Raw genomic sequence first — 56,670 nt, 5'->3', positions numbered from 1 at the left:
GACGGGCCCGATGACCCGAACGACGCGGCCGGCAGTGGCCGAGGCCGCCCCCGCCCCGTAGTTATCGGTTGCTGCTGCGGTCATGTGCTTAGTCACTTCCTGCACTCGAGGCGAGCGCGTTGGCACCGCCGACGATCTCGCTGATTTCCTGGGTGATCTGGGCCTGGCGGGCCTGGTTGGCCTGACGGCTGAGGGTGTTCACCAGTTCCGTGGCGTTGTCGGTGGCCGCCTTCATGGCGGTACGCCGTGCGGCCGACTCCGACGCCGCGGCATCGAGCAGCGACGCGAAGATGCGGGTGCTGATGTACTTCGGCAGCAGGGCCGCGAGCAGCGTCGAGGCCTCCGGCTCGAAGTTGTAGCCGGGCCGCGGACCGCCGTTGCTGCCGACGTGCCGGCCGTCGGTGAGCATGTCCTCACCGAGGTCGATCTCGTCCTCGGTGACGGTCACCTCGAGCGGCGCCATGCGGCGCACCTCGGGGCTCTGGGTCAGCATCGAGACGAAGCGGGTGTAGACGATGTGCAGTTCGTCGACGCCCTCGATCGTGCCCTCACCGTTCGGCGCGGGAACCTCGTTGCCGGAGCCCGCCATGAACAGCTCCACCAGGTGACGGCTCGCCTTGGCCGCATCGGTGTAGCGCGGCTCCTGGGAGAACCCGGTCCACGCCCCCGCGACCGGCCGGCCGCGGAAGGTGTAGTAGCTCAGGCCCTTGGCACCGAGCACGTAGAGCACCGGCTCCTTGCCCTCGCTGACCAGCAGCTGACGCAGCTCCTCGGCCTCCTTGAGGACGTTGGCGTTGTAGCCACCGGCCATACCGCGGTCGCTGGTGACGACCAGGACCGCAGCACGCCTCGGGTTGGGCCGCTCGTTGAGCAGGGGGTGATCCAGCGACGCGGACGCACTCGCCAGCTCGGAGAGCACCTTGGTGATCTCCTCGGCGTACGGCTTGGACGCTGCCACTCGGGCCTGAGCCTTCGTGATCCGCGACGTCGCGATCAGCTCCTGCGCCTTGGTGATCTTCTTGGTCGAGTTGACCGACTTGATCCGCGAGCGGAGCTCGCGCAGGCTTGCCATTCGTCGATCACACTCCCTTCACAGGACGCTGGGTCATGGTCTCCACGCTCACTTGCGAACAGTGGTGCGCTTGACGGAAACCTGCTCCTGCTCGACCTCGTCGGCGCCCAGGGCCTCGGCCTCGGCCTCGTTCACGACGCGGGTTCCGTCGGAGGCGATGAAGCCCTCCTTGAACTTGTTGGTCGCGGCGAGCAGCGCGGAGGCGGACTCGTCGGTCAGCGCCTTGCCGCCGGCGATCTGCTCGTAGACACCCGACGCGCTGTGGCGCAGGTCCTCGAGCAGCTCGGTCTCGAAGCGGCGCACGTCACCGACGGGCACCGAGTCGTAGACACCCTGACCGGCGAGGTAGATCGACACGATCTGGTCCTCGACGGCGACCGGGGCGTACTGGTCCTGCTTGAGGAGCTCGACCAGACGCTGGCCGCGCTCGAGCTGCGCCTTCGACGCCGCGTCGAGGTCGGAGGCGAAGGCGGCGAACGCTTCGAGCTCGCGGAACTGCGCAAGCTCGAGACGCAGCGAGCCGGAGACCTTCTTCATGCCCTTGGTCTGCGCGGCGCCACCGACTCGGGAAACCGAGATACCGACGTTGATGGCGGGACGGATGCCCTTGTTGAACAGGTCGGACTCGAGGAAGACCTGGCCGTCGGTGATGGAGATGACGTTGGTCGGAATGTAGGCCGAGACGTCGTTGGCCTTGGTCTCGATGATCGGCAGGGCGGTCAGAGAACCGCCGCCGAGCTCGTCGGACAGCTTGGCCGAGCGCTCCAGCAGACGCGAGTGCAGGTAGAACACGTCGCCCGGGTAGGCCTCACGTCCCGGCGGGCGGCGCAGCAGCAGGGAGATGGCGCGGTACGCCTCGGCCTGCTTGGTGAGGTCGTCGAACACGATGAGCACGTGCTTGCCCTGGTACATCCAGTGCTGGCCGATGGCCGAACCGGTGTAGGGGGCGAGCCACTTGAAGCCGGCGGAGTCGGACGCGGGGGCCGCGACGATGGTGGTGTACTCCATCGCGCCGTGCTCCTCGAGGGCAGCCTTGACGCCCGCGATGGTGGAGCCCTTCTGGCCGATCGCGACGTAGATGCAGCGGACCTGCTGCTTCGGGTCGCCGGTGGCCCAGTTGGCCTTCTGGTTCAGGATCGCGTCGACGCAGACGGCGGTCTTGCCCGTCTTGCGGTCACCGATGACCAGCTGGCGCTGGCCGCGGCCGATCGGGGTCATCGCGTCGATGGCCTTGATGCCGGTCTGCAGCGGCTCCTCGACCGGCTGGCGCTGCAGCACGGTCGCGGCCTGCAGCTCCAGGGCCCGGTTCTCGGTCGCCTCGATGTCGCCGAGGCCGTCGATCGGCTGACCCAGGGGGTTCACGACGCGGCCGAGGTAGCCGTCGCCGACCGGCACCGACAGAACGTCGCCGGTCCGCTTGACTTCCTGGCCCTCTTCGAGGTCCTGGTAGTCGCCGAGGATGACAGCACCGATCTCGGTGGCGTCGAGGTTCAGGGCCACGCCCAGCACACCGCCGGGGAACTCCAGCAGCTCGTTGGCCATCGCCGACGGCAGACCGCTGATGTGCGCGATGCCGTCACTGGTGTCGGCGACCACGCCGACCTCCTCGCGGGAGGCCTCCGGGGAGTAGCTCGCGGTGTAGTTGTCGATCGCGCTACGGATCTCGTCGGAGGAGATCGTCAGCTCCGCCATGTTCTTCCTGCTCTCGGTATCTGGTCTTCGAAAAGATCGCAATGTGTGTGTGTTCGGTAGTGGACTACGTGAGGCTCTTGCGCACTGCGGCGAGTCGACCCGCGGCGGTGCCGTCGATGACCTCGTCGCCCACCCGGACGACCAATCCACTGAGAAGCTCGGGAACCACCTCGACGTGCACCGTGACCGGCTTGCCGTACGTTCTGGTCAGGATACCGGTGAGCCGTTCGGTCTGCGCCGCGCTGAGGGGTGCCGCACTGCGCACATGGGCGACGGCGCGGTCCCGCTGGGTGGCGGCGAGGTTCGACAGTTCGTCGAACGCATCGGCCGGGGCCTTGCTCTTCAGCCGTCCGACGGCCTGCACGGCCAGGGCCTCGGTGATCGCGGTGGACTTGCCGTAGAGCAACCGCGAGAGGAACTCGCGCTTGGCCGCCAGCGGCTTGGTGCGATCGGAGAGGGCCTGCTCGAGCTCGGCGTTGCCGGCCACGATGCGACCGAGCCGGAACAGCTCGTCCTCGACGGTGTCGAGCTGGTTCTGGTCGGCCGCTGCCGTCAGGAGGGCTTCGCGACCCAGCTGAACGAGGGAGTTGGTCAGGTCGGACTGGGTCGACCAGTCCTGCCCTGCCGCCGCCTTCAGGGTCGCGAGGGTGACGGGCGAGACCTTGCTCCCGAAGACCCGCTCGGCCAGCGCCTGCCGGCCGGCTGCCGGGGCCGAGGCGTCGGCCAGCGCACTCCGCAGGGTGCGCTGATCGTCGAGCACCTCGACCACCGAGAACAGCTCGGAGCCGGCCTGCGCCGCAGCTGCAGTTGCGGCACCCGCGGCAGCGGATGCGGTGCTCGACGCCAACGCGCCCTGCAGCGCGGAACGCGTCTGAGCGAGTGCCTCACGGCTTGCTGCGTACATGGTGCTCACTTTCGGGATGCAGAGTCAGCGCTGAGGGAGTCGAGCTCGCTGAGGAAGCGGTCGATCGAGCCGGCACGCTTGACGTCGTCGGAGAGGGACTCCCCGATGACCTTCTCGGCCAGATCCACGGCGGTGCGGCCGAGATCACCGCGCAGCTCGGTCACGATCTGCTGGCGCTGGGCCTGCAGCTGGTTGTGACCGGCGGCGACGATGCGGTCGCTCTCCTCCTGGGCCTGAGCCTTCATGTCCGCGATGATCTGCTGGCCCTGGGCGCGGGCCTCCTCACGGATCTGCGCCGCCTCGGTGCGGGCCTCGGCGAGCTGCGCGCGGTACTGCTCGAGCGCGGCCTTTGCCTCGGCCTGAGCTTCCTCGGCCTTCTTGATGCCGCCTTCGATCAGCTCCGAACGCTCGTCGAGCACCTTCTGGAACAGCGGAAGCACGTACTTCCAGAAGACGAGCCCGACGATGATCAGGGCGACCAGCGACCAGACGATGTCGTACGTCGCGGGAAGCAGAGGATTCTGGTCCTCTGCCTCCGCCGCGAGCAACAGGATGCTGTCAGCCATGGTCGTCAGATCAGAAGATGAAGCCGGCGACGATACCGATCAGCGCCAGGGCCTCGGTGAACGCGATACCGAGGAACATGGTGGTGCGCAGCTGGCCGGCCATCTCGGGCTGGCGGGCCATGCCCTCGATCGCCTTGCCGACGACGATGCCGATGCCGATGCCGGGGCCGATGGCCGCGAGGCCGTAGCCGACCGCACCGAGACCGCTGATGGTGCTCTCCGTCTGGGCGAGGACGTCAACTGCCTGAAGCGCAACGCTCATTGGTGTTCCATTCCCTTTCTTGTGGCTCGGCCCCGGGGATCGGCAACCGAGTCAGTCTGTGTGTTGTGTGGGTAGTGCCGGTCGGCGTGCTAGTGCTCTTCGGCGTGCAGCGCGAGGTCGATGTACACCGCAGTCAACAGCGCGAAGATGTACGCCTGCAGGACGATCACCAGCAGCTCGAAGAAGGTGAACGCGATGCCACCGATCAGCGAGCCGATACCGAAGATCTTCATCGCGCCGTCGGCGCTGAAGAAGAAGAACTGGGTTGCGCTGAAGAACAGCACCAGCATGATGTGGCCGGCCAGCATGTTCGCCATGAGACGGATGGTGAGCGTGAACGGGCGCAGCAGGAACGTCGAGATGAACTCGATCGGGATGACCAGCACGTGCAGCGCGGGCGGCAGGTTCGGCACGACGATGCTGCTCTTGACGTAGCGGAAGAACCCGTACTTCTTGATGCCCACGTAGTTGAAGACGACGTAGGCGAGCGCGGCCAGGACGATCGGCATGCCGATACGCGCGTTCGACGAGATGTTCAGGAACGGGATGACCGACGTCAGGTTGAGACCGACCACGAGGAAGAAGATGGTCACGAGAACCGGAAGGAATCGGCGGCCCTGCTGCTTGCCGAGGATGTCCTCGGCGATGTTGATCCGCACGAAGTCGATCATGATCTCGGCGACGTTCTGCACACCGCGGGGCACGATCTTCGGGCTGCGCATCGCGAGCGCGAAGAACAGCGCCACGAGCACGGCCACGACGACGCGGATGAGCATCAGGCGGTCCATTTCGAAGGGGGTGCCTTCGAACAGAACTGCTGGGGGGAAGAAATCGGCTAGTGACGGCGCGTGGAATTCTCCGGCAGCCAAGGTGGTGACGCTCAGCGCTCTCTCCCGTAGTCGGCCGCAGGCATTGCCGTCTGCGGTTCGATCGGACATTGACGATCCAACAAGTCGACCAGGTCGGCTCGCGTATTCGCCAGCTGCTGTCGGCTCCCGATCGGGGCCAGCGTCTGTCGGTGTCGGCGACTCTCGTCGACTCGGCGGCCATTCGAACACGACCGCCTGCGAGGACACAACCGCACTCGACTCCTCGGGAATCGCAGGCAGTCGCACTCGCTTGGGACGACCTTATCAACACTTCTACGACGTTGTGTAGGCGGGTGCCCGTACCGCGAGGTCATTGACAACGACGGTACTACCGTTCGTCGTTGTTCCCCTGCTCAGCGCTACCGGCAGGCTCCACGTAGAGCGCGCGCTGCGACAGCACGCCGTAGGTCTCGGCGCCCAGGACGACGAGCAGCGCGAAGACGATCGTGAGCACGAGCACGCCCTTGTCGTAGAAGTCGAGCGGCCTGAGCAGCATCATCACCACGATCGCGAGGATCAGCTTGAGCAGCCAGGTGCCCAGCAGCACCGCACCCGCCGTCGTCGCCGGAAGACGGGCGGTGAGCAGCACGCCGAGCGCGGTGAAGAGGATGAAGCCGCCGCCCACGGCAGCGCCGATCAGCGCACCCCACACGCCCGGCAGACCGGCGACGAGGCCACCGATCACGGTGGCGACGACCGTCAGCACGATGAGCCCGAGCACGCCGTACCGGACGGCGGCGCGCATCGGCGCGGAGGAATCGGGCAGGGCGGGCAAGGGCTGATCCGGGGAGGTCACGGGAGTCAAGCCTAACGGACCCGTCCCCGGCGCCGGCGTCGCCGGGGACGGCCGGCGTCGTCGTGACGCAGCGACGGCACCGCCGTGACGACCAGCGCGAACACCAGTCCACCCGCCATGAGCAGTACGACGGCCCGCCGGTCGAGCAGCGAGGAACCGACGGCCCCGAACGCAAGCACCCCGACCCACAGGTAGATCAACAGCACCACCCGGCGGTGCGAGTGCCCGATCTGCAGCAGTCGATGGTGCAGGTGCATCTTGTCCGGGCTGAACGGGCTGACCCCGGCCCGGGTGCGCCGGACGACCGCCAGCAGCAGGTCGAGGATGGGGATGAACATGACCGCCCCCACGAGGATCAGCGGGGAGAGCAGGCCGAGCAGGTCGCGGGTGCCGTAGGCCGCCAAGGGGATGCGTCCCGACGCGCTCGTCGAGATCGCCGCCAGCATCAGGCCGATCAGCATCGATCCGGAGTCGCCCATGAAGATCCGGGCCGGCTGGAAGTTGTGCGGCAGGAAGCCGAGGCAGGCTCCCGCGAGGGCCGCGGCGATCAGGGCGGGCGGATACGCCCCCACATCCCCGCCCTGATCGTGCAGCAGCCCGACGGAGAACACACAGATCGCGACGGCCGCGATCAGCCCGAGACCGGCCGCGAGACCGTCGAGACCGTCGACGAAGTTCATCGCGTTGATCATCACCACCGCAACCAGGACGGTGAACAGTCCCGCCTGCAGCTGGTCGAGGATGAGGGTGCTGCCACCGAAGGGCTCGTAGATGACGATCCAGCTCACGCCCATGACGACGAGCACGCCCGCCGCCGTGACCTGCCCGACGAACTTGGTCAGCGCGTCGAGTCCCCAACGGTCGTCGATGATCCCGACGATCACGATGATGGTGCCCGAGACCAGCGCCGCTCCCATGTCGGGGGTGTACTCGAAACCTCGGGTCAGGGCGGGCAGTTGCTGGGCGAACAGCAGGCCCGCCACCAAGCCGAAGTACATTCCGACGCCGCCCAGCCGCGGTGTCGGCTGCACATGCACGTCCCGGTCCCGGGGCACCGCGACGGCGCCGAACCGGATCGCGGCGATCCGCACGGCCCCCGTCGAGAGGAAGGTGACGACCGCGGCGGTGAGGAGCACGAGCAGCAGCTCGCGGATGGGCACGCCGGCGCCGCGGCCCGATTGGGCCAGCACCAGGGATGCCGTGTCGGCGACAGTCACTTCGTCCGGTCCCCGCCGTCACTCCCCGCCGGTACGCAGCTGCGCCGGATCCTCGCCCAGCACCTCCGCGATGTCCTCGACCGCCACGGCCCCCTCGCGCAGCACGCGCGGACGATCGGCGGTCAGGTCGACGATGGTGGAGGCGACGGCGTGTTCGGCCGGGCCGCCGTCGAGGTACACGCTGGCCGATCCGCCGAGCTGGGCGCGCGCCTCGTCCACCGTGGTGGCCGGCGGCCGGCCGGAGACGTTCGCGCTCGACACCGCCAGGGGGCCCACCTCGCGCAGCAGCTCGAGCACCACGGGGTGCAATGGCATGCGCAGCATCACGGTGCCGCGCGTATCCCCCAGGTCCCACGCGAGCGAGGGAGCTTGGTGCACAACAAGACTCAGACCGCCGGGCCAGAACGCGCGGATCAGTTCCCGCGCCTGCGGGCGGACGGTGTTCACCAGGCCGTCGATCGTGTTCCACGACCCGACGAGCACCGGCACCGGCATGTCCCGGCCCCGGCCCTTGGCACGCAGCAGGCCGGTCACCGCATCGCTGTCGAAGGCATCCGCCGCGAGCCCGTACACCGTGTCGGTGGGGACGACGACGAGCCTGCCGGCCTTCAGCGCGCCCTTGGCGGCCGTCAGGCCGGCGGCCCGGGAATCGGGGCTGTTGCAGTCGTAGACGGTGCTCACGGGTTCATCCTTCCACTGCGGCGAACGAGTCCGGCATCACACACCGGACTCCCCCTGCGCTCGGGCACGTCGCGCCTCCACGTCGGTCGGGACCCGGCGGGCGACGACGAACCGCGGCCGCCCCGCCAGATCCGGGTGCTCGGTCACCTCACCGAACACGCGGCGCTGCGCGAACAGCTCCGCGACCAGGGGCCCGTTGGTGTCGTCGTGCTCGATGCCGACCGCACCGCCGATGCGCAGCCACCGGGCGATGTTCGCGACCATCGGTTTGATCACCGACAGCCCGTCCGGGCCGCCGAACAGCGCCGAGTGCGGATCGTGCTCGATCACCTCGGGCGGGAGGTCGGTGCCCTCGGGGATGTAGGGCGGGTTCGACACCACGACGTCGACCCGGCCCTCGAGGGCGGTGAGCAGGTTGCGGTCCGTCACGTCTCCCTGATGCAGGAGGATCGGCGTGTCTCCTGCCGCCGCGCAGCGTTCCGCGTTCCGCCGCGCCCATGCGAGGGCATGGGGCTCGAGTTCGACCGCGTGCACGATCGCGTCGGGCCGGGCGTGCGCGATCGCCAGCGCGAGGGCGCCCGAGCCGGTGCACAGGTCGAGCACGACCGGCGGATTCTCCTGCAGGCCCTCGAGGTGCGCCAGGGCCCAGGCCAGCAGTAGTTCGGTTTCGGGTCGCGGGACGAAGACGCCGGGACCCACCTCGATGTCGATCTCCCCCATTCCCGTGCTGCCGGTGATGTACTGCAACGGGATCCGCTTGGCGCGCTGCGCGATCATCGCCCGGTACGCGTCGACCATGGCCGGGTCGACGAGCGGCACGAGCCCGAGACGGGTGCGCTCGATGCCGAGCAGGTGCGCGGCGAGCAGTTCGGCGTCCACACGCGGACTGGGGACACCGGCTTCCTCGAGCACCGACACCGCTTCGAGGATCGCCAGGCGCAGGGGTTGACGAGTCACGGCGTACAGACTGCCATGCCGGTCACGCGACGGAAACGGACAGGTCACTCATCGGGTCGGTGTACGGCATGATCGGAATCGTCCGATTCGGACCAGGACTACGGAACTACGGAGAGGATCTTCCTGTGACGAAGTCGAAATTCACGGTTCGGGCAGCGTCCGTCGTCGCATTCGGTGCCGCCGGCGCCCTCGCGGCGCCCGGACTCGCGTCCGCGTCGCCGATCGACGTCCAACCCACCCCGCTGCTCTGCAGCTACGTCGCGCCGGTCCACAGCGTGACCGAGACGGACAGCGAGGCCCTCGAGGAGGGTCAGCTGTTCTTCGCGGTCGGCGAGCAGAAGGCGCAGAACGGGCAGCTCAACTGGGTCAACACGGCCACCTGGCAGACCGGGGGCGCCTCGTTGACCGCGTCGCCGCAGAGCAGCGAGGTTCCGGTCGCGCTCCTGAACACGGGGCCCGGCACGGTCGTGTCCGCCGTGTGGGGACCGCACCGGAACGCGAAGGGTGAGAACTGCTTCCTGCTTCCCGGCATCGACATCTCGCAGGTGCCCGGGGACGACGACCCGGGTGACGAGCCCGGCGAGCCCGCTCCGTAACGGACCGGTACCCGGCTCACGCGTCATTCCGCCGTGAGCCGGGCCTCCCGGTCGGCCGTGCCCAGTGCATCGAGCAGGGCGTCCATGTCGCCGTCGAGCACCGCGTCGAGGTTGTGGGCCTTGAAGCCGATGCGGTGATCGGTGATCCGGTTCTCGGGGAAGTTGTAGGTGCGGATGCGTTCGGAGCGGTCCACCGTGCGCACCTGGCTGGCCCGTCCCGCAGACGCCTCCGCCTCGGCGGCCTCCTCCGCCGCCGCCTGCAGCCGCGCGGCGAGGACCTGCATCGCCCGCGCCTTGTTCTGCAGCTGGGACCGCTCGTTCTGGCAGGTGACGACGATGCCCGTGGGCAGGTGCGTGATGCGCACCGCCGAGTCGGTGGTGTTGACGCCCTGACCGCCCTTGCCGGAGGAGCGGTACACGTCGATGCGCAGATCCGACTCGTCGATCTGGACTTGCTCCACCTCGTCCGGCTCGGGATAGATGAACACGCCGGCCGCGGAGGTGTGCACGCGGCCCTGGGACTCGGTGACGGGGACGCGCTGGACACGATGCACCCCGCCCTCGAACTTCAGGCGGGACCAGACACCGTCACGCACATCGCTCTTCGACTTGATCGACAGCGTCGCGTCCTTGTAGCCGCCGAGATCGGAGATGGTCGCGCCGAGGACCTCCACGCGCCAGCCGGCGCGTTCCGCGTACCGGATGTACATGCGGGCGAGGTCGGCGGCGAACAGCGCGGATTCCTCCCCGCCCTCCCCCGACTTGACCTCGAGCACGACGTCGTCCCCGTCGTGCGGGTCGCGGGGGGCGAGCAGGTCGGTGAGGGCCTTGTCGAGCTCGCCGACGCGTTCTTCGAGAGCCGGCACCTCGGCGGCGAACGCGGCGTCGTCCGCGGCCAGTTCCCGCGCGGCCTCGAGATCGTCGCGCGCGGCCCGCAGCTTGGTGTAGGTGGCCATGACGGGAGCGAGCTCGGCGAACCGCTTGCCGACCCTGCGCGCCGCCGCCGGGTCGTTGTGCAGCGCCGGGTCGGACAGCTGCTGCTCGAGTCCGGCGTGTTCGGCCAGGATGTCGTCGATGGCCGACGGCTTGGTCTGCCCCGCCATGTGATTCGCTCCACTCGTCCGTCGTGGCGGCCCGTGCCGCGCACGGATCCGGAGAAAAAAAGCCGACGCCCGGCCTGTGACTGAGACAGAACCGGGCGTCGGCGAGACAGCTACTGGTCGGCAGCGGCCTTCTTGGAGGCGCGCTTGCCGTAGCGAGCCTCGAAGCGGGCGACGCGTCCGCCGGTGTCGAGGATCTTCTGCTTGCCCGTGTAGAACGGGTGGCACTGCGAGCAGACCTCGACGGTGATCCGTCCCGACTCCGCGGTGCTGCGCGTCTCGAACGTGTTCCCGCAACCGCAGACGACGGTGGTCGTCCCGTAGTTGGGGTGGATTCCTGCCTTCATGGTGTCCCTTTCGTGGCCGCCGGGTCGCCTCCGCGGATCGAAGACGTGAACCGGGACCGGACTGAGCTGTTCGATTATGCCAAACGCAGGCCCGGGACGAGAAATTCCGTCCCGGGCATGCGCCGCCGCGGCCGCGGCGATCAGTCGTCGAGTGCTCCCGGCGCCGTCTTCGACACCTGCAGGAGGAACTCGATGTTGCTCTTGCTCTTCTTGAGCCGGTCGATGAGCAGATCGATGGCCTGGTGCGAGTCCAGGCCGGAGAGCACGCGGCGCAGCTTGTGCACCACCGCGAACTCGTCGGGGCTCATCAGCAGCTCGTCCTTGCGCGTGCCGGAGGGGTTGACGTCCACCGCCGGGAACACGCGTCGCTCGGCGATCTTGCGATCGAGCTTGAGCTCGGCGTTGCCGGTGCCCTTGAACTCCTCGAAGATCACCGTGTCGCCCGTCGAACCCGTCTCCACCATGGCCGTGGCGATGATGGTGAGCGAGCCGCCGTTCTCGATGTTGCGAGCCGCGCCCAGGAACCGCTTCGGCGGGTACAGGGCGGTCGAGTCGACACCACCGGAGAGGATGCGGCCCGACGCCGGCGACGAGTTGTTGTACGCGCGGCCGAGGCGGGTGATCGAGTCGAGCAGGACGACGACGTCGCGGCCCTGCTCGACGAGCCGCTTGGCACGCTCGATGGCCAGCTCGGCGACGGACGTGTGGTCCGACGGCGGCCGGTCGAAGGTCGAGGCGATGACCTCGCCCTTGACCGAACGCTGCATGTCGGTGACCTCTTCGGGCCGCTCGTCCACCAGCACGACCATCAGGTAGCACTCGGGATTGTTGGTCGTGATCGCGTTCGCGATGTCCTGCATCACCGTCGTCTTGCCGGCCTTCGGCGGCGAGACGATCAGGGCACGCTGGCCCTTGCCGATCGGCATGATCAGGTCGATCACGCGGGTGGTGAGGATGTTCGGGGTGGTCTCGAGCCGCAGCCGCTGGTTCGGGTACAGCGGGGTGAGCTTGTTGAACTCCGGGCGGCGCTTGGCGGCCTCGACGTCGCCGCCGTTGACCGTGTCGAGCCGGACCAGCGGGTTGAACTTCTGCCGCTGGTTGCCCTGCTCCCCCTCACGCGGCACGCGGACCGCGCCGGTGATGGCGTCGCCGCGGCGCAGGCCGTTCTTGCGCACCATGTTCATCGAGACGTACACGTCGTTGGGACCGGCCAGGTACCCGGAGGTCCGGACGAACGCGTAGTTGTCCAGGACGTCGAGGATTCCGGCGACCGGCTGCAGGACGTCGTCCTCGCGGATCTCGGGCTCGCGGGTGTCCCCGCCGGCCTCGCCGCGGTCGCGTCCGCGACGACGCTCCCGGAAGCGCCGGCCGCGGCGTCCGCGGCCGTCCTCGTCGTCGTCGCCACCCCGGCCGTCGCGGCCGTCCTGACGGGGACCCTGACCACGGTCCTCGCGGCGGCGTTCGCCCTGGTCACGCTGGCCGTCGCGCTGGTCACGCTGGCCGTCGCGCTGGTCACGCTGGCCGTCGCGCTGGTCACGCTGGCCGTCGCGCTGGTCACGCTGGCCGTCGCGCTGGTCACGCTGGCCGTCGCGCTGGTCACGCTGGCCGTCGCGCTGGTCACGCTGGCCGTCGCGCTGGTCACGCTGGCCGTCGCGCTGGTCACGCTGGCCGTCGCGCTGGTCACGCTGGCCGTCGCGCTGGTCACGCTGGCCGTCGCGCTGGTCACGCTGGCCGTCGCGCTGGTCACGCTGGCCGTCGCGCTGGTCACGCTGGCCGTCGCGCTGGTCACGCTGGCCGTCGCGCTGGTCACGCTGGCCGTCGCGCTGGTCACGCTGGCCGTCGCGCTGGTCACGCTGGCCGTCGCGCTGGTCACGCTGGCCGTCGCGCTGGTCACGCTGGCCGTCGCGCTGACCGCGCTCGCGGCGACCGCCGTCGGACGGTTCGGCCTTCTCCTCGGTCTTCTCCTCGGCGCGCGGCTTCTCGTCGGCTCGTGCCTCGGCGGCGTCCTTGGGTGCCTCGGTGGTGGCCGTCTCGGCGGCCTGGTCGCCACCTCGGCGACCGCGACGCTGACGACCCCGGCGGCCACCCTCGGCCTCGCCCTCGGCGGGCTGTTCCGCCGCGGCAGGCCGTTCGGGCGACGTCGTCGCAGCGGGCTGCGCCTGCGCCGACTCGGCGGCGGGGGCGGCAGTGTCCGCAGAGGCGGCGGTGTCGGCGCCGGCCGCGTCCTGGGCGGCACCACGGGCGCGACGAGTCCGGGCGGTCCGGGCGGGCTGTTCCGGCGCAGGAGCCGGCTCGGCGGCTCCGCCGCTCTGCCGCTCCTTGATCGCGGCGATGAGATCGCCCTTACGCATCCCGGAGGTTCCCTTGATGCCGAGTTCGGCCGCGAGGGTCCGCAGCTCGGCCAGCACCATGCCGGAGAGACCGGCACCACGCCGGCCGGCACGCGGTGCAGTCTGTGCAGGATCGGTGGCCTGCGCTCCCGCGGACGAATCCGTGGTATCGAGAACAGGCGTAGCGATCAGGTCCGTATCTGTCACGGAGATCCTTTCCTTCCCTCACTCGCGCCACGCAGAGTCGAGGGTTCGTTCCGCAGATCTGGCATCGATCTGGGATTGCCGTACGTGTTCACGGATCGAACGGTCGGCACGTCCGCCATCACGCCATCCTCCGGCAGATGCGGTCGGTCCGTCTCCCCGAAACGATGTCAGGAGAGGATCGATCCAGGATCGATCGCCCCGATGAATCTGGAGTGAATGCCCTGGAAAGCCAGCGACGGAAACGCACGACGTGCGGACTAAGCACAGAATAGCGACGAACTGTACGTTGAGCAAGGAGAACCCCCGGCCGTGTCGCCGGGGGTCGGCTCCCGACTCGACAGGCCCTGGGGCTCGGTCATACGACCTGCACGCCGTCCGCGACGTCGAGTTCGAGCACGGTCATGTCGTCCGCCTCCGCGGCCGCCCGCAGGTCCGCGGGGAGCGGCTCGGTCGTCAGGGCGAGCACCGTGGGACCGGCACCGGAGACCGCGGCGGGAATGCCCGCGGCACGCAGGGTGGCGATCCACTTGGTGGTCAGCGGCAGCGCCGGCGCGCGCTGCGCCTGGTGCAGCAGGTCCTCGGTCGCCGGCATCAGCAGGTCCGGCCGCTCGGTGAGGGCGACGACGGCGAGTGCCGCGCGACTGACGTTGAACGCCGCGTCGCGGTGCGGCACGAGATCCGGGAGCAGGCCGCGGGTGTGGGCGGTGGACGAGCGCGAGGACGGCACCAGCACGACGACCCGTATCGCCGGGTGGACCGCGAGCGGCACCGCGCGGTAGGTGCGTTGTTCGTCGCCGACGACCGACTCGCTCCACGACACGACCGCGCCCCCGAGAATGCTGGCGGAGGCATTGTCCGGGTGGCCCTCGAATTCGGAGGCGAGCTGGACGAGCTGCGACTCGTCGAGCACGCGCTCGGGCGCCACCTTGCGCACGAGCCCGTTGGCGGCCGCCAGACCCCCGACGGCGGCCGACGCCGACGAGCCCAGCCCCCGCGAATGCGGAATTACGTTGCGGCACAACACATCCAGGCCGTCCGCCCACACGCCGGCGGCTTCGAGGCCACGTTCGACCGCCCGCACCACCAGGTGCGACGGCCCCCACGGCACCTCTTCGGCGCCCTCGCCCTCGACGCGCACCTCGAGGCCCGATGCGGTTGTGGTGACGGTGATCTCGTCGTACAACCCGACGGCCAGCCCGAGCGAATCGAAACCCGGTCCCAGATTCGCACTCGAGGCCGGGACCCGGGCGGTCACGGAGATCCCGACGGGCAACGTCTGCGTCATGTCGTCTTTCCCAACGGAGGAGGGCGAGGCGGTCACTAGGCCAGCTCGAGCGCTGCGGCCACCGCGACCGGATCGACCGGGATCGGCTCCACCTGCGGCATCCCGAGCAGTGCCGTGTCGGGGTCCTTCAGACCGTTGCCGGTGACGGTGCACACCACCTTCAGCCCGGAATCGAGCCAGCCCTCCTTGCGGGCGGCGAGCAGTCCGGCGATCGAGGCGGCGGACGCCGGTTCGACGAACACGCCCTCGGTGGCGGCGACGAGCCGGTACGCCTCGAGGATCTCCTCGTCGGTGGCCGCCCGGAACGCACCCCCCGACTCCTCCTTGGCGGTCACGGCGCCGTTCCACGACGCCGGGGCGCCGATCCGGATGGCGGTGGCGATCGTCTCCGGGTCCTTGACGGGGGCACCGTGCACCAGCGGCGCCGCGCCCGCGGCCTGGACACCGAGCATGCGGGGCTTGCGGGTCGTGAGACCGTCCGCGAAGTACTCGGTGTAGCCACGCCAGTAGGCGGTGATGTTGCCGGCGTTGCCGACCGGCAGCACGTGCACGTCGGGTGCGTCGCCGAGCGCGTCGGCGATCTCGAACGCCGCGGTCTTCTGCCCCTCGATGCGCACGGGGTTGACGGAGTTCACCAGGCCGATCGTGGGGAACTCGGCGGTGGTCTTGCGGGCGAGCTCGAGGCAGTCGTCGAAGTTGCCCTGGACCTGGATGATCTTTGCGCCGTACATGACCGCCTGGGCCAGCTTGCCCATCGCGATCTTGCCGTCCGGGACCAGCACCGCGCAGCCCATGCCGGCCTTGACGGCGTACGCGGCCGCGGACGCGGAGGTGTTGCCGGTGGAGGCACACAGCACGGCCTGCTGGCCGCGGGCGAGGGCGTCGGTGACGGCCATCGTCATGCCGCGGTCCTTGAACGAACCGGTCGGGTTCAGGCCCTCGACCTTCAGATGGACCTCGCACCCGGTCAGTTCCGAGAGGTGAGCGGCCGGCAGCAGCGGGGTGCCGCCCTCGCGGAGGGTGACGGTCTTCCAGTTGTCACCGATCGGGAGCCGGTCGCGGTACGCCTCGATCAGACCCGGCCACGGGGTGTGCACGGGGGTGGCGGTGTTCTTCTCGGGCGCGCTCATTCGGCGGATCCCTCCAGTCTCAGGACGCTGGTCACAGCGATCACGGATTCGAGTTGGTCGAGCGCTGCGACGGTGTCCGACAGCGCCTTGTCGGTGGCGCAGTGCGTCAGCACCACGAGGCGGGCCCCCTCGCCGGCGCCCTCCTGGCGCACGGCGGCGATACTCACGTCCCGCTTGGCGAACTCGGCGGCCACCGCCGAGAGCACACCCGCCCGGTCCGCGACCTGCAGGTTGACGTAGTAGCGGGTGACGATGTCGCTCATCGGGGCGATCTCGAGGTCCGCGTACCGTGATTCCCGCGGTCCCCGGCCCCCGTGCACCCGGTTGCGGGCAGCCATCACCAGGTCGCCCATCACGGCGGACGCGGTGGGCGAGCCGCCGGCGCCCTGGCCGTAGAACATCAGGCGGCCCGACGCCTCGGCCTCGACGACGACCGCGTTGAAGGCGCCGTTGACGGCGGCGAGGGGATGCTCACGCGGCACCAGCGCCGGGTAGACGCGCGCCGAGACCCGGTCCCGGCCGTCGGTGGTGATCCGCTCACAGATGGCCAGCAGCTTGACGGTGCAGTTCAGTGCCCGAGCGGTGGTCAGGTCGGCGGCGGTGATCTTCGAGATGCCCTCGCGGTAGACGTCGCCGGCGGTGACGCGGGTGTGGAACGCGATCGAGGCCAGGATCGCGGCCTTGGACGCGGCGTCGAAGCCCTCCACGTCCGCGGTCGGGTCGGCCTCGGCGTACCCGAGCCGGACCGCCTCGGCGAGCGTCTCGGCGTAGTCGGCGCCGGTCTCGTCCATGGCCGAGAGGATGTAGTTGGTGGTGCCGTTGACGATGCCGAGCACCCGGTTCACCCTGTCACCGGCGAGGGACTGGGTCAGGGGCCGGATGACCGGGATGGCGCCGGCGACGGCCGCCTCGAAGTACAGGTCCACGCGCTTGGCCTCGGCGGCCTCGGCGAGTTCGCCGGTGTACTCCGCGAGCAGCGCCTTGTTGGCGGTGACCACGGACTTGCCCGAGTCGAGAGCCGCGCGCACGAGCTTGCGCGGCAGCTCGATGCCGCCGATGACCTCCACCACGATGTCCACGTCGTCGCGGGTGATCAGACCCTCGGCGTCCGTGGTGAGCAGGTCCTGCGGGATGCCGCGGTCGTCGCGGACGGTGCGCACGGCCACCCCCCGCAGCTCGAGCGGCGCACCGATGCGCGCCTCGAGATCGGTGGCATCGTCGCGGATGATGCGCACGACCTCGGCTCCGACGGTGCCGTGCCCGAGCACAGCCACACCGATCGGGCGCTGCCCCGGTTCGCTGGTCACCGCTTCGGTCGTCACTCCGTAACCTCCAAGCTGAGCAGATCTTCCACGGTTTCCCGACGCAGGACGACGCGAGCGGCGCCGTCCTTGACCGCCACGACGGCGGGACGGGGCAGCAGGTTGTACCTGCTGGACATCGAGTAGCAGTATGCACCGGTCGCGGCGACGGCCAACAGGTCGCCGGCTTCGAGGTCGGCGGGCATCCAGGCATCGCGGATGACGATGTCGCCGCTCTCACAGTGCTTGCCGACGACGCGGGACACGACCGGCTCCCCGTCGCCGGCCCGCGACACCAGGCGGGCCTCGTACTCGGCCTGGTACAGCGAGGTGCGGATGTTGTCGCTCATGCCGCCGTCGACGCTGATGTAGCGGCGCACCTGGTGCGCGCCCACCGCGACGTCCTTGATGGTGCCCACCTCGTAGAGGGTCACGGTGCCGGGGCCGGCGATGGCGCGTCCGGGCTCGACGGCGAGGGTCGGCTCGGGCAGGCCGGCGAGGGTGGACTCGGTCTGCACGATGTGCCGCAGCTTGGCGGCGAGTTCCTCCACGGGCGGCGGGTCGTCGCTGGGCACGTAGGAGATGCCGAGGCCGCCGCCGAGGTCCACGATGTTCATCTGCGCGGTCTTGTCGACGCCGAATTCGTCGACGACGTCGCGCAGCAGGCCGATGACCCGGTGCGCCGCGAGTTCGAATCCGTCGACGTCGAAGATCTGCGAGCCGATGTGGCTGGGCAGGCCGACCAGGCGCAGGTGATCGCTCGCGAACCCCTTGCGGACGGCGGCCATGGCCACTCCGCCGGCCAGGGACAGGCCGAACTTCTGGTCCTCGTGCGCGGTGGAGATGAACTCGTGGGTGTGCGCCTCGACGCCGACGGTGACGCGGATCAGCACGTCCTGCACCACGTCGAGTTCGCCGGCGACCGCGTCGAGCAGGTCGATCTCCGACATGGAGTCCAGCACGATGTGCCCGACGCCCGCGGCGACCGCGGTCCGCAGCTCGGCCACGGACTTGTTGTTGCCGTGCATGGCGATCTTTCCGGCCGGGAAGCCGGAGCGCAGCGCGACGGCGAGCTCACCGCCGGTCGAGACGTCGAGCGACAGGCCCTCCTGGTCGACCCAGCGCGCGATCTCGGTGCACAGGAACGCCTTCGACGCGTAGTGGACCTTCGCGCCCGGTCCGAACGCGGCCGCGATCTCCCGGCACCGGGAGCGGAAGTCGTCCTCGTCGACGACGAAGAGCGGGGTGCCGTACCGCTCGGCGAGCTCGGTCACGGGCACACCGGCGATCGTCATGACACCGTCGTCGCCGCGCCGGGTGTTGCGGGGCCACACGTTCGGGTGCAGCAGGTTCAGTTCGGCGGCGTTCGCAGGCCGCTCGGTCAGGCCCGGTGCGTGCGGGATCTCGGCGTGCCGGGGACCGGCGGGGTGCGCGTTCACATCCGCTCCGGGGCGCTGACGCCGAGCAGTCCGAGTCCGTTGGCGAGCACCTGGCGGGTCGCCGCGCACAGCGCGAGCCGCGCCGTGTGCAGCGGTCCCGGCTCCTCGTCGCCCTGCGGCAGGATGCGGCACGAGTCGTAGAAGCGGTGGTAGGCGCCGGCGAGTTCTTCGAGGTACCGCGCGACGCGGTGCGGTTCCCGCAGTTCGGCGGCCTTGGCGAGGATGCGCGGGTACTCGCCGATCGTGCGGATCAGCTCACCCTCGCGCTCGTGGTCGAGCAGCGACAGGTCGGCGCCCTCGGCGCCGAGACCGAGCTCCGCGGCGCCGCGCCCGATGGACGAGAGCCGGGCGTGCGCGTATTGGACGTAGTAGACCGGGTTCTCGTTGGTGGTGCTGGCCCACAGCTCGAGGTCGATGTCGATGCTCTGATCCACCGACGAGCGCACCAGCGCGTAGCGGGCCGCGTCGACGCCGATCGCCTCGACCAGGTCGTCGAGGGTGATGACCGTGCCGGCGCGTTTGCTCATCTTCACGGCGACGCCGCCGCGCACGAGGTTGACCATCTGCCCGATCATCACCTCGACGGTGTCCGGGTCGTCGCCGAATGCGGCGGCGGCGGCCTTGAGGCGGCCGATGTAGCCGTGGTGGTCCGCGCCGAGCATGTAGATGCACAGGTCGAAGCCGCGCGCCCGCTTGTCCTGGAAGTAGGCGATGTCCCCGGCGATGTAGGCGGCGTTGCCGTCGCTCTTGATGACGACGCGGTCCTTGTCGTCGCCGAAGTCGGTGCTCTTGAGCCACCAGGCGCCGTCCTGGTGGTAGAGGCTCCCGGAGGTCTTGAGCGTCTCGACGGCCTTCTCCACGGCACCCGACTCGAACAGGGAGTTCTCGTGGAAGTACACGTCGAAGTCGACACCGAACTCGTGCAGGGTGCGCTTGATGTGGGCGAACATCAGGTCCACGCCGATCGAGCGGAACACCTCGTGCCGTTCGGTCTCGGGCAGCGCGAGCGCGTCCGGGCGCTGCTGCAGCACGGCCTGCGCGATGTCGACGATGTACGCACCGGCGTACCCGTCCTCCGGCGCGGGCTGCCCCTGCGCCGCGGCGATGAGCGAGCGGGTGAACCGGTCGATCTGGGCGCCGTGGTCGTTGAAGTAGTACTCGCGGGTGACGTCGCCGCCCTGGGTGGTGAGGATCCGGCCGAGCGCGTCCCCGACCGCGGCCCAGCGGGTGCCGCCGAGGTGGATCGGGCCCGTCGGGTTCGCGGAGACGAACTCGAGGTTGATGCGGGTTCCGGCCAGCGTGTCCGCGTTGCCGTACGCGGCCGCGTGGGTGAGCACCTGGGCGACGATCGCGCCCTGGGCGTCGGCGGCGAGACGGATGTTCAGGAAGCCCGGTCCGGCCACCTCGGCCGACTCGATGCCGTCGGCGGCGGTGAGGGCCTCGGCCAGCCAGCCCGCGAGTTCCCGCGGATTCACGCCGGCCTTCTTCGCGACCTGCATCGCGACGTTGGTCGCGTAGTCGCCGTGCTCCGGGTTGCGGGGCCGCTCGACCGTCAGGGTCGCGGGCAGGACGGACACGTCGAGGTCACGCTCGGCGAGCACCCTCGCAGCGGTTCCGTGGAGCAGTTCGGCAAGGTCGGCAGGAGTCACGGGTCTCTATCCTATTGGCTCCGCCTCCCCCGCCGTGACGCCGGTCCGGCCTGTTGTCGCGGTCACCGCCCGGCCGCCGCGGGGACGTCCGCCCACCGTCCGCCCGTAGAGTTGACAGAGCACGCGCGGACCGAGCGTCGTGCGCCCCTCGTTGTCCATCCGTCGAAAGAGCACCCAACGATGCCCAGCGGTTCGGTAAGTGGCGGTCCCGGCAAGAAGTCCGGTGCCAAGTCTGCGAAGGCGATCAAGGCCGCCCAGAAGAAGAGCGGCGGTCGCGGCCTGCCCAAGCAGCGGCAGATCCCGTGGCTGCTGATCGGTGGGGTGGTCGCGGTGATCGCGCTGGTCGCGGTGATCGCCGCCAGCATCATCCCGAAGTACCAGGACTCCCAGGCGCTGGCGGCGTGGACGCCGTCCGAGTCGAATCAGGATCCGTCGACCGCGATCGAGGGGGTCGTGACGGTCGACTACCCCGCGGGCCAGCACATCGGGTCCACGCAGCGCGTGGCGTACGACCAGACCCCGCCGTTCGGTGGGCCGCACGACGCGATCTGGGCCACGTGCACCGGCACCGTGTACCCGGAGGCGATCCGCACCGAGAACGCCGTGCACTCCCTCGAGCACGGCGCGGTGTGGATCACCTACAACCCCGACCTGGTCGATCAGGCCGGCGTCGATGCGCTCGCGGCGAAGGTGGACGGCAAGTCCTACCTGATGATGTCGCCGTACCCTGGGCTCGACTCCCCCATCGCCCTGCAGTCGTGGGGGCATCAGCTGAAGGTGGACGCCGCCGACGACGAGCGGATCGATCACTTCATCGCGTCGCTGCGGCTCAACCGCTACACCTACCCGGAGGTCGGCGCGAGCTGCTCCACCCTGCCCGGCTCGTTCGACCCGAGCAGCCCCCCGCCGTTCGATCCTTCGACGCCGGGCCCGGACGCGGTGCCGATGGACGGCGGCACGGTGGACGGCACCGAGCAGCTGCCCGCCGACATGCAGGCCCCGGCGGGGAGCTGACGTGACGAGCGACACCGCCACCGCCGGCACGGGCCGGCGCACGACCGGCTTGATCCTGGGCCTGGTCGCCGCCGTCGCGATCGGGTTCCTGCTCGGATTCCTGGCCCGCATCCCGCTCGAGGACTCGCAGCCGGCGACGCCGGGCGCCGGCTCCGTCGACGTCGGGTTCGCACAGGACATGACCGTCCACCACAACCAGGCCGTCGAGATGTCCGCCGTGGCGCTGACGACGTCGGACGACCAGCGGGTCCGCAACCTGGCGTACGACATTCTCACCACCCAGCAGAACCAGGTCGGCCAGATGCAGGGCTGGCTGTCGCTGTGGGGGCAGCCGCTGCTGCCGGCCGGGGACTACATGACGTGGATGACCGAGGACTCCGGCCACAGCCACGGCGACGTGGGCCACGCGGACGGCGCCGCGCACACGGACGGGGCGGGGACCGCCCGGATGCCCGGTATGGCGACGTCCGAGGACCTGGCGAGCCTGCGTGGCGCCACGGGTCCGGAACTCGACGTGCTTTTCCTGCAGTTGATGCTGCGCCACCACGAGGGCGGGCTGCCGATGATGGAGTACGGCGCGCAGTACGCGGGCCAGCCGGCGGTGCGCACCCTGGCGCAGACGATGGTCGACACCCAGACCAGCGAGTCGGAGCTCATGACGGCGATGCTCGCGGAGCGCGGTGCGCAGCCGCTGCCCGTGAACTGACCGATCGGACCCGCACGAGGGGGACGGCCCGTCCGGGCCGTCCCCCTCCGCGTCTACCGGCCGGACCGCCCCCACTCCCAGTCGCGGATGTCGGGCATGTCCTCACCGTGGGTGCGGATGTACTGGTGATGCTCGACGAGCCGGTTCTTCAGGTACTCGCGCGCATACGCGGAGATCGGGTGCAGGCGCGGCACCCGGTCGACGACGTCCATGGCGAGGTCGAACCGGTCGATCTGGTTGAGCACGCACATGTCGAACGGGGTGGTGGTGGTGCCCTCCTCCTTGTACCCGCGCACGTGGATGTTGTCGTGGTTGGTACGCCGGTAGGTCAGGCGGTGGATCAGCCACGGATAGCCGTGGTAGGCGAAGATCACCGGCTTGTCGGTGGTGAACAGCGAGTCGAATTCGCGGTCGGACAGCCCGTGCGGGTGTTCGGTGTGGTCCTGCAACCGCATCAGGTCGACGACGTTCACGACGCGGATCCTCAGATCGGGGAACCATTCGAGCAGGATCTCGACGGCGGCGAGGGTTTCCATGGTGGGCACGTCGCCCGCGCAGCCGAGCACCACGTCGGGCTCGACCCCCTGGTCGGTGCCGGCCCAGTCCCAGATCCCGATTCCCTTGGTGCAATGGATGATTGCCGCATCCATGTCGAGGTACTGCAGCTGTGGTTGCTTGCCGGCGACGATCACGTTGACGTACTGCCGGGTGCGCAGGCAGTGGTCGGCCACCGACAGCAGGGTGTTCGCGTCCGGCGGCAGGTACACGCGGATCACGTCGGCCTTCTTGTTGACGACGTGGTCGATGAAGCCCGGGTCCTGGTGCGAGAAGCCGTTGTGGTCCTGCCGCCACACGTGCGAGGTGAGCAGGTAGTTCAGCGACGGTATCGGCCGGCGCCAGTCGATGCCGTTGGTGGGGCGCAGCCACTTGGCGTGCTGGTTGAACATCGAGTCGACGATGTGGACGAAGGCCTCGTAGCAGGAGAAGAAGCCGTGCCGGCCGGTGAGCAGATAGCCCTCGAGCCAGCCCTGGCAGGTGTGCTCGGACAGGATCTCCATGACCCGCCCGTCGGGGGCGAGACGGTCGTCGTCGGGCAGGATGCGGGCGTTCCAGGTGCGTGCGGTGACCTCGAGGACCGGACCGAGCCGGTTGGAGTTGTTCTCGTCCGGGGAGAACACCCGGAAGGTGCTCGTGTTCTCGCGCATGACGTCGCGCAGGAAGGTGCCGAGCACGCGGGTCGATTCGACGCTGCCGGTGCCGGGCGCCGGGACCGGCACGGCGTAGTCGCGGAAGTCCGGTAACGCCAGGTCCCGCACGAGCGGCCCGCCGTTGGCATGGGGGGACGCGCTCATCCGCCGCTCGCCCGCCGGGTGCAGATCGCGGATTGCGGGCACGGGGGCACCGCTGTCGTCGAACAGTTCCTCGGGCCGGTAACTACGCAGCCACTCCTCGAGGATCTTGCGGTGGCCGTCGTCGTCGCGGGCATTGGCGAAGGGCACCTGGTGCGAGCGCCAGTACCCTTCGACCGGCAGACCGTCGACCTCCTTCGGTCCGGTCCAGCCCTTGGGAGAACGCAGCACGATCATCGGCCAGCGCGGTCGCTCGGAGACACCGTCGCGGCGTGCGCGGCGCCGGATCTCGAGGATCGCATCGAGGCAGCGGTCCAGGGCCGCCGCGAACGCCTGGTGCATGTGCTCGGGGTCGGAGCCCTCGACGAACACCGGATCGTGGCCGTAGCCGCGGAGCAGGTGCTCGAGCTCGTCGTGGTCGATGCGGGCGAGGACGGTCGGGTTGGCAATCTTGTACCCGTTCAGGTGCAGGATCGGCAGCACGGCGCCGTCCCGGCGCGGGTCGACGAACTTCGTGGAGTGCCAGCTGGTGGCGAGGGGCCCGGTCTCGGCCTCGCCGTCGCCCACCACGGCAGCGACGATGAGGTCCGGGTTGTCGAAAGCGGCCCCGTAGGCGTGCGACAGGGCGTACCCGAGCTCCCCGCCCTCGTGGATGGATCCGGGTGTCTCGGGGGCGACGTGGCTGGGAATCCCCCCGGGGAACGAGAACTGGGTGAACAGCCGCGCCATGCCGTCCGCATCCCGGGAGATGTCCGGATAGACCTCGCTGTAGGTGCCCTCGAGCCAGGCCGCGGCGACCGGTCCGGGCCCGCCGTGCCCGGGACCCATCACATACATCATCTCGAGGTCGCGGGCGGTGATCGCGCGGTTGAGGTGGGCGTAGACGAAGTTCAGTCCCGGGGTGGTGCCCCAGTGTCCGAGCAGCCGGGGCTTGATGTGCTCGGGACGCAACGGCTCGCGCAAGAGGGGGTTGCCCATCAGGTAGATCTGTCCCACCGACAGGTAGTTCGCGGCTCGCCACCAGGTGTCGAGCGCGGCGAGCTCCTCGCGGCTCAGCGGTCCGGTGCGGGTTGCCGTGTCGGGTCCTGCGTCCACGTACGGTCCTCTCCTGCAGGTGTGTGTCCGGTCTCGTGTCGAGCCTGCCCCGCGCGGATGGCCCGCGCCGGCCGTTCCGGGAAACACTCGCCGAAGAGTTCGTCTCCGGACGGCGCATCCGCGCCTGCCGGATGCCCGGCGAGGCCCCGGAGAAACCCGCTCCGACCAGGCGATGTGGCGTATCGCCGACAATGCGCTACGCTAACTCCCGCCCCACCGCGCAACCGGTGGAGTCCGGAACGCCCTCGTAGCTCAGGGGATAGAGCGCTTGCCTCCGGAGCAAGAAGTCGCAGGTTCGAATCCTGCCGAGGGCACCACGGAACGGCCCCGCGTCGCAGTGCGACGCGGGGCCGTTCCGTTTCCTGCGGTCCGGACTGCCGCAGAGCGGCGTGAGACCATGCGTCACGAAACACAGGCTCCTCACAACGCAGGGTGTGCGCGCCGGCCACGAGCGGAGCTCTCGTGTTCACGGTCCGGTGTCACCGACGGCTGCCCCTCGCGAGGACCCGCACAGCACCAGCGCCGCCGCGCTGAACAGTGACACCGCGGCGGTGACCACGAGCACCGGCCCCAGCCCCAGGCCGGGTATCACGGCACCGGCGAGGGCCGGTGCTGCGACCGAGCTGAGCGCTCCCACGACGAGACAGGCCGTGAACGCCGCGCCCGCGCGCTCGGGTACCAACTCGGCGGTCCAGACCGCGAGCACCGCGGATCCCGTCATGTACCCCATGCCGAAGATGCACGCCGAGGCCGCGGTCGCGGCCACGGAGCCGTCGGCCAGCCCGAGCAGCGCCAGCGCCGCACCGACCGTCGCGAGGCACAGCGCGGCGACCCGGACGCTGCCCACTCGCTGCGCGAGGGCCCCGGTCGCCACCCCCCCCATGCCGGTGAGGCCGACGGCCGCGTAGAGAGCCGGGACGGCGGCCGCCGGGAGGGTGCCGCGGTCCAGGACGTCGGCGGCATAGGTGAAGTAGACGACCACGACCGCGAAGTAGACCACGGAGTAGGCTGCCGGGACCCGCAGCGCTGCCACCAGCGAAGAGGCACCGGGTCCTTCCTCCGGGCGCGGGGCCGGCCCGGTCCGGGGCACCAGGCGCAGGTTCGCCAGGGCCGCGGCCACGGCGGCGAGGGCGATGCCGGCCCACACCAGGCGCCACGAGCCCACCGCGGCCAGGACGGCCAGCCCACCGAGCAGTACCAGTCCGCCGCTGGTGCCGGTGGTGATGATCGCCAACGCTCGGGGTTGCTGCCGCGCGGGCACCGATCGGGTCACGATGTCGGAGTAGGGCGCCCAGACCCAGCCGCCGGCGCTGCCGGCCAGGACGACACCGGCGGCGAGCAGCCCCGGGGACTGCGCGAGGGTCACGATCACCGCCCCCGCGGCGCCGCACACCCCGCCCACGGTCGTCGGAGCGCGCGACCCGCGGCGAGCGGCGAGCCGTCCCGCGAGCAACAGGCCGGCCAGGTAGCCCGCAAACGTTGCGCTGGCGATGAGGCCGAGGGCCAGCTCGGAGAGCCGCAGGTCTTCCCGGATGTCGGGCAGCGTCAGGCCGTAGGCGTAGCGGGCCATGCCGAAGGCGACCCCGACCACCGCCGCTCCGGCCAGGCCGATCCGCCCGCCTGGGGAGAGCGTCATGAATTCCCCCGCATGCCGTGGGCCCGGGCTACGTCACGGACCTTCGGCTGACTCCCGGGAGCGTCGACGATCACTGCGTGCATGCACCGACTCTCCCACGGCCGGATCAACCTCAGTCACCTGCGGCCGACGACCGCGAGACCGGGTATCAGCCCGCCGGATCCTGCTGCGCCGCCGCGGTGATCGGCGCCAGGTCGAAGTAGTCGCGCCAGCCGGCGATCTTGCCGTCGACGACCTCGAAGGCCCCCATCACCGGCAGTTCCACGGTCCGCCCCCCGAGCGTGAACACGTCGACCCGCTCGTTGAGCACCACACCGCCGTGGACGGCCTGGTGCCGGATGCGGAAATCGATGCCGCCGAACGAGGCGACGAACCCGGCGATGAACTCCTCGATCGCCGCGCGCCCACGCACCGGTTCCATCGGAATGTTGTGGTACACGGCGTCGTCGGTGAAGTAGGACGCGAGCACGGCCGGGTCGGGATCGGCCCAGCGGCGGCAGAATTCGGTGACGAGCTCGTCGGGGGTCATACGGTTCCTTCCGTCAGGCCCGGGCGAAACGCGCCGGGTCGGTGCCCGGGACCCGGCGCGCGCGGCCTCGCTCGATGAGGTGCCGCACGTGCGCCGACGCCTCGGACAGCGCCATCTGCTTGCCCGTGGGCGGAGTCTGGTCCCAGGGGCGGTACCACGTCATCCGCTCGGCAGCCTGCCACAGCGTCAGCTCCTCGTCGCCGAAGGCGGCGTACAGGTCGTCGAGGCGTCGTTCGTGGTGCTCGACAAGAGCGCCGGTGCGGGCCGCGAGGTCGTCGATCGGTTGCCGGTGCGCGGGCAGGGTGCGCCGCGCCGGGAGCGTGCCGACGGCGCGCAGCGAGTCGATGAACTCGCCGAGGGCGTCGCGTTCGGCAAGCGGGAAGTCGAAGTCGCCCACGTGCGGGGTCGTGGTGGCGAGGACGTGGTCGCCGCTGAAGAGGATGTCGTGCTCCTCGAGGTAGAAGCAGGCGTGGCCGGGCGTGTGCCCGGGGGTGAACACCGTGCGCAGGGTGCGGCCGGCGAGCGCGATCCGCTCGTCGGTGGCGAGCTTGCGGTCGGGGTGGACGTCGGGCTTGCCGGTCGCGCGTTCCCCGCTCGCCCGCTCGAGATAGGTGACGATCTGCTCGTCCGGGGCGCCGGCGCGGCGCCACTGCTCGGCCTCCCACTCGGCGTTGCCGTCGTCGGAGGTCATGAGGGCGAGCTGGCCGAAGTCGTCCTCGTGCATGCCGACCCAGCAGCCCGACGCCTCCCGGATCCGGCCGGTCAGGCCGACGTGGTCGGGGTGGAAGTGCGTGACGACCACTCCCTCGACGTCCGCGACGGAGGCACCGACGGAAGCGAGACCGTCCTGCAGCGCGGTCCAGGATGTGTCGTCGTTCCAGCCGACGTCGACGAGGACCAGTCCGCGCGGCGACTCCATCGCGTACACCTGGGTGTCGCCGACCGGCAGGTCGCCGACCGGCACGGGGATGCGGAAGATGCCGTCGCCGATGTCGCGGGCGTGGTCCATGGGTCCTCCAGGCACTAGATCGTTAGCTCGTCTATGAACACAAACAGTAAACTATTTGTGTTCGTGCGGCTCGATGATCGCCACGATCGAGCGGATCTCCCCCGCGGGGATGGCGAAGTGCTCGGTGACCGCCACCGTGAGGGCGGTGTCCCCGGCGTCGAGGTCGAGCAGGAACCGCGCGACGACGTTGTCGTCCCATTCGCGGAACGTCAGCTCCCGCACCCGCCGGATCGGGCGGTACTCGGGGCCGTGCTCGAGACGGTCCCGGATCTCGACGCCGGTGTCGCCGGTGCGCACGCCGTTCTCGACCCGCCACGCGTCGGCCGCAAGCCGGACATGCGACGCGTCGTGACTGACGAGGGAACGGATGTAGGAGCGGGCCATCGCGACCCGGGCACTGTCGGTGGGGGCGCCGGCATGCTCGGCGATCGCCGCCATCAGGGCCGGCGCCCAGTCCGGTCGGCAGATCACCAGATCCGGCATGTAGGGGTGGGGGCGGTTGTACTCGAGTTCGCTGCCGTCGATGCGGGCGCAGTACAGCCCCGCCGCCTGCGCGACCCCCACCGGCGCCGCGGAGTCCCACTCCCACTGCCCGCCGGCGTGCACATACGCGTCGACGTCGCCGCGCACCACGGCCATGGCCTTGGCCCCGGCGGAACCCATCCGCACCACGTCGGCGCCGAGGGCGCGGGCGACGTCCGCGACGAACACCGGCGGCCGGCTCCCGCTGACGACGATGCGGGGCCGTCGGCCGCCCAGCGGCCGCAGTTCGGCACGCCCGACGTCCGCGGTGCCGTAGACGGCGCCCACCGCCGGCTGCGCGACCGCGGCGGCGGTGATGCCGCGGCCGGCCTCCCACAGGGCGATGTGCACGGCCCAGTCCTCGTGGTCCGGCATGCCGTACTCCTTGGATCCGTCGAGGGGGTCGACGATCCACACCCGCTTCGCATGCACCCGAGCCGGGTCGTCGGCGGATTCCTCCGACAGCACCGCGTCGGCGGGGCGTTCGGCGGCGAGCCGGCCGAGGATGAAGGCGTCGGCGGCGCGGTCGCCGTGGCGGCCGAGTTCGCGACCGGTGAGCGCGTCGGCCTCGGCCGCGCGGACGGTCAGCAACAGTTCTCCTGCAGCGGTGGCGATCTCGGTGGCGAGGACGGCGTCATCGGTCATGGGGCCAACAATTCCATGATCAGTCCGGCCTGCGCGACCGGATCGCCGTCCTGGGGCCGCAGCACCAGCTCGGGACCGGTGGGCGGCTCGTAGGGGTCGTCGACGCCGGTGAATCCGGTGATCTCCCCGGCCCGGGCCCGCGCGTACATGCCCTTCGGGTCCCGGGCTTCGCAGTCGGCGAGGGGGGTGTCGACGAACACCTCGAGGAACGGCAGCCCGGCCTGCCGGTGCTGCTCGCGGATCCGGTCGCGGTCGGACCGGTACGGGCTGATGAGCGCGCAGATCGTCACCAGCCCCGCGTCGGCCATCAGCTGTGCCACCGCACCCACCCGACGGACGTTCTCCGCGCGGTCCTGCGGACCGAAACCCAGATCGGAGTTGAGGCCGTGCCGCAGGTTGTCCCCGTCGAGCCGGTAGGCCGGCACTCCGGCCGCGAGCAGACGCCGCTCGAGCGCCGCGGCGACGCTGGACTTGCCCGACGCCGACAGGCCGGTCAGCCACACCGTCGCCCCCCGCGAGAGACGTTCGGCGCGGGTCGCCTCCGCCGCGTGCCACACGACGGGGGCCGCGGCGAGGGTGGGGCCGGTGATCATCCCGGCCGCGACGGTGCTGCCGGTCGCGTCGTCGACGAGCACGAAGCTTCCGGTGGTCCGGTTGCGCCGGTAGGGGTCGAACAGGACGGGGCGGCGAGTCCGCAACTGGACCCGTCCGATCTCGTTGAGCGTCAACGACCGTGCCGTCCCGTCGCGGTGCAGGGTGGTCACGTCGAGCCGGTAGTCGAGCCGGACCACCTGCGCGGCGGTGGCGTTGGTGGTGTGCAGCAGGGTGTAGGTGGCGTCGGGCACGAGGCCGGGGCCCTCGGCGAGCCAGCACACCATCGCGTCGAGCTCGTGCCCGACGAGCGGCCGGTTCCCGGGGCGGCACAGCATGTCGCCGCGTCCCACGTCGAGGTCGTCCTCGAGCTCGAGGCACACGGCGCTGCCCGCGAAGGCGCTCGGCACCGGGTCGCCGCCCGGGCCGTGGACGGCGCGCACCCGCGTGCCGTAGCCCGAGGGCAGCACCAGCACCTCGTCGCCGGGGGCGAACACCCCGCTCGCGACGGTGCCCGCGTAACCACGGAAGTCGCGGTGCTCGCCGTGACCGGGACGGATCACGTACTGGACGGGGAAGCGCGCGTCGATGAGGTTGCGATCGGAGTCGACGTGCACCTGCTCGAGACGGTGCAGCAGCGAGGCGCCCTCGTACCAGGTCATGACGGTGGTGCGGTGGACGACGTTGTCGCCGAGCAGCGCCGAGACCGGCACGAAGGTCAGGTCGTGGATGTCGAGTTTGGCTGCGAACGTGGAGAATTCGGCACAGATCGCGTCGAAGCGCTGTTGCGACCAGTCGACCAGGTCCATCTTGTTGACGCACAGCACCAGATGGGGGACGCCGAGCAGGCTGGCGAGGAAGGCGTGCCTGCGGGTCTGCTCGACGACCCCCTTGCGGGCGTCGACGAGGATGAGGGCGAGGTCGGCGGTCGAGGCGCCGGTGACCATGTTCCGGGTGTACTGCTCGTGGCCGGGAGTGTCGGCGACGACGAAGGCGCGGTGCGGGGTGCAGAAGTAGCGGTGGGCGACGTCGATGGTGATGCCCTGTTCCCGCTCCGCCCGCAGCCCGTCGGTGAGCAGCGCCAGGTCGGGGGTGTCCATGCCGCGCTCGCGGCTGGTGCGGGCGACGGCGTCGAGCTGATCCTCGGGCACGGCCTTGCAGTCGTGGAGCAGCCGGCCGATCAGCGTGGACTTGCCGTCGTCGACGCTGCCGGCGGTGGCGATGCGCAGCAACCGGGTCATCAGAAGTAGCCCTCCTTCTTGCGGTCTTCCATCCCGGCCTCGGAGATGCGGTCGTCGGCGCGGGTGGCGCCGCGCTCGGTGACGCGGCTGACCGCGACCTCGGCGACGACCTCGTCGGGGGTGGCGGCGGTGGATTCGACGCAGCCCGTGCAGGTGGCGTCGCCGACCGTGCGGAACCGCACCAGCGCCTCACGCGGCTCGTCGCCCGGCAGGAGGGTGAGGAACTCGTTGAGCGCCAGCAGCATTCCGTCGCGCTCGACGACGGGTCGCCGATGGGCGTAGTAGAGCGGCGGCAGCTCGACGCGTTCGTCGCGGATGTAGTTCCAGACATCGAGCTCGGTCCAGTTGGACAGCGGGAACACGCGGATGTGCTCGCCGCGACGGTGCCGGCCGTTGTACAGCTGCCACAGCTCGGGGCGCTGCGCCTTCGGGTCCCACTGCCCGAACTCGTCGCGGAAGGAGAACACGCGCTCCTTGGCGCGGGCCTTCTCCTCGTCGCGGCGGGCGCCGCCGAACACCGCGTCGAATCCGCCTTCGCGGAGGGCACGCAGCAACGTCCGGGTCTGCAGCCGGTTACGGCTCGCATGCGGACCGACGTCCTCGACGACCCGGCCGGCGTCGATGTCGTCCTGCACCGACGCGACCAGCAGCCGCACCCGGCGCCGGGCCGCCTCGGCGTCGCGGTAGGCGAGGACCTCGGGGAAGTTGTGGCCGGTGTCGATGTGCAGCACGGGGAACGGGATCGGCGCCGGCCAGAACGCCTTGGCCGCCACGTGCAGCATCACCGCCGAGTCCTTGCCGCCGGAGAAGAGCAGCACGGGACGCTCGAAGGTGGCCGCGACCTCCCGGAAGATGTGCACGGACTCGGCCTCGAGGGCGCGCAGCAGGGGCAGTTCGTACGACGGCGTGAGGGTCATCGGGGCTCCAGCTCACGAGCGCCGGTCCAAATATGTACCGGCTCGGTCGAAAGGTTCGCCCCGAACGATAGAACGAGTTTCAGTTCCGGGTCAACGCCCCCGCTGGGCGGCTGCGCCGCCGGTGTGTCGTTTGGGCGGCGGGGACAGCCCAAAGGACGCCCCGGCGGCGGCCTCGGCCGTCATCGGGGCGGGCGACGCCCGCCGAGTTCGCGCGTGACGGCTTCGGCGGTGGCCACGAGCGCCACCCCGCGCCGGGCGATCTCCCGATTGGTCAGCGTCGCACCCACGTGGAGGGTGAGCACCACCGACTGCCGCCCGTCCGCGTCGTGGACGGGGGCGGCGAGCAGGTTCACCGGGTGCTCGGCATCGTCCGGTTCCGCCCCGGCCAGCAGCACACGCTCCCCCAGGCTGGACACCATCTCCCCCAGCAGTTCGCGCAGCTCCGCCGGCAGGTCGTGCGCCGCCACCCCCGCCATCAGCGCATGCAACCGCCGGCCACCGGCCGTGAGCGACTCGACCAGGTACCCGGCGGCGCGGCACTCGTCGACCACGTCACGCAGGCGGTCCCGGTCCAGCCGCACCGGAAGCGTCGGTTCCCGTGCGAGCCACTGCTCGAGCCGCTCGTCGGAGTCCCACAGCACGTACATCAACCCGACCGGCGGCGCGAACGGATACACCTCCCCCACCCTCGCCCCGGCGCCGGCCGGATCGGGCCCGGCGACGTCGAGGACGGCGATGCGGTCGCCCACGACGGCCGACGCGGCGCAGGTGGCGCCGAACTCGGCGCCGAGCGCGGCCAGGTGCCGGTGGGTGACGGGACCGACGGCGAAGCCGCGCTGCGCGGCCCGGCCCGCGACGATCAGCGCGGGACCGAGCCCGTACGACCGGTCTGCGGGATGACGCATCAGGTAGCCGGCGTCCGTCAGGGCGGTCAGGATGCCCAGGCACGTCGGCTTGCTCATCCCCAGCCGGCGCGCCAGCTCGGAGAGCCCGAACCGGGCCTCCGGATGCGCCACCAGGTGGTCCAGGACCTGCACGACCCGCTCGGTCGGTGGCGAACGCCGCGCGGTCGACGGCGCGGGGGCCTCGGTCATTGACGCCTCCTTGGAACACGTTCTATCGTCGCTGCACCAGGAGCCTACCGCACCGGTACATATTTGAACCGCAAGGAGATCGTGTGCTCACCGATCCGCTCACGTCCGCCATCACCGAGGCCGAAAAGCTCGTCGCGACGGCGCCGCACATCCGCACCGAGCAGGACCTGATCGAGGGGTACCGCTACCTCGCCGGCGGGATCGCCGCATGCGTGCACTCGGCGTGGGCCGTCGAGGCGTCCCATCCCACGTTCGTCACCGGCACGGGCCCCTACACGAAGATGGGGCTCGACAACCCCGACACCCTCTACTGGGGTGCGCGCATCCGCGACGACGCCGAGTACGTCGTCACCGGCCGTCGCGGCACGACCTGCGACCTGAGCTTCCAGGTGCTCGCCGGCAACTACACCGACGCCCAGGTGCCCGGCAACGTCACCGCATTCGACGACCGCGAACTGCACGTCGCCGACGACGGCACCTTCGAGGCGCGGTTCGGCCCCGGGCCCGCCGACCCCGGGAACAACTACTTCACCCTCACCCCCGGTTCGTCGCAGCTCGTCGTGCGAGAGGTCTACAGCGACTGGTCCCAGCGGCGCGGCACCCTGCGCATCGACCGGGTCGATGCGCTCGGCACCCCGCCGCCCGAACCGACGCACGACGATGCCGCCGCCCGCTACCGGCGCGCCGGGAAAGCGCTGGTGTCGCGGGTGCAGACGTGGCTGCAGTTCCCGCAGTGGTTCTACCTCGACCTGCCGGTCAACACGGTCACCGCTCCGCGGCCGACGCCTGGTGGCCTGGCCACGCAGTACTCGTCCGTCGGGCACTTCGATCTGGGCGACGACGAGGCGATGATCCTCACCGTCCCCGCCTCCGACGCGCCCTACCAGGGCTTCCAGCTGGGCAGCCTCTGGTACATCTCCCTGGACTACGTCCACCACCAGACGTCGCTGAACAACGCGCAGGCCCAAGTGGATCCGGACGGGATGATCCGCATGGTCGTCTCCGCCCGCAACCCCGGCGTCGCCAACTGGGTCGAGACCCTGGGCCGCAGCCGCGGGTTCCTGCAGTTCCGCTGGCAACGGCTCGCCCGCGAACTCACGGCCGCGGACGGCCCCACCGCCGAGGTGGTCCCGTTCGACGACGTGCCGGCCGCACTGCCGTTCCTCGACCACAGCCGCGTCACGCCGGAGCAGTGGTCCGGGCGGATTGCCGCCCGCCAGACCGCGATCGCCGACCGGATGCTCGGGTGAGCGCCGTGACCACCCCGAACCCCCTGCTCGCCGGACAGGTCGTCGTGGTCAGCGGTGTCGGGCCGGGACTCGGCCGCACTCTCGCGGTGCGGTGCGCCGAGCACGGGGCCGACGTCGTCCTCGCCGCCCGAACGACCGCCCGCCTCGAGGACGTCGCGGCCGAGGTCACGGCCCGGGGCCGACGGGCCCTGGCGGTCCCGACCGACATCGCCGACACCGACTCCGCGTCCCGGCTCGTCGAGACGACCCTCCGCGAGTTCGGCCGGGTGGACACGCTGGTCAACAACGCATTCTCGGTGCCCTCGATGAAGCCGCTGGCCCGCACCGACTTCCAGCAGATCCGCGACAGCATCGAACTCACCGTCCTCGGGGCGCTGCGCCTGACGCAGTTGTTCACCGAGGCCCTGGCCGGGACGAAGGGCTCGGTGGTGAACATCAATTCGATGGTGCTGCGGCATTCACAGGAGCGCTACGGCAGTTACAAGCTCGCCAAGTCCGCCCTGCTGGCGATGTCGCAGTCCCTCGCCACCGAACTGGGCCCCCAGGGCATCCGCGTCAATTCCGTTGCCCCCGGTTATATCTGGGGTGAGACGCTGAAGGGCTACTTCGAGCACCAGGCGGACAAGTACGGCACCACCGTCGAGCAGATCTATCAGCACACCGCGGCCGGCACCGATCTCGGGCGTCTGCCCACCACCGAGGAGGTGGCCGACACCGTGATCTTCCTCGCCTCCCCCCTGGCCCGGGCCGTCACCGGCCAGTGCCTGGACGTGAACTGCGGCGAATACCACCACTGAAGCCGTGCGCGGTTTCGGTAGCCACTGCTACCGAAACCGCGCACGGGGATCGGAGATCCATGACCGAGCGCACCAGCGTCGGCACCGTCGAGGACCTGCACGCCTCCGCGACCCGGCTGACCGGCCTGACCGACTTCGGCGACGACGACTACACCGACGCCCTCGGCGTCCTGCTCGACTCGTATGCGCGCGACGAGCAGCTCACCCCGCTGGGCAGCAAGATGTCGCGGGTGTTCCTGCGCGGCGCCCTCGTCGCCCGCCTGCTGAGCGAGGCGGCCTGGCGTGCCCACCCCGAACACGCCGACGTGACGATCGAGCGCCCGATCTTCGTCACCGGGCTGCCCCGCACCGGCACCACCGCCCTGCACCGCCTGCTCACCGCCGACCCCGCCCACCAGGGACTCGAGATGTGGCTGACGGAGATGCCGCAGCCCCGGCCCCCGCGCGAGACGTGGCCCCAGAACCCGGCGTTCGCCGCGCTCGAAGCGGGATTCGCGCAGCATCACGTCGAGCACCCCGAGTTCATGGGCGTGCACTACATGTCCGCGGGCGAGGTCGAGGAGTGCTGGCAGCTGCTGCGACAGTCCTTCCGGTCGGTGTCGTACGAATGCCTCGCGCATCTGCCCACCTACTCGCGGTGGCTCGCGCAGCAGGACTGGACCGGCGCGTACGCCCGGCACCGCAGGAACCTGCAGCTGATCGGGCTGCCGGACGCCGACAAGCGCTGGGTCCTGAAGAACCCGAGCCACCTGTTCGCCCTCGACGAACTGCTCACCGTCTACCCCGACGCGCTGATCGTCGTCACCCACCGCGACCCGCGCACCGTGATCCCGTCGGTGTGCAGCCTGGCCGCGCACGCCACCGACGGCTGGTCGCACACCTTCCGCGGCGAGCGCATCGGGCGCAGCCAGCTCGAGCTGTGGGCGCGCGGGTTCGACACCTTCGAGGCGGCCCGGCGCCGGCGCGACCCGGACCGGTTCGTCGACGTGGACTACCGCGACTTCGTCGCCGATCCCCTCGGCACGGTGGGCGCGGTCTACGACCGGCTCGGCATCCGGCTCACCGCCGGCGCCGAGCAGGCGATGGCCGCGCTGCACGCCGAGAGCCGCAGCGGGGATCGCCGGCCGGCGCACCGCTACCGGCTCGAGGACTTCGGGTTGAGCGCGGCCGAGGTGGACGAACGATTCGGGGACTACGCCTGCCGCTGACCGACGGCGACCGCCGCGCCGGCGAGGACGTCGAGCAGCGGGAACAGCGCCGCGGCGATCAGGTCCCCGGTCTCGACGAACACCGGCGCGGACAGGCCGATCGGGTCGGGAATGTTCGGGGTCCGGGCCGCGCCGCTCGGATCCCGGCAGGCATCGAGCCGCGCGACCGTCGCCGCGCCGGTGACGGTCGCGATGCGGTGCGCCTCGGTGAGGGTGAACGACTTCGCCGCGGCGCCGGCGACCAGGCCGGACACGCGGTCGCGCTGCTCCTCGCTCATGGTCAGGACCAGGTCGGCGCCGTCGACCATCGCGGCGGTCACCCGGCGGGCGCGGAAATCGCTCGCATCCGCACCGAGTCCGGCGATGACCGCGGCCGCCCGCGGCTCGACGGGATACCCGACGAGGGCCCGGGTGCCGGCGCTCTCGGCGGTCAGGTCGGCCCACCCGGACTCGCACGCGTACGCCCGCGTCAGCCGCTCCGCGATCACGGACCGGCAGACGTTGCCGCTGCAGACGAACAGGATGTGCACGCGCGCACTCTAGCCGTCGCGAATCGAGCGGCGGGCGGCCACATTTGGATGTCCTCGCGGGTTCATGCGACGTTGTTCCGGCCGTTGCGTGTCGTTCACCCTCGGCGGCCGGCCGCGCGGGGCGCGGAAGCTGTGTCCGCGTCACCTCCACGCGGCACCACGTGGGATGATCGACGTATGCCCGCACCGCTACCGCTCGATCCGATCGCCGAGGCCCACCGCCAGTGGACGGCCCACGGCTGGGGCGAGGTCGCGGACGGCATGGCCGCGGTGACCTCGGTGATGCGCGCGCAGCAGATCATGATGGCGCGGGTCGAGGAGGTCCTCAAACCGTTCGGGCTCACCTTCGCCCGGTACGAGCTGCTGACGCTGCTGCATTTCACCCGGACCGGGGCGCTGCCGATGGCGAAGGCCAGCGCCCGCCTGCAGGTCCACCCGACCAGCGTCACGAACGCCGTCGACCGGCTCGAGACCGCCGGTCTGGTGCGCCGCACCCCGCACCCGAGCGACCGTCGCGCGACGTTGGTGGAACTGACCGACGAGGGACGCGCGCTGGCCGTCGCGACCACCGAGAAGCTCAACGCCGAGGTGTTCGCGCGCCCCGGCGTGCCCGACGATCAGCTCGAGACGCTGCTGCGCATCCTGGCGGGCCTGCGCCACGACGCCGGCGACTTCGACACCGGCGGCGAGCCCAGCCGCTGGTGAAACACACCGGGGCCGTTCCGCACGAGTGCGGAACGGCCCCGGTGTGTTTCGGACGATCAGGCGTGCTCGAACTTCGGTGCACGCTTCTCGACGAACGCGGCCATGCCTTCCTTCTGGTCGGCGGTGGCGAACGTCGAGTGGAACACCCGGCGTTCGAACTTCACGCCCTCGGCGAGGGTGGTCTCGAAGGACCGGTTCACCGCTTCCTTGGCCATCATCGCGACGGGCAGCGACATCGACGCGATCGTGGTCGCGGCCTCGAGCGCCACGTCGAACAGTTCCGCGGCCGGCACGACGCGCGAGACCAGGCCCGCCCGCTCGGCCTCCTCGGCGTCCATGTTCCGGCCGGTCAGGCACATGTCCATCGCCTTGGCCTTGCCCACGGCGCGGGTGAGCCGCTGCGAGCCGCCGATGCCGGGGATGACGCCGAGCTTGATCTCGGGCTGGCCGAACTTGGCGGTGTCCGAGGCGATGATGAAGTCGCACAGCATCGCCAGTTCGCAGCCGCCGCCGAGGGCGTACCCGGAGACGGCGGCGACGATCGGCTTCCGGATCGACGAGAGCCGATCCCACTGGGAGAACAGATCTTCCGCGTACACCTCGGAGAACGTCTTCGGCGCCATCTCCTTGATGTCCGCGCCCGCGGCGAACGCCTTCTCGGATCCGGTGAGCAGGATCGCACCGATGCCGGCGTCGGCGTCGAGTTCCTCGACGGCCGCCACCACCTCGCGCATCAGCTGGCTGTTGAGGGCGTTGAGCGCCTTGGGCCGGTTGAGCGTGATGATGCCGACGCGGTCCTTGCGGTCGAGCAGGATCGTCTCGAAGTCCGTCACTGGGTTTCCTGTTCTGTCGAGCGGTTGCGGATCTCGGTGATGATGGCCGAGAAGTCCAGCCCGCCGCCACCCGAGGTGTTGAACCGGTGGTAGATCTCCGCGGCCCGCAGACCCAACTCGGCGTCGACGTTGTTGGCGCGCAACGCATTCGCGGCCAGGCCGAGGTCCTTGTCCATGAGCGCGGCGGCGAACCCGGGCTGGTAGTCGTTGTTGGCGGGGGTGGTGGGCACCGGGCCGGGCACCGGGCAGTTGCTGGTCAGCGCCCAGCACTGGCCGGAGGCGTTGGACGCGACGTCGAAGAGGGCCTGGTTGGTCAGGCCGAGCTTCTCACCGAGGACGAAGGCCTCGCTGATCGCGATCATCGACACGCCGAGGATCATGTTGTTGCAGATCTTGGCGGCCTGGCCGACGCCGGACCCGCCGCAGTGCACGACCTTGCGGCCCATGACCTCGAGCAGCGGCTTCGCGGCCTCGAAGTCCTCCTCCGACCCGCCGACCATGAAGGCCAGGGTGCCGGCGGCGGCGCCCGCGACACCGCCGGAGACGGGCGCGTCGATCGCGCGGTGCCCGGCCTGCACCGCCTTCTCGTGGGCGGCGCGGGCGTCGGCGACGTCGATGGTGGAGCTGTCGACGAACAGGGTGTTCGGCCGAGCGGCCGACAGGACCTCGTCGTACAGCTTCAGCACGAGGGCACCGTTGGGCAGCATGGTGATCACGACGTCGGCGTCGCGGACCGCGTCGGTCGCGGACTCGACGATCGTGAGGCCGTCGGCGCGGCCCTGTTCCTGGGCGGCGGGCACCGGGTCGTAGCCGGTGACCGGGTAGCCGGCCTTGACGAGGTTCGCGGCCATCGGCCCGCCCATGTGGCCGAGACCGAGGAAGGCGACGTTCGGCAGAGTGCTCATGTCAGGCGGTTTCCTTCTCGGGTGCGGCGAGGCCGAGTTCGAGCTCGCCGAGGGGCTGGAAGTACGCGTCGACGTCGGCGTCGGTGACGTCGGCGAGGGTCGCCGGCGACCACGCCGGGTTGCGGTCCTTGTCGACCACCTGGGCGCGGATGCCCTCGACGAGATCGTGCGAGCGCAGTGACGCCAGCGAGACCCGGTACTCCTCGTTCAGCACCTCTTCGAGGCTGCCGAGTTCGCGGGCGTGCCGCACCGAGCGCAGGGTCGCCTTCAGCGCGACGGGCGACTTGCCGAGGATCTGCTCGGCGGCCGCGCGGGCCTCGGGCTCCTCGGCGGTCTGCAGGCGGGCGACGATCTCCTCGACGGTCGGCGCGGAGTAGGCGGCGTCGATCCAGGAGCGCTGCGCGAGCAGCGGCGACTCCGGGGCCGGTCGGGCGAATTCGGCGAGCGCCTCGTCGACCGTGCCGGATTCGAGGGCGGCGACGAATTTGTCGAGCGCCTCGGACGGCACGAAATGGTCGGCGAAACCGAGGGCTATGGCGTCGCCGGCCTTCATGCGACCGGTGGTCAGCGCGAGGTGGGTGCCGAGCTCGCCCGGGGCGCGCGAGAGCAGCCAGGTGCCGCCCACGTCGGGGACGAAGCCGATGCCCACCTCGGGCATCGCGATCGTGGAGCGTTCGGTGACGATCCGGACGTTGCCGTGGGCGGCGATCCCGACGCCGCCGCCCATGACGATGCCGTCCATGATCGCGACGTACGGCTTCGGGTAGCGGCCGATGGCGGCGTTGAGGATGTACTCGTCGCGCCAGAAGTCCTGCGAGCCGGTGCCGCCGTCGCGGGCGTCGTGGTAGATCGAGACGATGTCGCCGCCGGCGCACAGGCCGCGCTCCCCCGCCCCGTCCACGACGACCGCGCGGACCGAGTCGTCCCCGGCCCACTCGTCGAGCGCGGCGGCCATCGCCTTCACCATGTCGTAGTTCAGGGCGTTGATGGCCTTGGGCCGGTTGAGGGTGATCCGGCCGATGCCGCCGGAGACCCGGACGAGGACGTCTTCCGTCTCGGTCATTTCGCTCCGTTCTGCGCCGCGGCCACCACGCTGCGCGCGACGACCACCCGCATGATCTCGTTGGTTCCTTCGAGGATCTGGTGTACGCGCAGATCCCGCACGATCTTCTCGAGTCCGTACTCGGCAAGATAGCCGTAACCACCGTGCAGTTGCAGCGCGTCGTTGGCGACGTCGAAGCAGGCGTCGGTGGCGAACCGCTTCGCCATCGCGCACAGCTCGACGACGTCGTCGGCACCCCGGTCGAGGGCGTCGGCGGCGCGCCAGAGCAGCGTGCGGGAGGCCTCGATGCCGGTGCGCATGTCGGCGAGCCGGAACTGCAGGGCCTGCGAGTCGAGCAGCCGCTCGCCGAACGCCTTGCGCTCGGCGAGATACCCGACGGTCTTGTCGAGCGCGGCCTGGGCGCCACCGACCGAGCACGCGGCGATGTTGAGCCGGCCGCCGTTGAGCCCGTGCATGGCGATGCGGAAGCCGCTGCCCTCCTCGCCGAGAAGGTTCTCGGCGGGCACGCGGGCGCCGTCGAAGATCACCTGACGGGTGGGCTGGGCGTTCCAGCCCATCTTCTTCTCGTTGGCACCGAAGGACAGCCCGGGGGTGTCCTTCGGGACGATGATCGCGGAGATGCCGCGCGGGCCGGGCTCACCGGTGCGGGCCATCACCACGTACACGTCCGACGTGCCGGCGCCGGAGATGAACTGCTTGCCGCCGGTCAGGACGTACTCGTCGCCGTCGCGGACGGCCCTGGTGCTCAGGGCCGCCGCGTCGGAGCCGGCGCCGGGCTCGGTCAGGCAGTAGCTGGCGAGCTGGTCCATCGTGCACAGTCCGGGGACCCAGCGGCGGCGCTGCTCGTCGTTGCCGAACCGGTCGATCATCCACGTGACCATGTTGTGGATGGAGATGTACGCGGCGATCGACGGGCAGCCCTTGGCGAGTTCCTCGAAGATCCGGACGGAGTCGAGACGGCGCAGGCCCGACCCGCCGACGTCCTCGCGGACGTAGATGCCGCCCATGCCGAGCGCCGCGGCCTTGCGCAGGACGTCGACCGGGAAGTGCTTGTTCTGGTCCCATTCGACCGCGTTCGGGGCGAGGAACTCGGCGGCGAAGTCGCGGGCGGTGTCGCGGATCGCCCGGTCGTCGTCGGTGAGGGTGAACATCTGCTACCTCTGCCTAGTCCATCGTCGGGATGACGAAGTGATCCGCGTGCTCCTTGACGCCGGAGAACCAGCGCTGGGTGACCGTCTTGGTCTTGGTGTAGAAGCGGATCGAGTCCGGTCCGTGCTGGTTGAGGTCGCCGAAGCCGGACCGCTTCCAGCCGCCGAAGGTGTGGTACGCGATCGGCACCGGGATGGGCACGTTCACGCCGACCATGCCGACGTTGACACGGTTGGTGAAGTCGCGGGCGGTGTCGCCGTCGCGGGTGAAGATCGCCACGCCGTTGCCGTACTCGTGCTCCGAGGGCAGCCGCAGGGCCTCCTCGTAGTCGTGCGCGCGGACGACGATCACGACGGGGCCGAAGATCTCCTCGCGGTAGATCTTCATCTCGGGGGTGACGTTGTCGAACAGGGTGGCGCCGGAGAAGAAGCCGTTCTCGTGGCCCTCGAGCACGAAGTCGCGCCCGTCGACGACGAGCTGCGCGCCCTCGTCGATGCCGGACTGGATGTAGTCGTGCACCCGCTGGCGCGCCTCGGCGGTGACCAGCGGGCCGAAGTCGGCGTTCGGGTCGTCACTGCGGCCGACCTTCAGCTTTCCGACGCGTTCGGTGAGCTTGGCGACGAGCGCATCGGCGGCCTCCTCGCCGACCGGCACGGCGACGGAGATCGCCATGCAGCGCTCACCGGCGGAGCCGTAGCCGGCGCCGACGAGGGCGTCCGCCACCTGGTCCATGTCGGCGTCGGGCATGACGATCGCGTGGTTCTTGGCGCCGCCGAAGCACTGGGCGCGCTTGCCGTGGGCGGCGGCGGTCTCGTAGATGTACTGGGCGATCGGGGTGGAGCCGACGAAGCCGACGGCCTTGATGCGCTCGTCGGTGAGCAGCACGTCGACGACGGTCTTGTCGCCGTTGACGACGTTGAACACGCCGGCGGGCAGCCCGGCCTCGATGAACAGCTCGGCCAGGCGCAGCGGCACGGACGGGTCGCGCTCGGAAGGCTTGAGCACGAACGCGTTTCCGCACGCGATGGCCGGGCCGGCCTTCCACAGCGGGATCATCGCGGGGAAGTTGAACGGGGTGATGCCGGCGACGACGCCGAGCGGCTGGCGCATCGAGTAGACGTCGATGCCGGTGCCGGCGGAGTCGGTGAACTCGCCCTTGAGCAGGTGCGGGATGCCGGTGGCGAACTCGATCACCTCGAGGCCGCGCTGGATGTCGCCCTTGGCGTCGGCGACGGTCTTGCCGTGCTCGGAGGACAGCAACCGGGCCAGGTTCTCCATGTCGTCCTGCACGAGCTGCAGGAACTTCATCAGCACCCGGGCGCGCTTCTGCGGGTTGAACGCCGCCCATTCCTTCTGCGCCTCGACGGCGTTCGCGATGACGGCCTCGGTCTCGGCGACGTCGGCGAGGGGAACGCGGGCCTGCACCTCACCGGTGTTGGGGTCGAAGACGTCGGCGAACCGGTCGGAGGCGCCGGGGATGTGCTTGCCCCCGACGAAGTGGGTGAGTTCTCGAACGCTCATGTCCGGATCCGTCCTAACTGGTCGAATTCTGGTGTTTCGGTGGGATGATCGGGGGCAGCGGGCGGCACCCCCAGCAATGTGTGCTCATCCTATAGTTGGAAGTCCATGTATGTCCATAGGCGGCTTCGCCGCCGGTGTCTCCTTTGGGCTGCCCCAGCCGCCCAAAGGACGCACGGGCCGCGGAGCGGCCTATCGCAGCCGCCGGTACATCTCCTCGAGGTCCGACGTGCCGCGGAGGACGACCGACTCGTCCGTGCCGCCCGCCCGCAGCGCCCGGCGCAGCAGCGTCGGATCGAGATCCTCGGGCGCGGGCCGGTACGGCTCGGCCGGCAGATCCGGCAACCGGATCTCGTTCCCGTAGAAATCCTCGTCGCCGGCCTCGGCCTCGTCCACCCCACCGATCACCGTGCTCAGGTCGACCCCGCGCAGGGTGAGCACCGCCAGCGGCTGCTCGTCGACGTGCTCGGCCAGCAGGTAGGCCACCGCCGCCGCGTGCTTGCACGGCCACCCGTCGTCCGGGCAGGTGCAATCGAAGTCCAGCTCACCGGCACGCCGCGGGAGCAGCAGCGGACCCAGCTCCTCCGGCAGCGCACCCCCCGCGAGCCGGACCAGCATGCCCGGCGCGGACCGCACCCGGTCGATCAGGTCCGCGACCGCGTCCTCGTCGAGGGTGCGGATGGTCACCGTCGAGGTGAACGGGCGCAGCTGGCTGCCCTGCACCTCCCCCACCGCCGCGCCGGGCTCGAGCCGCATCGAGACCACCTGACCCGACCGGGCATAGGTCCGGCCCCGCGCGAGCCGGCCCTTGTCGGCGACCTGCTCCATCGCCGCAACCAGCTCCTTCGACCACCAGGTGCGTCCGATCGAGCCGCGTTTGGTCCGCGCCTCGATGCCGCCGACGACCCGCCGGCGCTTGCCGTAGCGATCGAACCCGCCCGCCGGGCTCATTCGCCCACCGCCTCGTCGCCCAGGGACAGCAGCGAGTGCAGTTGCTCGGTGGACAGCTCGGTGATCCAGTTCTCGCCGGCTCCCACGGCGAGCTCCGCCAATTCCTGCTTCCCCGAGATCATCTCGTCGATCCGCTCCTCCAGGGTGCCCACGCACACGAGCTTGCGGACCTGCACGTCGCGGCGCTGGCCGATGCGGAACGCCCGGTCGGTGGCCTGGTTCTCCACCGCCGGGTTCCACCAACGATCCAGGTGCACCACGTGATTCGCGGCCGTCAGGTTCAAACCGGTACCGCCGGCCTTGAGCGAGAGCAGCATCATCGGCGGACCGTCGTCGCCCTGGAACGCGGCGACCATCGCATCGCGCCGGCCCTTGGACACGCCGCCGTGCAGGAACGGCACCGTGGTGCCGAAGCGCTCGGCCAGATACGGCGCGATCAGGTCGCCGAACTCCCGGAACTGCGTGAACAGCAGGGCCTTCTCGCCGTCGGCGAGGATCGACTCGACGATGTCCTCCACCAGCCCGAGCTTGCCCGACCGGTGCCGGCCGCGGCGCAGCACCCCGGAGCCGTCGCCCAGGTAGTGCGCCGGATGGTTGCACACCTGTTTGAGCCGGGTCAGCGCGGCGAGCACCGCGCCCTTGCGGGCCATCCCCTCCTTGTCCCGGATCTGCCGCATCATCTCGTCGACCACCGCCCGGTACAGCGCCGCCTGCTCGGCGGTGAGATTGGCCCGCACCGTCTGCTCGAACTTCTCCGGCAGATCCGAGATCACCGACGGGTCGGTCTTGACGCGGCGCAGCACGAACGGCGACGTGAGCGCCCGCAACCGCGCGGCGGCCGCCGCGTCGCGTTCCCGCTCGATCGGAACGGCGAACCGGGCGCGGAACGTCGCCGGCGAACCGAGCAGGCGGGGATTGGCGAAGTCGAGGATCGAGCGCAGCTCCTCGAGCCGGTTCTCGACGGGGGTGCCGGTGAGCGCGATGCGGTGCCGCGCGGGGACCGCCCGCGTCGCGCGGGACTGCGCGGTCGCGGCATTCTTCACGTGCTGGGCCTCGTCGAGCACCACCCGGCCCCACCGCAGCGACCGCAACTGCGTCACGTCCCGCGCGACGAGCGCGTACGTCGTGATCACCAGGTCGCTGTCGGCGACCGCCGCGGCCAGGGCGGCGTCGCGCAGCCGCGCCGGGCCGTGGTGGACGTGCACGCGCAGGCCCGGCACGAACCGCTGGGCCTCGCGCTGCCAGTTGCCCACCACCGACATCGGGCACACCAGCAGCGTCGGATCGGTGGCGACGTCGCCGGCCCGTTCGTGGGCGAGCAGCGCGAGCACCTGCACGGTCTTGCCGAGACCCATGTCGTCGGCCAGCACGGCGCCGAGCCCGAGGCCGCTCATGAACGCCAGCCACTCGAGGCCGCGCTGCTGGTACGGGCGCAGGGTCGCATGCAGGCCGGGCGGGGACGGCACCGCCTCGGGCCGGACCTGCCCGTCGAGCAGGGTCGCGACCCAGCCGGTCGCGGCGACGTCGGTGACCTCCACCGGTGGTGGCTCGTCGCCGGTGAACCGGCCGAACAACGTCGCCAGCGTCGCGTCCGTCGCGCCCTGGCCGGCGACGTAGCGGGCGGCCCGGGCGAGCGCGAGCGGATCCGCCTGCACCCACTTGCCACGCAGCTTGACCAGGTCGCTGTTGGCCGCGATCAGCCGTTCCATCTCGGCGGGGGTGAGCAGCATGTCGCCCACGGCGAGCTGCCACTCGAACGAGACGAGCGCGTTCATGCCGACGGTGTCGTCCTCGGCGGCGACGGGCGCCACCGGCGAGGACACCTGCAGCCGCAGCGACGGCTCGAGCCGCGCCCAGGCGCGGGGCAGCAGCAGCGCCACGCCGGCATCCGCCAGTGCGCGGCCGCCGTGCTCCACCAGATCTGTCACCACCCCGGTCGGCAGCAACAGGTCGAGGCTGTCCGGGTCGCGCGGCACGTCCTGCAACCGCGGATACGCCTTCAGGGCGGCGCCGAGCTTGCGGATCCCGATCTGCAGCAGCTGCGCGTCGGAGCCGTCCACCGGCACCGGCGCCGGTGCCTGTCCCTCCGAGCGCAGACACACCTCGAGCCGCCACAGGGTGTCGGCGCCGATGGCCTCGTCCTCGTCGTCTTCCGGCTCGACGAGTCGCAGCACCAGGTCGGGCTCGTTTCCGGCGAGCGAGGACCGCCATTCGTCCAGTGCGTCGGCCATGCGCTGGGTGCCACTGTGGTGCGGTTGCCCCTCGGCCAGGGCCGCGATCAACGGGTGCAGGGAAGTACCGACGTTGCCGATCAGGGACCGGGTGATCGGATCGGTGAGTTCGGTGACGAGGTCGTCGAGCAGCGCCGCGGGCCGCCCGGCCTGCCGCTGCACCGGCGGCATCGCGGCGGACAGCTCGGCCGTCCAGGCTCGGATCCGGTCGCCGCCGAGCAGGCGCCACCGCGCCCACCACTGCCCGTCGGCGCGGTGCAGTTCCGGGGCCACCCGCCCGGCCTGTGCCCACCGCTCGATGCCGCGGGCGACGTGGGCGAGGTACCGCAGGTCCCCGGCCACCGTCTCGGCGTGCCGGGGCAACGCCAGCAGCAGCTCCGCGGCGTCGGCAGGCGCGATCGCCACCGCGGGGAGCGGCCGCGGTGCGTCGTCGCCGGGCAGTCGCAGTTCGACGCGGTGCCGGAACGGGCGGTCGATCCATCGGCGCAGGACAGCCGGTGTGTCGTCGGCCGGGTGCTCGTCGTCGCGCCACAGCATCAGGCCCGCCCCCGGTGACCACAACCCGTGCAGCATGCCCACCATGGTGCCAGTCGTGCCCGACACCGCCGGCGCAGGCCGGGGCGCGGGACGAGCGGGCGTGCGCCGGGGACGATCGACCCTGGATCGGGCCGGGCCCCCGGAGGACACTGGGCTGCAGGTGCACCCACCAGGAGACTGCGATGTCGATCATGATCCAGGTCCTCGAGCAGACCTACAGCGCCCACACCCCGTGGGAGCAGGTCAAGTACGCGTTCGTCGACTCCGAGCACGTCACCGCGATGCGACTCGACGGACAGTGCGGCGTGTGGCTCGACGGAACGAAACACGGTGAGTCCCATCGGCTCGCCGCCACCACGACCGCGGAGCAGGCGGTGTTCTTCCTGCTGACCGTGTTCGACCGGGTCGCCGAGTGCAAGCAGCACGGCGGGTCGTGGATCGTCGGGCACGACGGCCGCACCATCGAATCCATCCACGCGGTCCGGTTTCCGTTGACGACCGACGGCTGAGCCGGCGCCGGCGCCGGCGCTGTCGGGGCGATCGGTGAGAATGTCCGCGTGCGAGGGGGCGCAGTTTTCTGGGGGCTGGTGGTGGCGGTCGCGATCGCCGTGTCGTGGGGGTGGGACCGGATCGAGTCGAACGCGCCACCGGCACCGGGCAGCCCCGCACGCGGCGCGCTCGAACAACTCTTGGCGCGGGCGGCGGTGGTGCCGCACCGGCCGCAGGTGCCGGGGTACGAGCGCGGGTGCGGGCCGGGCGAGGGATGTGTGTTCGGGGAGGCGTGGTCGGACGATCATCCGGGCCCGGGTGGGCGCGACGGGTGCGACACCCGCAACAACGTGCTCGCCCGGGATCTGCGCGACGTGGCGTTCCGGCCCGGCAGCGGCGACTGCATCGTGCTGTCGGGCACGCTGTCCGACCCCTACACCGGTGCCCGGCTCGAGTTCCGTCGCGCCGAGGGCCGAGCCGTGCAGATCGACCACATCTATCCCCTGGCGGCGGCGTGGGACCTCGGTGCGGCGGAGTGGCCGGTCGAGCGGCGCCGGCAGTTCGCCAACGACGTCGCCTTCAACCTGATCGCGGTGGACGGGCCGGCGAATCAGGACAAGCGCGATCACACCCCGGCCGAGTGGCTGCCGCCCGCGGTGGCGTACCGCTGCTGGTTCGCGGGCAAGTACCTGTCGGTGGCGGTGCGGTACGGGCTGCCGATCACGGCGGCCGACCGGGAGGCGCTGGCGGCGACGATCGCCGCGTGCTGAGGGCGCCGTGCCCCGCGTCCTCGCGACGGGAACTAGCGTGGCACGCATGCTCTCGCGCATCACCAAGGACACCCGTCTGTGCATCTCCCTGTCGGGACGGCCGAGCAACATCGGCACCCGCTTCCACAACTACCTCTACGACGAGCTCGGTCTCGACTACGTGTACAAGGCGTTCACCACCACCGATCTGCCGTCGGCCGTGGCAGGGATCCGCGGCCTCGGCATCCGGGGGTGCGGGGTGTCGATGCCGTTCAAGGAGGCCGTGATTCCGTTGATCGACGAGCTGCACGACTCGGCGCGCGCCATCGAGTCGGTCAACACGATCGTCAACGAGGACGGCGGGCTGCACGCCTACAACACCGACTACCAGGCGGTGGCGGACCTGCTCCGCGAGCACGAGGTCGACCCGGGGATGCCGGCGGCCGTCGCGGGCAGCGGCGGGATGGCCAAGGCCGTCGTGGCGGCCCTGCGCGACAGCGGGTTCACCGACGTGTCGGTGATCGCCCGCAACGAGGAGACGGGAGCCGCCCTGGCTCGGCAGTACGGGTTCGACTGGCGCACCGAGCTCGACGGACGCACGCCGGGATTGCTCGTCAACGCCACCCCCGTCGGGATGACCGGTGGTCGCGAATCGGAGCAGCTGCCGTTCCCCGCGGCCGCGGTGGCCGCCGCGTCGACGGTGTTCGACGTCGTGGCGATGCCCCCGGAGACACCGCTGATCCGTGCGGCCCGCGCGCACGGGCTGCCGGTGATCACCGGCGCCGAGGTCATCGCCCTGCAGGCGGCGCAGCAGTTCGCGCTGTACACCGGGGTGACCCCGACGCCCGAGCAGGTGCGCCGCGCGTCGGAGTTCTCCCGCTCGCAGGGGTGATCGCGGGTCCTCACGCCCCGGTGGCGACCTCCCGGGCCGGGTCCTGGCACCACTGCGACCACGACCCCGGGAACAGCGCGGCCTCGATACCCGCCACGGCCAGTGCCGCGATGTCGTGGGTCGCGGTGATCCCGGACCCGCAGTACACGGCGACGGGACGGTCCCCGCACAGTGCGGTGAATCGTGCGGCGAGTTCCTCGGCGGATCGGAACGTGCCGTCCGCCCGGAGGTTGTCCGTGGCGGGGGCGCTGACCGCGCCGGGGATGTGCCCGGCGCGCGGGTCGACCGGCTCCTCGTCGCCGCGGTAGCGCGCGGCGGCTCGCGCGTCGAGCAGGGTTCCCCGCGCGGGGTATCGCCCGGCCTCGTCGATGTCGACCGTGGGCAGGTAGCCGCCGCGCAGGGTCACCGAGCCGGACTCGACGAATTCGCCGGGGCCCGCCGCCAGAGCACGGCCCGTCGCCGTCCACAGCGGCAGCCCGCCGTCGAGCAGGCGCACGTCCTTCAGACCCGCCCAGCGCAGCAGCCACCAGGCGCGGGCGGCGGCAAGGCCCCCGGTGTCGTCGTAGACGACGACGGTGTCGCCGTTGTCGATCCCCCACCGGCGGGCATGGTCCTGCAGCCGGGCGACGTCGGGCAGCGGGTGCCGGCCGCGGCCGGGAGATCCGGGGTCGGCGAGTTCGGTGGCGAGGTCGACGTACACCGCTCCGGGGATGTGGCCTTCGCGGTAGCGGTCCTCGCCGTCCGGGTCGTCGAGCGACCATCGCACGTCGAGCAGCACCGGAGGCGTGCCCGCCTCGACGAGGTCGGCCAGCTCGTCCACGGTCATCAGCACGGGATCGGCAACCATGCCCCCGATCCTGACACGTCGGCGCGGGCGGTGCCGGGCGGCGCGGGCGGTGCCGGTCCGCTGCGGCAGAATTGCCGCCCGTGTCCGATGCCCCCGCGCCCAGTCGTCCCGACTCGCTCATCCGGCCGCTCGGGGCGAGCGTCGTCACCGCTCTCGTCGGGTTCACCAGTTCGTTCGCGGTGGTGCTGACGGGGTTGCAGGCGGTGGGGGCGTCGCCGTCGCAGGCGGCCTCGGGGTTGTCGGCGCTCTGCCTGACCCAGGGTCTCGGCATCCTGTGGCTGGCACGGCGGTTCCGCACGCCGATCACGCTCGCGTGGTCCACGCCGGGCGCCGCGCTGCTCGCGGGCACCGGTGTGGTGGCGGGCGGCTGGCCGGCGGCGGTGGGCGCGTTCGTCGTCGTGGGCGCCGCGATCGTCCTGACGGGGCTGTGGCCGCGCCTCGGCGCGCTGATCGCGGCGATCCCCGCATCGTTGGCGCAGGCCATGCTCGCCGGGATTCTCGTGCCGCTCTGCCTCGCCCCGGTCGAGGGCGTGATGGACGCGCCCGCCGCGATCCTGCCGGTGGTGGCGACGTGGCTGGTGCTGCAGCGGCTGCGGCCACGCTGGGCGGTGCCGGGGGCGTTCGGGGCCGCGGCCGTGGTCGTCGCGATCCATCTGGTGCGCTCGGGAACCGCGCCGGCGGCGCGGGAGCTGGTGCCGGCGCTCGAGCTCACGGCCCCGGCGTGGACGTGGCAGGCGTTGCTCGGCATCGCCCTCCCCCTCTACATCGTGACGATGGCGTCGCAGAACATCCCGGGCACGGCCGTGCTCGACTCGTTCGGTTACGCCACGCCGTGGCGGGCGGCGATGACGGTCACGGGGCTCGGCACCGTCGCGGGAGCGACGGCCGGTGGGCACGCGATCAATCTCGCCGCGATCAGCGCCGCGCTGGCGGCGGCGCCCGAGGCCGAGCCCGACCCGGCGCGCCGATGGGTGGTCGCGTGGTGCGCGGGCTGGTCCTACCTGGCGCTGGCGGTGTGCTCGACCGGGCTCGCGACGGTCGTGGCGACGGCGCCCGACGGTGTGGTGGAGGCGGTGGCCGGGTTGGCCCTGCTCGCGACGCTCGGCGGGGCGCTGGCCTCGGCTCTGCGCGACGCGCCGGAACGCGAAGCAGCGGTCGTGACGTTCCTGGTCGCGGCGTCCGGTTGGAGCATGTTCGGTATCGGATCGGCATTCTGGGCGTTGATGGTCGGACTTGCCGTCCGCGTGGGACTATCGTCAGGACGGTGACGAACCGCCAGCCGACGACGCCCGCCGCCGACCCACCCGTTCCCGCCCGGTTTCCGGTCCTGTGGCCGATGCAGACCCGGTGGGCGGACAACGACCACTACGGCCACGTCAACAACGTCACCTATTACTCGTACTTCGACTCGGCCGTCAACGGGTGGCTGATGGCCACGACCGGGGTCGACATCCGGGAGCTGGACGCGATCGGCGTGGTCGCGGAGACGTCGTGCCGGTATCTGGCGGAGCTGTCGTTCCCGGACCGGCTGCGCGTGGGCCTGGCGGTGGAGCGGCTGGGAACCAGCAGCGTGACCTATTCGCTGGCGATCTTCCGGGAGGACGGCGAGGGGGGTCTGCAGGCGGCTGCGACCGGGCGGTTCGTGCACGTGTACGTCGACACCCGCACGCGACGTCCCGTGGCGATCCCCAAGGAGATCAAGAAGGCGGTCGCGCAACTGGTGACGCCCCCGGCGGAGTAGTTCCCACCCACCAAGCATCCGCTTGGCATCATATTCATCTACCGGATTACACTCCGGGGCATCCGCACGTCCCCGACAGAGAGTGATCCGAAGATGCGCGATGCAGTCATCGTCGAAGCCGTCCGCACCCCCATCGGCAAGCGGGGCGGCGGCCTGTCCGGCGTTCACGCCGTCGAGCTGTCCGCCCACGTCCTGCGCACCCTCGCCGAGCGCACCGGCATCGACCCGAGCCTCGTCGACGACGTGCACTGGGGCACCGTGCAGTCCGTGGGCATGCAGTCCGGGAACATCGGCCGCATGGCGGTGCTCGGTGCGGGCTGGCCGGAGTCGGTGCCCGGCTTCACCATCGACCGGCAGTGCGGATCGTCCCAGCAGGCCGTCTCGACGGCGGCCGCGGCGGTGATCTCCGGCCAGGTCGACCTCGTCGTCGCCGGCGGCGTGGAGATCATGTCCGCGATCCCGCTCGGCTCCTCCGCGCCCGAAGGCACCGGGCAGATGGGCGGCCCGGCGCGCGAACGGTACGCCGACGAGCTCACCGCGCCCGGCTTCAACGGCCGCTTCAACCAGGGCGTCGGGGCCGAGATCATCGCCGAGCAGTGGGGCATCTCGCGCACCGAACTCGACGAGTACTCCGTCCGCTCGCACGAGCGTGCCGCCCGGGCCCAGGACGAGGGCCGGTTCGCGGACGAGATCGCGCCCTACACGCTGGCGGACGGCACCGTGATCGACTCCGACGAGGGCATCCGGCGCGGCTCCACCGTCGACAAGCTCGCCGGCCTGAAGGCCCCCTTCCGGGAGAACGGCGTGGTCACCGCCGGCAACGCGTCGCAGATCTCCGACGGCGCCTCCGGGCTGCTGATCACCACGTCGGAGCAGGCGAAGGCTCTGGGGCTGACGCCGCTCGCGCGCGTGCACACCGCCGTCGTCACCGGCGACGACCCGGTCAAGATGCTCACCGGTCCGATCCCGGCCACCGCCCTGGCGCTGAAGCGGTCGGGACTCTCGCTCGGCGACATCGACGCGTTCGAGGTCAACGAGGCCTTCGCCTCCGTGCCGCTCGCATGGCAGCGCGAGACCGGCGCACCGAGCGAGAAGCTGAACCCCCTGGGCGGCGCGATCGCCCTCGGCCACCCCCTCGGCGCCTCGGGCGGTCGTCTCGCCGCGACCCTGATCCACCACCTGCGCCACACCGGCGGCCGCTACGGTCTGCAGACCATGTGCGAGGGCGGGGGCACCGCCAACGCCACGATCTACGAAATCCTCTAGCCCGCACGCCGAGGCGCCTTCCGGGTTCGGTCCCGGAAGGCGCCTCAGCGCTGCACGGAAGGCGCCTCAGCGCTGCGCGGAAGGCGCCTCAGCGCTGCGCGAGCCGCTCGAGCAGCGGCGCCGTGCGCGGACCCACCAGTTCGCGCATCACCAGCGCCATGTTGGTGCGCTCGACACCGGGGATCTCGAGGATCTGCCCGGCCAGCCGGTAGAGATCGTCGGCGTCCCGCGCGACCACCTTCACCGACAGGTCCGTCTGCCCCGTCATGCCGTACACCTCGGTGACCTCCGGGATCTGCCCGAGGGCCGCGACGACGGCGTCGAGCCGGTGCTGATCGACCCGGGTCGCGACGAACGCGGCCAGCGGGTAGCCGAGCGCCCGCGGATCCACCCGGCGCTCGAACGAGCCGAGAACCCCCTCCGCATCCCACCGCGCGAGCCGTGCCTGCACCGTGTTCCGGGACAGCCCGAGACGCTGGGACAACTCCACCCCGGTCGCCCGCGGGGTGCGCGCGAGCTCGAGCAGCATCCGGGCGTCGGTGGCATCGAGACTGGTCATGTTTCGCAGTATGACAGCGCCGGACCCCCCGAAACCGTGCTTGCTGCACAATCACGCGACGATCGATTGCGCACCTGCACCCCGCGTGGATCATGTGATGTACAACACAGGTTTGTCCGGGCGCCTCACGAGGGCGACCGGTCCCGCCATAGCGAGGTGGTGCACGGTGGTCGACAAGATTGCCTACCCGATCCAGCTGATCCAGCCCGACGGTCGACGGGTCCACAATCCCGAGTACTCCGCGCTCGTCGCCGACGTCGGACCCGACGAACTCCGGGCCCTGTACCGCGACATGGTCGTCGTCCGCCGCCTCGACGCCGAGGCCACCGCGCTGCAACGGCAGGGCGAACTCGGACTGTGGGCACCACTGCTCGGCCAGGAGGCCGCTCAGGTCGGCTCCGCGCACGCCCTGCACCGCGACGACTACGTCTTCACCAGCTACCGCGAGCACGGCGTGGCCTGGTGCCGCGGCGTCGACCCCGCCGACATGACCCGGTTGTGGCGGGGCTGCGCCCACTCCGGCTGGGACCCGGCCGCCGTGAACATGACCAACCCCGCGATCGTCGTCGGCTCCCAGGGGCTGCACGCCACCGGCTACGCGATGGGCGCCCACTTCGACGGCGCCGAGATCGCCACCGTCGTCTACTTCGGCGACGGCGCGACGAGTCAGGGCGACATCGCCGAGGCGCTCGGCTTCGCCGTCGCATGGGGGGTGGGCGTGGTCTTCTTCTGCCAGAACAACCACTGGGCGATCAGCAACCCGGTCCACTCGCACAGTCCCGTCCCGATCGCGCAGCGCGCCGCCGGGTACGGAATGCCGGCCGTGCAGGTCGACGGCAACGACGCGCTCGCGGTGCTGGCCGTCACCCGCCAGGCCACCCGGCACGCACGGGAGGGCAGCGGCCCGTCGTTCGTCGAGGCCGTCACCTACCGGATGGGCCCGCACACCACCTCCGACGACCCCACCCGCTACCGCACCCCGGCCGAGGCCGAACTGTGGCGGATGCGGGATCCGATCGACCGGCTCCACCGGCTGCTCGAGCGCGAGGGCCACGCCGATGCCGGGTTCTTCGACGAGGTCGGCGCCACCGCGGACGAGGCCGCGGCCCGGTTGCGCGCCGGCACCCTCGGCGCCCGAGATCCGGAGCCGCTGAGCATGTTCGACCACGTCTACGCCACCGACCACCCGGCGATCGCCGAGGAACGCACCCGCTACCGCGACTACCTCGCCGGTTTCGAGAACGCGACCCACGAGGAGGCGCTGTCATGACCACCACCACCCTGGCCCTCGGCGCCGCCCTCGGCGCCGGACTGCGCCGGGCCCTCGAACACGACCGCAAGGTGGTGATCATGGGAGAGGACGTCGGCCGGCTCGGCGGAGTCTTCCGCGTCACCGACACGTTGCAGAAGGACTTCGGCGACAACCGCGTCATCGACACCCCCCTCGCCGAATCCGGGATCGTGGGAACGGCTTTCGGCATGGCGCTGCGCGGCTACCGACCGGTGTGCGAGATCCAGTTCGACGGCTTCGTCTACCCCGCGTTCGACCAGATCGTCTCGCAGGTCGCCAAGATCCACTACCGCACCGCCGGGCGGGTCACCGCACCGCTGACCATCCGCATCCCCTACGGCGGCGGGATCGGGGCGGTCGAACACCATTCCGAGTCACCCGAGGCGTACTTCGCGCACACCGCCGGACTGCGGGTGGTCAGCCCGAGCAACCCGGCCGACGCCTACGCGATGATCCAGCAGGCCGTCGCCCTCGACGATCCGGTGATCTTCCTCGAGCCCAAGCGCCGGTACTGGGACCGCGCCGAGGTCGATCTCGACGCGGAGCCGGAGCTGCCGCTGGACCGGGCCCGCGTCACCCGCGCGGGCACGGACGTCACCGTCGTGACGTTCGGCTCGATGGTCGCGACCGCCCTGCAGGCCGCGCAGATCGCCGAGACCGAGGGGCATTCCGTGGAGGTGATCGATCTGCGGTCCGTCTCGCCCGTCGACTTCGACACCGTCGAGGCGTCGGTGCGGCGCACCGGACGCCTGGTCGTGGTGCAGGAGGCACCGCTGTTCTGCGGCATCGGCGCCGAGATCGCCGCCCGCCTCTCGGAACGCTGCTTCTACCAGCTCGAGGCGCCGGTGCTGCGGGTCGGCGGATTCGACATCCCCTATCCCCCGGCGAAACTCGAGGCGCACCACCTGCCCGACCCGGACCGCATCCTCGACGCCGTCGACCGCAGCCTCGCGGCGTGAGGACCGGGACATGGAGCAGAGCGTGAGCGAGCGCGGCGACGTGGCGGGCGGGCACAGCGAGGTGTTCCGGCTGCCGGACCTCGGTGAGGGCCTGACCGAGGCGGAACTGGTGTCGTGGACCGTGGCCGTCGGGGACCGGGTCGAGCTCAACCAGGTGATCGCGGAGGTCGAGACCGCCAAGGCGACCGTGGAACTGCCGTCCCCGTACGCCGGGACGGTCGCCGAACTGCTCGCCGAACCCGGCGACAGCGTGCCCGTGGGGAATCCGCTGATCCGGTTCACTCTCCCCGGCGCGGGCGACGGCGGCGGACCCGTGCAGGTGCTCGTCGGCTACGGTCCGGGCGCGGCCCCGGCGAGCAGGCGCGCGGCACGCGCCGCGGCGGCGCCGTCCCCGCAGGCGCCGGCCGGGGCGCGGCACCGGCCGGACGCCAAGCCGTCCGCCCGCCGCGAGGCCCGGGAGCTCGGCGTGGATCTCACCGGGGTGACCGGCACCGGTGCGGGCGGGGTGATCACCGTGCCCGACGTGCGCCGGGCCGCGGAGGCCCGCGACACGCAGCCGCCGGAAGCCGGACCGCCGCGCGAAACCCGCACCCCGATCCACGGGATCCGCAGACGCACCGCCGCCGCAGTGGCGCGCAGTGCCTTCACCGCCCCGCACGTCACCGTGTTCCTCACCTGCGACGTCACGGCGACGGTCGAGCTCGTCTCCCGGCTCCGCGGCGCGGCGGCCTTCGAGGGGCGGCATCCCACGCCGCTCACCGTGGTGGCCAAGGCGCTGCTGCGGGTGCTCGCGCACCAACCGGTCCTCAACGCGGCGTGGGACGAGGAGCACCAGGAGATCGTCACCCGTCACTACGTCAACCTGGGCATCGCGACCGCCACCGACGCGGGACTGATGGTGCCGGTGATCCACGACGCCGACCGCCTGTCGCTGCCGGACCTCGCCGACGCCGTCGCCCGGGCGGCGGAGACGGCCCGCTCGGGCCGGGCCACCCCGGCGGAGCTGACCGGCGGCACGGTGTCGATCACCAACGTGGGCGTGTTCGGGGTCGACACCGGCACCCCCATCCTCAATCCCGGGGAGACCGCCATCCTCGCGCTCGGTGCGATCGGCCCGCGTCCGTGGGTGGTGGACGGCGAGCTCGCCGTCCGGCAGGTCACGACGCTGTCGCTGTCGTTCGACCATCGGCTCGTCGACGGTGAGCAGGCCGCGCGGGCGCTGGCCGAGATCGGCGCGATCCTCACCGACCCGGTGCCGGAACTGCTCGCCGGCATCTGAGGGCCGGTAGCGTCGGGACATGTGAGCGCTCACGATCTTCGCCGTGCCCGCGCGGCCGTGTTCGCGACCTTCGGCGTCAACGGGTTCCTGCTCGCGATGTGGGTGGTGCACATCCCCGCGATCGAGCAGCGCGTCGGCATCGACCACGCCACGCTCGGTTCCCTGCTGCTGGT

53 protein-coding genes, 1 tRNA gene and 1 pseudogene (1 of these 55 only partly in view) are annotated in these 56,670 nt (G+C 71.0%); 18 read left to right on the top strand and 37 right to left on the bottom strand.

Annotated features, from left to right (window positions below; all coding sequences use genetic code 11):
• The 11 genes from atpD to prmC all read right to left on the bottom strand — a co-directional run.
• On the bottom strand, nt 1–84 hold the 5' portion of the coding sequence (atpD, locus tag OEY_RS0121780; protein ID WP_010595885.1) for a F0F1 ATP synthase subunit beta. It extends 1,368 nt beyond the left edge of the window; the window shows 84 of its 1,452 coding nt (coding positions 1–84); its start codon is at nt 82–84; the stop codon falls past the left edge of the window.
• 4 nt (nt 85–88) lie between these two features.
• The gene (locus OEY_RS0121775; RefSeq protein ID WP_010595884.1) at nt 89–1,072 is read right to left on the bottom strand and encodes a F0F1 ATP synthase subunit gamma; all 984 of its coding nucleotides are present in this window, start codon (nt 1,070–1,072) and stop codon (nt 89–91) included.
• 48 nt (nt 1,073–1,120) lie between these two features.
• Nucleotides 1,121–2,764 carry a F0F1 ATP synthase subunit alpha gene (gene atpA, locus OEY_RS0121770; protein ID WP_010595883.1) on the bottom strand — a complete coding sequence of 548 codons (1,644 nt, stop codon included), beginning with the start codon at nt 2,762–2,764 and terminating at the stop codon, nt 1,121–1,123.
• A gap of 64 nt (nt 2,765–2,828) precedes the next feature.
• Entirely contained in the window at nt 2,829–3,668 is an 840-nt protein-coding gene (locus OEY_RS0121765; protein WP_010595882.1) for a F0F1 ATP synthase subunit delta, read from the bottom strand.
• 5 nt (nt 3,669–3,673) lie between these two features.
• Entirely contained in the window at nt 3,674–4,234 is a 561-nt protein-coding gene (locus tag OEY_RS0121760) for a F0F1 ATP synthase subunit B (protein ID WP_006944352.1), read from the bottom strand.
• Nucleotides 4,235–4,244: 10 nt separating this feature from the next.
• On the bottom strand, nt 4,245–4,496 hold the full coding sequence (locus OEY_RS0121755; protein WP_003935756.1) for an ATP synthase F0 subunit C: 252 nt from the start codon (nt 4,494–4,496) through the stop codon (nt 4,245–4,247).
• 89 nt (nt 4,497–4,585) lie between these two features.
• Nucleotides 4,586–5,434, bottom strand: coding sequence for a F0F1 ATP synthase subunit A (gene atpB / locus OEY_RS0121750; protein ID WP_172603547.1), 849 nt, complete (start codon nt 5,432–5,434; stop codon nt 4,586–4,588).
• 259 nt (nt 5,435–5,693) lie between these two features.
• A complete protein-coding gene (locus tag OEY_RS0121745; protein ID WP_010595881.1) occupies nt 5,694–6,110 on the bottom strand; it encodes a hypothetical protein in 417 nt (138 codons plus the stop codon).
• Nucleotides 6,111–6,172: 62 nt separating this feature from the next.
• On the bottom strand, nt 6,173–7,378 hold the full coding sequence (locus OEY_RS0121740; RefSeq protein ID WP_010595880.1) for an MraY family glycosyltransferase: 1,206 nt from the start codon (nt 7,376–7,378) through the stop codon (nt 6,173–6,175).
• Between the two features lie 18 nt (nt 7,379–7,396).
• On the bottom strand, nt 7,397–8,059 hold the full coding sequence (locus tag OEY_RS0121735; protein ID WP_010595879.1) for an L-threonylcarbamoyladenylate synthase: 663 nt from the start codon (nt 8,057–8,059) through the stop codon (nt 7,397–7,399).
• A 36-nt stretch (nt 8,060–8,095) separates the two neighbouring features.
• The gene (prmC, locus tag OEY_RS0121730) at nt 8,096–9,016 is read right to left on the bottom strand and encodes a peptide chain release factor N(5)-glutamine methyltransferase (protein ID WP_026138059.1); all 921 of its coding nucleotides are present in this window, start codon (nt 9,014–9,016) and stop codon (nt 8,096–8,098) included.
• A gap of 125 nt (nt 9,017–9,141) precedes the next feature.
• Between prmC and OEY_RS0121725 the strand changes: the two genes are divergently transcribed.
• On the top strand, nt 9,142–9,612 hold the full coding sequence (locus OEY_RS0121725; RefSeq protein ID WP_010595877.1) for a hypothetical protein: 471 nt from the start codon (nt 9,142–9,144) through the stop codon (nt 9,610–9,612).
• Nucleotides 9,613–9,635: 23 nt separating this feature from the next.
• Here the strand turns inward: OEY_RS0121725 and prfA are convergent, their stop codons facing one another.
• The 8 genes from prfA to argS form a co-directional block, all read right to left on the bottom strand.
• Nucleotides 9,636–10,715 carry a peptide chain release factor 1 gene (gene prfA / locus OEY_RS0121720; protein ID WP_010595876.1) on the bottom strand — a complete coding sequence of 360 codons (1,080 nt, stop codon included), beginning with the start codon at nt 10,713–10,715 and terminating at the stop codon, nt 9,636–9,638.
• Nucleotides 10,716–10,825: 110 nt separating this feature from the next.
• Nucleotides 10,826–11,059, bottom strand: a complete 234-nt coding sequence (rpmE, locus tag OEY_RS0121715; RefSeq protein ID WP_010595875.1) for a 50S ribosomal protein L31 — start codon at nt 11,057–11,059, stop codon at nt 10,826–10,828.
• 140 nt (nt 11,060–11,199) lie between these two features.
• A complete protein-coding gene (gene rho, locus OEY_RS0121710; protein ID WP_010595874.1) occupies nt 11,200–13,470 on the bottom strand; it encodes a transcription termination factor Rho in 2,271 nt (756 codons plus the stop codon).
• Between the two features lie 481 nt (nt 13,471–13,951).
• Nucleotides 13,952–14,881 carry a homoserine kinase gene (thrB, locus tag OEY_RS0121705; RefSeq protein WP_010595873.1) on the bottom strand — a complete coding sequence of 310 codons (930 nt, stop codon included), beginning with the start codon at nt 14,879–14,881 and terminating at the stop codon, nt 13,952–13,954.
• Between the two features lie 35 nt (nt 14,882–14,916).
• On the bottom strand, nt 14,917–16,011 hold the full coding sequence (gene thrC / locus OEY_RS0121700) for a threonine synthase (RefSeq protein WP_010595872.1): 1,095 nt from the start codon (nt 16,009–16,011) through the stop codon (nt 14,917–14,919).
• Nucleotides 16,008–17,318 (bottom strand): homoserine dehydrogenase, encoded by a 1,311-nt coding sequence (locus OEY_RS0121695; protein ID WP_026138058.1) that lies wholly within the window; start codon nt 17,316–17,318, stop codon nt 16,008–16,010. Before OEY_RS0121695 ends, thrC begins: the two co-directional genes overlap by 4 nt.
• A gap of 11 nt (nt 17,319–17,329) precedes the next feature.
• A complete protein-coding gene (lysA, locus tag OEY_RS0121690) occupies nt 17,330–18,751 on the bottom strand; it encodes a diaminopimelate decarboxylase (RefSeq protein ID WP_010595870.1) in 1,422 nt (473 codons plus the stop codon).
• Nucleotides 18,748–20,400 (bottom strand): arginine--tRNA ligase, encoded by a 1,653-nt coding sequence (gene argS / locus OEY_RS0121685; RefSeq protein WP_010595869.1) that lies wholly within the window; start codon nt 20,398–20,400, stop codon nt 18,748–18,750. Before argS ends, lysA begins: the two co-directional genes overlap by 4 nt.
• Nucleotides 20,401–20,580: 180 nt before the next feature.
• Between argS and OEY_RS0121680 the strand changes: the two genes are divergently transcribed.
• Both OEY_RS0121680 and OEY_RS0121675 read left to right on the top strand, forming a co-directional pair.
• Complete coding sequence (locus OEY_RS0121680; RefSeq protein WP_010595868.1) at nt 20,581–21,414, top strand: DUF3105 domain-containing protein; 834 nt, start codon at nt 20,581–20,583, stop codon at nt 21,412–21,414.
• A gap of 1 nt (nt 21,415) precedes the next feature.
• Nucleotides 21,416–22,120 carry a DUF305 domain-containing protein gene (locus OEY_RS0121675; protein WP_010595867.1) on the top strand — a complete coding sequence of 235 codons (705 nt, stop codon included), beginning with the start codon at nt 21,416–21,418 and terminating at the stop codon, nt 22,118–22,120.
• A gap of 53 nt (nt 22,121–22,173) precedes the next feature.
• Here the strand turns inward: OEY_RS0121675 and OEY_RS0121670 are convergent, their stop codons facing one another.
• On the bottom strand, nt 22,174–24,564 hold the full coding sequence (locus OEY_RS0121670; protein WP_010595866.1) for a phosphoketolase family protein: 2,391 nt from the start codon (nt 24,562–24,564) through the stop codon (nt 22,174–22,176).
• A gap of 241 nt (nt 24,565–24,805) precedes the next feature.
• Here OEY_RS0121670 and OEY_RS0121665 point away from each other — a divergent pair.
• Nucleotides 24,806–24,881 (top strand) — tRNA-Arg (locus OEY_RS0121665).
• A 149-nt stretch (nt 24,882–25,030) separates the two neighbouring features.
• Here the strand turns inward: OEY_RS0121665 and OEY_RS0121660 are convergent.
• From OEY_RS0121660 to OEY_RS0121630, 7 genes are all read right to left on the bottom strand, one after another.
• The gene (locus tag OEY_RS0121660; RefSeq protein ID WP_010595865.1) at nt 25,031–26,200 is read right to left on the bottom strand and encodes an MFS transporter; all 1,170 of its coding nucleotides are present in this window, start codon (nt 26,198–26,200) and stop codon (nt 25,031–25,033) included.
• Nucleotides 26,201–26,348: 148 nt separating this feature from the next.
• Nucleotides 26,349–26,729 carry a limonene-1,2-epoxide hydrolase family protein gene (locus OEY_RS0121655; RefSeq protein ID WP_010595864.1) on the bottom strand — a complete coding sequence of 127 codons (381 nt, stop codon included), beginning with the start codon at nt 26,727–26,729 and terminating at the stop codon, nt 26,349–26,351.
• Between the two features lie 13 nt (nt 26,730–26,742).
• Nucleotides 26,743–27,738 carry an MBL fold metallo-hydrolase gene (locus tag OEY_RS0121650; RefSeq protein WP_010595863.1) on the bottom strand — a complete coding sequence of 332 codons (996 nt, stop codon included), beginning with the start codon at nt 27,736–27,738 and terminating at the stop codon, nt 26,743–26,745.
• A 51-nt stretch (nt 27,739–27,789) separates the two neighbouring features.
• Nucleotides 27,790–28,905, bottom strand: coding sequence for a 3'(2'),5'-bisphosphate nucleotidase CysQ (locus OEY_RS0121645; RefSeq protein WP_010595862.1), 1,116 nt, complete (start codon nt 28,903–28,905; stop codon nt 27,790–27,792).
• Complete coding sequence (cysC, locus tag OEY_RS0121640; protein WP_010595861.1) at nt 28,902–30,737, bottom strand: adenylyl-sulfate kinase; 1,836 nt, start codon at nt 30,735–30,737, stop codon at nt 28,902–28,904. Before cysC ends, OEY_RS0121645 begins: the two co-directional genes overlap by 4 nt.
• Entirely contained in the window at nt 30,737–31,654 is a 918-nt protein-coding gene (gene cysD, locus OEY_RS0121635; RefSeq protein ID WP_010595860.1) for a sulfate adenylyltransferase subunit CysD, read from the bottom strand. Before cysD ends, cysC begins: the two co-directional genes overlap by 1 nt.
• A gap of 179 nt (nt 31,655–31,833) precedes the next feature.
• Entirely contained in the window at nt 31,834–32,748 is a 915-nt protein-coding gene (locus OEY_RS0121630) for an IclR family transcriptional regulator (RefSeq protein ID WP_010595859.1), read from the bottom strand.
• Nucleotides 32,749–32,831: 83 nt separating this feature from the next.
• On the opposite strand from OEY_RS0121630, the gene OEY_RS0121625 reads away from it, so the two are divergent.
• From OEY_RS0121625 to OEY_RS0121615, 3 genes are read left to right on the top strand one after another with little or no spacing between them, the layout of a single operon-like run.
• Nucleotides 32,832–33,998, top strand: coding sequence for a hypothetical protein (locus OEY_RS0121625; RefSeq protein ID WP_010595858.1), 1,167 nt, complete (start codon nt 32,832–32,834; stop codon nt 33,996–33,998).
• Nucleotides 33,995–34,795 carry an SDR family oxidoreductase gene (locus OEY_RS0121620; RefSeq protein ID WP_010595857.1) on the top strand — a complete coding sequence of 267 codons (801 nt, stop codon included), beginning with the start codon at nt 33,995–33,997 and terminating at the stop codon, nt 34,793–34,795. Before OEY_RS0121625 ends, OEY_RS0121620 begins: the two co-directional genes overlap by 4 nt.
• A gap of 59 nt (nt 34,796–34,854) precedes the next feature.
• Nucleotides 34,855–36,003 (top strand): sulfotransferase family protein, encoded by a 1,149-nt coding sequence (locus OEY_RS0121615; protein WP_010595856.1) that lies wholly within the window; start codon nt 34,855–34,857, stop codon nt 36,001–36,003.
• Here the strand turns inward: OEY_RS0121615 and OEY_RS0121610 are convergent.
• Entirely contained in the window at nt 35,988–36,533 is a 546-nt protein-coding gene (locus OEY_RS0121610) for an arsenate reductase/protein-tyrosine-phosphatase family protein (RefSeq protein WP_010595855.1), read from the bottom strand. The genes OEY_RS0121615 and OEY_RS0121610 overlap by 16 nt on opposite strands.
• A gap of 177 nt (nt 36,534–36,710) precedes the next feature.
• Here OEY_RS0121610 and OEY_RS0121605 point away from each other — a divergent pair, with 177 nt between their 5' ends.
• Complete coding sequence (locus tag OEY_RS0121605; RefSeq protein ID WP_010595854.1) at nt 36,711–37,238, top strand: MarR family winged helix-turn-helix transcriptional regulator; 528 nt, start codon at nt 36,711–36,713, stop codon at nt 37,236–37,238.
• A gap of 56 nt (nt 37,239–37,294) precedes the next feature.
• Here OEY_RS0121605 and OEY_RS0121600 read toward each other — a convergent pair whose 3' ends face one another.
• From OEY_RS0121600 to OEY_RS0121570, 7 genes are all read right to left on the bottom strand, one after another.
• Nucleotides 37,295–38,071, bottom strand: coding sequence for an enoyl-CoA hydratase (locus OEY_RS0121600; protein ID WP_010595853.1), 777 nt, complete (start codon nt 38,069–38,071; stop codon nt 37,295–37,297).
• The gene (mmsB, locus tag OEY_RS0121595; RefSeq protein WP_010595852.1) at nt 38,068–38,976 is read right to left on the bottom strand and encodes a 3-hydroxyisobutyrate dehydrogenase; all 909 of its coding nucleotides are present in this window, start codon (nt 38,974–38,976) and stop codon (nt 38,068–38,070) included. Before mmsB ends, OEY_RS0121600 begins: the two co-directional genes overlap by 4 nt.
• Before the next feature lies 1 nt (nt 38,977).
• Entirely contained in the window at nt 38,978–40,039 is a 1,062-nt protein-coding gene (locus OEY_RS0121590) for an enoyl-CoA hydratase/isomerase family protein (RefSeq protein ID WP_010595851.1), read from the bottom strand.
• Nucleotides 40,036–41,190, bottom strand: a complete 1,155-nt coding sequence (locus tag OEY_RS0121585; RefSeq protein WP_010595850.1) for an isobutyryl-CoA dehydrogenase — start codon at nt 41,188–41,190, stop codon at nt 40,036–40,038. The genes OEY_RS0121590 and OEY_RS0121585 overlap by 4 nt, the downstream gene beginning before the upstream one ends.
• Nucleotides 41,191–41,203: 13 nt before the next feature.
• The gene (locus OEY_RS0121580) at nt 41,204–42,709 is read right to left on the bottom strand and encodes a CoA-acylating methylmalonate-semialdehyde dehydrogenase (RefSeq protein WP_010595849.1); all 1,506 of its coding nucleotides are present in this window, start codon (nt 42,707–42,709) and stop codon (nt 41,204–41,206) included.
• A 189-nt stretch (nt 42,710–42,898) separates the two neighbouring features.
• The gene (locus OEY_RS0121575; protein WP_010595848.1) at nt 42,899–43,657 is read right to left on the bottom strand and encodes an SWIM zinc finger family protein; all 759 of its coding nucleotides are present in this window, start codon (nt 43,655–43,657) and stop codon (nt 42,899–42,901) included.
• Nucleotides 43,654–46,461: a DEAD/DEAH box helicase gene (locus OEY_RS0121570; protein ID WP_026137995.1), complete on the bottom strand. Its 2,808-nt coding sequence runs from the start codon at nt 46,459–46,461 to the stop codon at nt 43,654–43,656. The genes OEY_RS0121575 and OEY_RS0121570 overlap by 4 nt, the downstream gene beginning before the upstream one ends.
• A gap of 146 nt (nt 46,462–46,607) precedes the next feature.
• On the opposite strand from OEY_RS0121570, the gene OEY_RS0121565 reads away from it, so the two are divergent.
• From OEY_RS0121565 to OEY_RS0121555, 3 genes are read left to right on the top strand one after another with little or no spacing between them, the layout of a single operon-like run.
• Nucleotides 46,608–46,934 (top strand): hypothetical protein, encoded by a 327-nt coding sequence (locus tag OEY_RS0121565; RefSeq protein ID WP_010595846.1) that lies wholly within the window; start codon nt 46,608–46,610, stop codon nt 46,932–46,934.
• Between the two features lie 48 nt (nt 46,935–46,982).
• Complete coding sequence (locus OEY_RS0121560; protein ID WP_026137996.1) at nt 46,983–47,684, top strand: HNH endonuclease family protein; 702 nt, start codon at nt 46,983–46,985, stop codon at nt 47,682–47,684.
• 46 nt (nt 47,685–47,730) lie between these two features.
• Nucleotides 47,731–48,555, top strand: coding sequence for a shikimate 5-dehydrogenase (locus OEY_RS0121555; RefSeq protein ID WP_192811081.1), 825 nt, complete (start codon nt 47,731–47,733; stop codon nt 48,553–48,555).
• 10 nt (nt 48,556–48,565) lie between these two features.
• Here the strand turns inward: OEY_RS0121555 and OEY_RS0121550 are convergent, their stop codons facing one another.
• Nucleotides 48,566–49,402 (bottom strand): sulfurtransferase, encoded by an 837-nt coding sequence (locus OEY_RS0121550; protein ID WP_010595843.1) that lies wholly within the window; start codon nt 49,400–49,402, stop codon nt 48,566–48,568.
• Nucleotides 49,403–49,482: 80 nt separating this feature from the next.
• Between OEY_RS0121550 and OEY_RS0121545 the strand changes: the two genes are divergently transcribed.
• The 3 genes from OEY_RS0121545 (at nt 49,483) to OEY_RS0121535 (ending at nt 52,409) form a co-directional block, all read left to right on the top strand.
• Nucleotides 49,483–50,670, top strand: a complete 1,188-nt coding sequence (locus OEY_RS0121545; RefSeq protein ID WP_010595842.1) for a benzoate/H(+) symporter BenE family transporter — start codon at nt 49,483–49,485, stop codon at nt 50,668–50,670.
• Complete coding sequence (locus tag OEY_RS0121540) at nt 50,667–51,143, top strand: acyl-CoA thioesterase (protein WP_010595841.1); 477 nt, start codon at nt 50,667–50,669, stop codon at nt 51,141–51,143. The genes OEY_RS0121545 and OEY_RS0121540 overlap by 4 nt, the downstream gene beginning before the upstream one ends.
• Before the next feature lie 93 nt (nt 51,144–51,236).
• Complete coding sequence (locus OEY_RS0121535) at nt 51,237–52,409, top strand: thiolase family protein (protein WP_010595840.1); 1,173 nt, start codon at nt 51,237–51,239, stop codon at nt 52,407–52,409.
• An 88-nt stretch (nt 52,410–52,497) separates the two neighbouring features.
• Here the strand turns inward: OEY_RS0121535 and OEY_RS0121530 are convergent, their stop codons facing one another.
• Nucleotides 52,498–52,968 carry an Lrp/AsnC family transcriptional regulator gene (locus OEY_RS0121530; RefSeq protein WP_010595839.1) on the bottom strand — a complete coding sequence of 157 codons (471 nt, stop codon included), beginning with the start codon at nt 52,966–52,968 and terminating at the stop codon, nt 52,498–52,500.
• 166 nt (nt 52,969–53,134) lie between these two features.
• On the opposite strand from OEY_RS0121530, the gene pdhA reads away from it, so the two are divergent.
• The 4 genes and pseudogenes from pdhA to OEY_RS30595 all read left to right on the top strand — a co-directional run.
• Nucleotides 53,135–54,238, top strand: a complete 1,104-nt coding sequence (pdhA, locus tag OEY_RS0121525) for a pyruvate dehydrogenase (acetyl-transferring) E1 component subunit alpha (RefSeq protein WP_010595838.1) — start codon at nt 53,135–53,137, stop codon at nt 54,236–54,238.
• Nucleotides 54,235–55,218 (top strand): alpha-ketoacid dehydrogenase subunit beta, encoded by a 984-nt coding sequence (locus OEY_RS0121520; RefSeq protein WP_010595837.1) that lies wholly within the window; start codon nt 54,235–54,237, stop codon nt 55,216–55,218. Before pdhA ends, OEY_RS0121520 begins: the two co-directional genes overlap by 4 nt.
• Nucleotides 55,219–55,228: 10 nt before the next feature.
• Nucleotides 55,229–56,497 (top strand): dihydrolipoamide acetyltransferase family protein, encoded by a 1,269-nt coding sequence (locus OEY_RS0121515; RefSeq protein ID WP_010595836.1) that lies wholly within the window; start codon nt 55,229–55,231, stop codon nt 56,495–56,497.
• Between the two features lie 21 nt (nt 56,498–56,518).
• Nucleotides 56,519–56,670: pseudogene (locus OEY_RS30595) on the top strand (MFS transporter); the annotation flags it as partial.

It is taken from the genome of Rhodococcus sp. P14 (assembly GCF_000256505.1).
Taxonomy (GTDB): Bacteria; Actinomycetota; Actinomycetes; order Mycobacteriales; family Mycobacteriaceae; genus Rhodococcus; species Rhodococcus ruber.
The sequence above is the reverse complement of the archived record's forward strand: the minus strand, read 5'-3'. Positions and strand labels throughout refer to the sequence as shown.

Excerpts from the sequence above, each read along its gene's own strand:
- OEY_RS0121680 (WP_010595868.1), top strand. The coding sequence starts at position 20,581 with ATGCCCAGCGGTTCGGTAAGTGGCGGTCCCGGCAAGAAGTCCGGTGCC.
- OEY_RS0121580 (WP_010595849.1), bottom strand. The coding sequence starts at position 42,709 with ATGAGCGTTCGAGAACTCACCCACTTCGTCGGGGGCAAGCACATCCCC.
- OEY_RS0121605 (WP_010595854.1), top strand. The coding sequence starts at position 36,711 with ATGCCCGCACCGCTACCGCTCGATCCGATCGCCGAGGCCCACCGCCAG.
- OEY_RS0121745 (WP_010595881.1), bottom strand. The coding sequence starts at position 6,110 with ATGCGCGCCGCCGTCCGGTACGGCGTGCTCGGGCTCATCGTGCTGACG.
- OEY_RS0121585 (WP_010595850.1), bottom strand. The coding sequence starts at position 41,190 with ATGTTCACCCTCACCGACGACGACCGGGCGATCCGCGACACCGCCCGC.
- OEY_RS0121570 (WP_026137995.1), bottom strand. The coding sequence starts at position 46,461 with ATGCTGCACGGGTTGTGGTCACCGGGGGCGGGCCTGATGCTGTGGCGC.
- OEY_RS0121655 (WP_010595864.1), bottom strand. The coding sequence starts at position 26,729 with ATGACCCCCGACGAGCTCGTCACCGAATTCTGCCGCCGCTGGGCCGAT.
- OEY_RS0121755 (WP_003935756.1), bottom strand. The coding sequence starts at position 4,496 with ATGAGCGTTGCGCTTCAGGCAGTTGACGTCCTCGCCCAGACGGAGAGC.
- OEY_RS0121650 (WP_010595863.1), bottom strand. The coding sequence starts at position 27,738 with ATGGACCACGCCCGCGACATCGGCGACGGCATCTTCCGCATCCCCGTG.
- OEY_RS0121765 (WP_010595882.1), bottom strand. The coding sequence starts at position 3,668 with ATGTACGCAGCAAGCCGTGAGGCACTCGCTCAGACGCGTTCCGCGCTG.
- OEY_RS0121520 (WP_010595837.1), top strand. The coding sequence starts at position 54,235 with ATGACCACCACCACCCTGGCCCTCGGCGCCGCCCTCGGCGCCGGACTG.
- OEY_RS0121630 (WP_010595859.1), bottom strand. The coding sequence starts at position 32,748 with ATGACCGAGGCCCCCGCGCCGTCGACCGCGCGGCGTTCGCCACCGACC.
- atpA (WP_010595883.1), bottom strand. The coding sequence starts at position 2,764 with ATGGCGGAGCTGACGATCTCCTCCGACGAGATCCGTAGCGCGATCGAC.
- cysD (WP_010595860.1), bottom strand. The coding sequence starts at position 31,654 with ATGACCCTCACGCCGTCGTACGAACTGCCCCTGCTGCGCGCCCTCGAG.
- OEY_RS0121555 (WP_192811081.1), top strand. The coding sequence starts at position 47,731 with ATGCTCTCGCGCATCACCAAGGACACCCGTCTGTGCATCTCCCTGTCG.
- OEY_RS0121760 (WP_006944352.1), bottom strand. The coding sequence starts at position 4,234 with ATGGCTGACAGCATCCTGTTGCTCGCGGCGGAGGCAGAGGACCAGAAT.
- OEY_RS0121645 (WP_010595862.1), bottom strand. The coding sequence starts at position 28,905 with ATGACCGATGACGCCGTCCTCGCCACCGAGATCGCCACCGCTGCAGGA.
- thrC (WP_010595872.1), bottom strand. The coding sequence starts at position 16,011 with ATGAGCGCGCCCGAGAAGAACACCGCCACCCCCGTGCACACCCCGTGG.
- prfA (WP_010595876.1), bottom strand. The coding sequence starts at position 10,715 with ATGGCGGGGCAGACCAAGCCGTCGGCCATCGACGACATCCTGGCCGAA.
- thrB (WP_010595873.1), bottom strand. The coding sequence starts at position 14,881 with ATGACGCAGACGTTGCCCGTCGGGATCTCCGTGACCGCCCGGGTCCCG.
- OEY_RS0121575 (WP_010595848.1), bottom strand. The coding sequence starts at position 43,657 with ATGAGCCCGGCGGGCGGGTTCGATCGCTACGGCAAGCGCCGGCGGGTC.
- OEY_RS0121775 (WP_010595884.1), bottom strand. The coding sequence starts at position 1,072 with ATGGCAAGCCTGCGCGAGCTCCGCTCGCGGATCAAGTCGGTCAACTCG.
- rho (WP_010595874.1), bottom strand. The coding sequence starts at position 13,470 with ATGGTGCTGGCCGAGCTGCGGACCCTCGCGGCCGAACTCGGCATCAAG.
- OEY_RS0121590 (WP_010595851.1), bottom strand. The coding sequence starts at position 40,039 with ATGACCGAGACGGAAGACGTCCTCGTCCGGGTCTCCGGCGGCATCGGC.
- OEY_RS0121615 (WP_010595856.1), top strand. The coding sequence starts at position 34,855 with ATGACCGAGCGCACCAGCGTCGGCACCGTCGAGGACCTGCACGCCTCC.
- OEY_RS0121660 (WP_010595865.1), bottom strand. The coding sequence starts at position 26,200 with ATGACGCTCTCCCCAGGCGGGCGGATCGGCCTGGCCGGAGCGGCGGTG.
- OEY_RS0121535 (WP_010595840.1), top strand. The coding sequence starts at position 51,237 with ATGCGCGATGCAGTCATCGTCGAAGCCGTCCGCACCCCCATCGGCAAG.
- OEY_RS0121565 (WP_010595846.1), top strand. The coding sequence starts at position 46,608 with ATGTCGATCATGATCCAGGTCCTCGAGCAGACCTACAGCGCCCACACC.
- cysC (WP_010595861.1), bottom strand. The coding sequence starts at position 30,737 with ATGACCCGGTTGCTGCGCATCGCCACCGCCGGCAGCGTCGACGACGGC.
- OEY_RS0121530 (WP_010595839.1), bottom strand. The coding sequence starts at position 52,968 with ATGACCAGTCTCGATGCCACCGACGCCCGGATGCTGCTCGAGCTCGCG.
- mmsB (WP_010595852.1), bottom strand. The coding sequence starts at position 38,976 with ATGAGCACTCTGCCGAACGTCGCCTTCCTCGGTCTCGGCCACATGGGC.
- OEY_RS0121515 (WP_010595836.1), top strand. The coding sequence starts at position 55,229 with ATGGAGCAGAGCGTGAGCGAGCGCGGCGACGTGGCGGGCGGGCACAGC.
- rpmE (WP_010595875.1), bottom strand. The coding sequence starts at position 11,059 with ATGAAGGCAGGAATCCACCCCAACTACGGGACGACCACCGTCGTCTGC.
- OEY_RS0121550 (WP_010595843.1), bottom strand. The coding sequence starts at position 49,402 with ATGGTTGCCGATCCCGTGCTGATGACCGTGGACGAGCTGGCCGACCTC.
- atpB (WP_172603547.1), bottom strand. The coding sequence starts at position 5,434 with ATGTCCGATCGAACCGCAGACGGCAATGCCTGCGGCCGACTACGGGAG.